Here is a 55986-nt window from a genome sequence, read left to right on the forward strand (position 1 = left end):
AATGTTGTAGTTCACGCACATCACGCCGATCGCGGCCTCGGCGTCGTCGAAGAGCACCGTGCTGACGCAGCGCATGCGCCTGCCATCCCAGTTGATCTTTTCATACGGGCCGATGGTGCCGGACTCGGCTGAATGGTCCATTTCTTCCAGCGCCGACTCGTCGCCCAGTTCGCGCTTGGACAGGTTGTTGGCTATGTAGGCCACGGTCTGGCTTTGCAAGTCATGGATGACAATTTCGACGTACGGGAAGAACAGCAGCGCGATGCCGTCGGCGACCCGGCTGTATCGATCCAGAAGAAGCCGGCGCGCGGCTGTGGTCTTGGTCTTGCGCATAGGGATGGGTGAAGTTCCAGTTTTCGGAAAGTCCGCAGCGTGTTGCGTCATGGCGCTGCAAGTCCGTGTGTTATCCGCCATTTTGCCATGAGCGGGATCGCGGTCCAGTTGCTCTCCCGGCGCTCGTCGCGCCGTGCTCGACCTGCTCATCGCACGCCCTGTGTCACCGCAATGTCACGCATCCCGCTGCGTCAAATACCTGAAGAGTTCGAACGCGATGGCCACGTCTTCCAGTCCAAGTCCGATCGAGCGGAAAAGCGCGTGTTTGTGATAGGACGGCTTTTGCGCGACGCCCGATACGAGTTCGGGCAAATCAGCCACGACGTTGTCGGCGGACCACCCGTGTCGCTGCGCGGCCAACTTCATTTCGCCCGCGCTGGCCGGCGTGGTTTGCCGGTAGTCGCAATAGACGTCCATGGTGGGAATCCATGAGGGTGGAATTTCGTGCGCGTTCACGGCGTTGGTGCTGATCGACGTAATGAGCGCCGGCTTGCCGAGCATGCCTTCGTGCAGCACGGGCGTACCCGATGAGGTGCACAAGGCCACCACATCGGTTTCGCGCACGCAATCTTCAATCGTGTTGGAAATGACGACGCGCTCGTCGAGGGCCGCGACCGCCGCGCGCTTCGCCGCGTTGTCCTTGAGATCGGGCGAGAACACCTGAATCGAGCGCCACGGACGCACCGACGCCAGCTGGCGCAGATGCGCCTGGCCCACCGCGCCCGAGCCGATGATCGCGAGTTTTCCCGCATCGGGCGCGGCGAGGTGCTCGACGGCAAGCGCCGTTGCACCGGCGGTGCGCTCGATCGTGAGCAAGCCGGCATCGCACCACATCAACGGCTGTCCCGTTTCCATCGACATCAGCGCGGTCCACGCGGTAATGACCGGCTTCGTTGGCGTGACGATGTACGGCGACAGTTTCGCGCCGAATACCTTGGCGCTCGCCATCACGCCGAGGTACGTAATGAAGTCTCCCGCGCCGCCTGGAAACAGAGTCAGCGTTTGGGGCGGCTGCACCGCGGCGTCCTTGCCGAGCGAGCGAAACATCTGCGTCAACGCATCGCGCACGTCGAGATGAGGTAGGGCTTCGCGAACGGTTTCCTGATCGACGATCAACGGAACGGCTTTTTCTATCTTGCTCATTGGATTGCTCTCCACAACGTTGCCGGCCTCCGGCGTGGAAGCAATTCTAAAGTCAAAAAGTCCAGTCTGGACTTTTATTTTGAAAATTGCTTGCTTTTACCGGAGTCCAGAATAGACTGTTGATCCAGAGAGAGTGTGAGGCCGGCTTCGCGCAGCGCCCCATGCGCCGTCTCGAGGCTTTGCAGTCAGCCGTTGTCCGTGCCGTCAATTCGCGATGCCCAACTACCCAGGGAGCCACCATGCTTCAGAAGCTGTCACTTTCAATTTTCGTCGCTGCTGCGTTGCTCGGTTCGGTCGGCACCGTCAGCGCGGAGACTCAAAACACCTTGCGCTTCGGCATCGAGGCAGCGTATCCGCCGTTCGAAAGCAAATCGCCGACGGGGCAACTGGAGGGCTTCGACGTCGACGTCGGCAACGCTGTTTGCGCCAAGATGGGCGTGAAATGCGAGTGGGTGGAGAATGCATTCGACGGGCTGATTCCCGCGTTGCAGGCCCGCAAGTTCGATGTGATCAATTCGGCGATGAACATCACCGCAAAGCGCAAGCAGACGATCGATTTCACGCGGCCGATCTATGTCGTGCCGATCGTGATGGTGGCCAAGCGCGGTTCGGGCTTGATGCCTGACGTGAAGAGTTTGCAGGGCAAACGCGTGGGCGTGCTGCAGGCGTCGTCGCAGGAAGATTTCCTGAAACGCCACTGGGCGAATGCCGGCGTCTCGATCGTCTCATACGCCGACCAGGATCAGGTGTACACCGACCTCGTGGCGGGGCGGCTCGATGCGGCCGTTCAGGAAGCGCAGACTGTTCAGGACGGTTTCCTGAACAAGCCCGCAGGCCATGACTATGCGATTGCCGGCCAACCGCTCAGCGATCCGGCGACGCTCGGCGAAGGGACCGGTTTCGGTTTGCGCAAGGGCGACAAGGCGCTGGCCGGGAAGATCGATGCCGCGCTCGACGCGCTGAAAAAAGACGGCACGCTCAGCGCGCTTTCGCAGAAGTACTTCAAACGCGACATCATTGCGAAGTAAGGCGTTGTCGAACCGGTGCGAACCGGTGCGAACGGATTCGCGCCGGACCCGCGTGCGAGTTGTCGCATACGCGCTTCCGGTCCCGTCAGTGAGAGCAGAGCGAGCGTATGGATTTCGATGTAATCGTGCTGGGCGCCGGGATCGTCGGCGTGTCGTCCGCGCTGCACTTGCAGGATCGCGGCCAACGGGTGGCGCTGGTCGATCGGCGCGGTCCGGGTGAAGAAACCAGTTTCGGCAACGCCGGCCTGATCGAAAGTTCGTCGGTCGTACCGTACGCTTTTCCGCGCAATCTCGGCACACTGCTGCGCTATGCGCGCAATCGCTCGACCGATCTTTACTGGGACTATCGTGCGCTGCCGTCTTTTGCCGGCTGGCTCGCCCGTTTCTGGTGGGAGTCGTCCCCCGAGCGGCTGATGGCCGCGGCGCACGACATGCTGCCGCTGATCCGGCAAAGCGTTGCGGAGCACGATGCGCTGATCGAGCGTGCCGGCCTCGAGCAACTATCGAGTGACAAAGGCTGGATCGAGGCGTTTCGCACGCCGGCGGAATTCTCGCGGCAGGCGGCCGCCGCCGAAGTAACGGCAAGTACCTATGGACTGCATGTAGCGGCGCTCGATGCCGCGGCGTTGGCCGCGCGCGAACCCGGCGTCGCGACGGGATTCTGCGGAGCGTTGCATTGGCAGGATCCGAAAAGCATCGTCAACCCCGGCGCGTTGACGAAGGGCTACGCACGTCTGTTCGAGCAGGGCGGCGGCGCGCTGTTGATCGGCGAAGCAACGACGTTGAAGCCGGAAGGCGGCGCGTGGACCGTTGAAACCTCATCGGGCAGGATCAGCGCGCGGGACGTCGTCGTGGCGCTGGGCCCGTGGTCGGATCAGGTGTTCGCGCCGCTCGGATATTGTATTCCACTGCGGGCGAAACGCGGCTATCACATGCACTACCAACCCACGAAGCCGATCCTCTCGATGCCGCTCGTCGACTCGCAGCAGGGTTACGTGGTGGCGCCGATGGAAGGGCGCCTTCGGCTGACCACGGGCGTCGAAATAGCCCGGCGCGATGCTAAGCCGACAGGGATCCAACTGGAGCGCGCCGAGCGCACTGCCAGACCGACATTCGGTCTCGGTGCACGGCTCGACGAGCGTCCGTGGCTCGGCTTGCGTCCGTGCACGCCCGACATGCGGCCGGTCATTGGGCCTGCGGCTCGCCATAAAGGGCTCTGGTTTGCGTTCGGCCACAACCACCACGGATTGACGCTCGGCCCGGTGACAGGCCGTTTGCTGGCGGAGATGATGACCGGCGCTCAGCCATTTATCGATGCGCGTCCATTCCGTCCCGAGCGGTTCGGCTAGCTGTTCATCAACGGATCGCCTGATTGAATAACAAAGGAGAGTGACATGAAGATCAAGGACTTCGGCGTCGAGCGGTGGATGGATCTGTACGAAACCAGGTGTACGTACAACCTGGCGGAAACCTGCGTGGAATCGCTGACCGTCGATCAGTTGCTGACGCTCGCCAACAAACAGGACAGCATTCTCGACGAGCTACGCGCGCTCAAGCTCACATACGGTGCAATCGAAGGTTCGACCCGGCTGCGGGAAGCGATCTCGGCAATGTACGCGCGCCAGTCGCCGGAGAATCTGATCGTCACGCACGGCGCTATCGGCGGCAACGCGCTGGTGTATGAAACCCTGGTCGAGCCTGGCGACACGGTGATTTCCGTTCTGCCGACCTACCAGCAGCACTATTCGATCCCCGAGAGCTACGGCGCCGACGTGCGAATCCTGAAGCTGCGCGAGGAGAACCGGTTTCTTCCCGATCTCGCCGAACTGCGCAGTCTCGTCAACGATAAAACCCGACTCATCGCGATCAATAACCCGAACAATCCGACCGGCTCGCTGATGGACGAGGCGTTTCTCGCCGGGATCAGCGAGATTGCGCGTTCGTGCGGTGCGTATGTGCTTTGCGACGAGGTATATCGCGGCACCGATCAGGAGGGCAGTGGCTATACCGCTTCGATTGCGGACGTGTACGAGCGCGGCATCAGCACCGGCAGCATGTCCAAAACATACTCGCTCGCGGGACTTCGGCTCGGCTGGATCGCCGGTCCGAAGGATCTGATCCGCGCCGTCGCGATTCATCGCGACTACAACACGATCAGCGTCGGCATGATCGACGATCATTTCGCCTCCATCGCGCTGGAGAACCGCAAGGCGATTCTAGCCCGCAATCACGACATCGTGCGGACCAACCTGGCGATCGTGGACGCGTGGATTGCCAAAGAACCGGCTATGTCTTATATCAAGCCGAAGTCGGGAACCACAGCATTGTTGAAATACGACCTGCCGATGTCGTCGCTTGAATTCTGCGTGGAGCTGATCGAACAGACCGGCGTGATGCTGACGCCGGGCAGTGCGCTCGACATGGAAGGTTACGTGCGCCTTGGATACGCCAACAATCGCAACATACTCGAAACAGGACTCGCCAAAGTTTCAGAATTTCTCGCGAAGCATCGAGCCTGACTCATTGTCGATCGGGACGTGAGGGCATTCACTCCTCGCACTTCACGTCCTGTCTTCGCACGACGATGATCACCGGATAGGTCCCGTGTTCGAGTTCCACGCGTGCGACGACGGACATCGTCTCATTGTCGACATCGTCGTACACGCTGACCTTTTCATTCCGCAGGCTCGTGAGGCCGGTACAACCGGACGCGCGGCCCTCGTCGGAAACCTTGCATTGAATCGGGTTGTCCGCAAGGAAGCGATATCGGTCCCAGTTGGGGGTCGCCAGGTATTCACGAAAACTCTGCGCCGATCCGCCGATGCCGGTGACATACCCAATCGCGCACTGCAGCTTGGGTGTGTCGCTGCTTCCGGCTGTCTGGGCTGTCGCGGCCGTGCTTGCGGCCGCGATGAGCGCCGCGAATGTCGATGCAAGAAGGTATTTCATGGCGCGAATCACGATGGTCGGACGAAGTGCTGGATTGTAATGGCATCTTCGCAAGCATGCTCCGCTAGACATTGAACAGCTCGCTACGCGCCGCGTCCAGAATCATTGCGACGGCCGGATGGCTGATGCGGCGCTCGATCGAGATCGCAAAGAATTCTTCGACGATGGAATTGATCTGGCCGACCGTCGTCAGCTTGTGTTCGGCCTGTAGCTGGCTTTCCAGCACGGTGGGCGCGAACAGCAAGCCGCGGCCTTCACGGGCGAACGCCATGGTCATGGCCCCGTCGTCGAACTCGCCGACGATGCGCGGCGAAATGGCATGGGACGCCAGCCAATGATCCAGCTTGCGACGCACCGCCGATTCCGTACCAGGCAGCAACACCGGCAACTGACCGAGCGACAACGGGAAGCGCTTTCTGCCGCTCTGGATCAGCGCTTCCGCGCCGAAGCAACTGAGCGTCGAGCGGCCGAGCCGGTGATTGAACGCCTTGATGTTGACGTCTGCGGGAAGGGGGGCGTCCGCGATGATCAGGTCGAGGCGGTGCAGGGCCAGTTGCGCGAGCAGCGCATGCAGCTTGCCCTCGTGGCAGATCATGCGCAGCGACACGGACGCGCTCAGCGCGGGTTCCAGCAGCCGGTACGCGATCGCCTTCGGCACCGAATCCGCGATTCCGACGCGAAACCGCGTTTGCGGGCCCGCTTCGTTCTCGCGCCGCACGGCGCTTTCGAGCTCAGAGCCTAGCGAGAATATTTCGTCGGCGTAATCGAGCGCCAGGCGGCCCGCGTCGGTCAGTTCGAGGGTGCGACCGCTTTTCCTGAACAGCTTTTTATCCAGCGCCTCTTCGAGCAGCTTGATCTGCCCGCTGAGCGTTTGCGGCGAGATGTGCAACTGCTCGCCCGCCCGAACGATGCCGCCCGCGTGCGCCGCGACCCAGAAGTAATGCAGATGCTTGAAGTTCACGATCTCTCCGTCGATTACGCAATGCTACGGTTTTCTCGAAGTGTCAGCATTGAAAATACGCATTTTACGTTATCTCGCGTTCAGGTAGATTGAGGTCTCGCCCATGAGTTCATGCGGGGCGGCTAACGGTACCTGACGGAGGTGGCAGATGGCATCGGTTGCGCAATTCCTGCGTTCAAAGGCATCCCAGACAGTATGGTCGACCCAGGCATCCGCCGCGGTTTACGACGCGATCGCGATCATGGCTTACCGGCAGGTGGGCGCGCTCATCGTCGTCCATGAAGGACGCGTGGCCGGCATCGTCACGGAGCGCGATTACGCGCGAAAAATCGTGCTGATGGACCGCTCGTCAAGGAATACGCCGGTGCGCGACATCATGTCGACGGCCGTGCGCTATGTCAGCCCGGAGCAGACCACCGAGGAATGCATGGCGCTCATGACGGAGTTCCGGATCCGTTATCTGCCTGTGATTACCGCGGGGCAGGTGGTCGGCATGGTGTCAATCGGCGACCTGATCAAGAATCAGATTGCCGAGCAGGAAGACACGATCCGGCAGTTGGAGCACTACATTCACGGCAACAGTCTTCAGGTTGCCCAACATGGCTTTCAGGCGCAATCACCAGCAAGTTTGACCACTCAATAATATTACTGTTCGTAATGTTTTCCGCGCGATGAAGAAAGGCGCGCGAAGCGGGCAGTCCCCTGACTCACCAAAGAGGTTTTTATGTACACGCATATCATCAATCAACTTCGACGGGTTGCCGGCTCGGTGACGCGCGGGACGGCGGCGCTCGGACTGGCGGGGCTCCTTGCTCTCGGCGCCGTGGCTTCGAACGATGCCGAAGCGAAGCGCGTGGGCGGGAGCCAAAGCATCGGGCGTCAGTCGCAAACGGCGTCGCCGTCCGGGCAAACACAACGGAGCCAGCAAGCTCAACCGGCGCAGGCCGCACAGACGCCGGCCGCCGCCGCGGGCAACCGCTGGATGGGTCCGCTCGCGGGGCTCGCCGCCGGGCTTGGCATTGCAGCGCTGTTGTCGTCGTTTGGTCTTGGCGAGGGGCTCGCGCAAATGCTGTCGAATGCGCTGCTGATCGGAGCGGTGATTCTCGCGGGCGTGCTGCTGTTCCGCTTTATCGCCAACCGGCGCCGTCCGGATCTTGCTTATGGACACGGTGCCGCGAACCGGCAGCAAACGGGCGGTTCAACATTCCTGAACCAGATGGGGCAATCGCGGCCTGAAGCGACTTTTCGGGGCTGGCCGCGCGCAGCGATGGGTTCGACCGGAGCCGCGAACGGCATGAAGACGCCTGAGTTGTCACTCGGGCCAGATCAGGCGGCATTTCTCGTCTCGGCGAAGGCGATGTTCATGCGTCTCCAGGGTGCGTGGGACAGGAACGAGCAGGGGGATCTGTTCGAGTTGACCACGCCCGAGATGTTCGCGCGGCTCAAGCAGGATCTGGAAGCGCGGGGTCGCGAGCCGAGCCATACGGACGTGCCGCAACTCGATGCCGAGGTACTGGGCACCGAAAGCAATGCGGATGAAACGCTCGTCAGCGTTCGCTTTTACGGTCAGATCCGGGAAGACGATGCACAGACCGCGCAGCCGTTCCAGGAAATCTGGAACCTGGTCAAACAGACGCAGGGTGACCAGGCGTGGCGGCTGGCCGGTATCCAGCAGATCGACTGATAGACCGCCGGATAGCGGCACGGTTAAGGCCGGCGCGAAGCAGCGCCGGCCTTCGGCCGCTCATGCATTTGATGTCAAAGAGCGGCAACGAGTCGCCCAGCGACCGTCATCATCCGGACACCGAGGTGCGGCTGTTGTCGATCGCCGCGACGCAATCGATCTCGATGTCGAAGTGTCCTGGCCACGCCGGCACATTGATGAAAATCCTCGCCGGCGGGTTCGGTCCGAAGAAACGCGCATAGATCGCGTTGACGGCCGGAAACGCTTCAACCGATGTGCAATACACGTTGCACTTGAGCACCTGATCGAGCGATGAACCCGCCGTCTCGACGCACAATTTCAGTTGTTCCAATACCCGTTCCGTCTGTAGCTCGATCGGTGCGTCCATTACTTCGCCGGTGCTCGGATCGAACGGCGGAAACCCGGACACGTAGATCGTGTCGCCATGGCGGGTGACAGCGGAAGTCGGCGCTTTCCAGCGCTCGAGCCAGCTCGAAAGCGGTTCGACACGAATGATTTCACGGCTCATGGTTCGCTCCATGTAGAAGGGGTTATTCGATGAAGAAGACGCTACGCCACATCCTGGAACATATTGTTCAACCACGCGCCCGACGGCTCCTTCGGCAAGCGATCGAAGCGGCCGTCCGCAAGCGACTGAACGCTAGTCACCAGCCCGCCCCATGCCGCGCGTGCGAGGGCGCCGCCCACGCTCACGCGCCGCACGCCGAGCCTCGCCAGTTCGTTGAGCGTAAACGCGGAGGGTCCGCCGATCAACAGATTGACGGGCTTCGGGCTGACCGCGGCGAGCACCGCTTCGATCTGCTCGCGCGTCTGGATGCCCGGCGCGTACAGACAGTCGGCGCCGGCTTGCGCATAGGCTCGTAAGCGCGCAACTACGTCTTCGAGATCGGGCACACCGACAAAGAAATTCTCAGCACGGCCGACGAGCAGCGTGTCACCGCCTGTATCGTCGATCGCGCGTCTTGCCGCGGCGAGACGTTTGACGGCGACATCGAGCGGAAACAGCGGCGAAGTCGGATCACCCGTCGAGTCTTCGATCGACAGCCCCGCGATGCCGGTATCGACCGCCATCCGGACGCTATGCGCCACCTCGGTGGGATCGTCACCGAAGCCGTTCTCGAAGTCGGCGTTGACCGGCAGATCTGTAGCACCGACCATCTCGCGAAGGTGCGCGAGGATCGCATCGCGTGACACGCCGTTGTCCGGCCGGCCAGTCGACCACGCGAAGCCGGAGCTGGTCGTGGCAATCGCCTTGAAGCCGGCCGACGCCAGATAACGCGCGCTGCCCACGTCCCACGGATTCGGCAACACGAAGCATCCGTCTTTGTGCAACGCGCGAAACGCCGAGCGTTTTTCAGCAGTATGGCGAGACATGATCGATCTCCTTGTTTGAGGACGTGGCAGCGCGCAGTCGTTACACGACTTCGGTTTCGACGACCGGAAAATCGACCTCGGTATCGAAGGCGTTGTTGACGAAATTCGTCAGCATGAATTGCGCGGCGAGCGCGATGATTTCGACGATGTTCGCTTCGCTGAAGCCGGCTTCGCGCACGGCGTGCAGATCGTCTTCTGTGACTTTGCCGCGGGTTTCCATCAGCGCCTTCGCGAAGGCGACGGCCGCGGCGGTTTTGGGCGTATGCGATTTGCCGAGCCGGTTCAGGCGAATCTCTTCGTCGTCGATGTGCGCCATGTTGCTCGCGACGTAGCTATGCGCAGACAGACAGTACTGGCAGCCGTTGACCTGGGACACGGCGAGCGCGATGCCGTCACGCAGTTTCGCGTCGAGCGTCTTTGCAAGCGCGCCTTGCAGGGCGGCCCAACCGTTCAGTGCGTTTGGGCTAAGGGCCATGATGCGAAAGAGGTTGGGCGTCATCTTCAGTTGCTTCGTCATTGCATCGATGACCGGCTGCGAAGCGGCCGGGATAGCGTCGTTGGCAGGGAGGGCGATGCGGGTCATGGTCGTGCTCCTGTTTCGGATGATCGGGAGAAGGGTGCGTCTGCATCGAAATATCGGCGTGCGTTCTCGGCTGCATTGATGAAATTCTAGGCGTGCAGGTCGAACAAAAAATCCTGAGAACAGACGCAAAAGTCCGTGGATGCACTTGAAGGCGCGATCTCTTTAAAAACGAAACCGGCGCGTTGCCTCGGCGTTGACATGCCGGTGCAACGCGCCGGCCAGGGCGCAAGAACGTGCGAGTCAGGAATGCAGGGTCCGGCAAACGACGCAAGAAATCCTGGCGATCAACCCTTTGCGGGTCCCTCACGGTATTCGGCGGGGCCCGTATCGAACACCTCGCGAAACGCGCGCACGAACGCGCCGCGGCTCGCATACCCGGCGTGCCGTGCCACCTGATCCAGCGACAGGTCGCCGGCGCGCAACTGGGCGGCCGCCTGGCGCATGCGGATGTCGCGCAGCACCTGCATCGGTGACTGGCCGAGCGCGGCCGAAAAGCGCGCCATGAACGCCGAGCGGCTGAGGATCGCTGCATCGGCAAGACTGGCGACGGTGTGCGGCGCACCGGGGCGGGCCACCATGTCGGCGAAGGCGCGCGCGATTTGCGGATCGCCGAGCAGCGCGAATCGCTCCATCCACAGTGCGTTGGATTTCAGCGACCGGCGCACGAGCGCGACGATCACCTGTTTGAGCAACGCGCCGGACATTGCGCCGGCGCCGATCTCCTGCGCGACGAGCTCATCGAACGCCGTGCGCAGATAAACGTCGAGCCGGTCGGAAGCTTCGAACTGCTCGACGATCGGCGTCGACAACGTCCCGAACAGATTGATCGACGCGCCGAAAGACGCCTTGAAATAGCCGCAGATCATGACGGTCATCGGTTCGGCATTCCCCGCGCGGAAGCGACTGATCGAATCGACGACCTGTTTGTGCTCGCGTCCAGGCACCACGGTCGGCGCGATACCCGCCTGGTTTGCCGGGACCTCGAGCTTCAGTGAATGACGCGGCGGCACGATCAGCAGCGTGTGAGGTTTGAGCGGCACGGTCTCGGCGCCTGCGATGTGCAGGCGCCCCACGCCCGAGAGGATGTAGTGGATGCCGGGCGCGTCGTGGCCATCCAGTTCCAGCATGAATCCCTGGCTGACCAGGCACTCGGAAAGCCCCAATACCTGAATGTCGAGCAGGGTGATCAGCTCGTTCAGATTGCTGGGTGATAGACGTGGCGACGAAATTGCTTGTGAAACAGGCATGGGTCATCCGCGGGAAGTGGGGCAATCAACAGATGTTTGAGCGTGGCCGATGATTGTCGCAGGTTTCCGGTGAACGCAATCGTGTGCAGCAGGCGGCAGAGCCGCGCCTGCACTCGCCAGGCGGCGAGTGGAGTGAACGCACGGACGTCGGACTGAACCATACGGACACCCCCAAGTGTGGCGTGAGAGGCTTTTCCAGAAGCCCGACTACACCCTGATTTACGTGTCTTTCTTGCTGAAGTGGGTGCCCGCTGCCTTCACACGGTGAAGAGGAGCGCAAATGGAAAACAAACTTCATACCACAGAGAGCCGGCTATCCGGCCCACGTCTCGAACCGGAACTGATGCGTGCGAAAACGCGGCGGATACCTCGCGCGCCGCTATGCAAGGCTCGAGCGCTTCTGTTCGTGGCCTTGTCGTGCTTCCTGAGCACGGCGCTTCCGGCGCAAAAGTCAGTATCCGCCGATGCCAGCCCGGCGAGCACGCCGGGCGCCAAGGCAGCTCAACACAGCCATCTCGATCGCTCCGGCAAGTCCCGCAAGGGCAAGGCCTCGTATTACGGGCGGGAGTTCTATAAGAAGGAGATGGCCGACGGTACGCCGATGAATCCGCAATCCAATGCCGCCGCAAGCAAGACGCTACCGCTTGGCACCAAGGCCCGGGTCACGAATCTGAAAAACGGTAACAGCGAGGTGGTCGAAATCAGGGATCGCGGTCCCTATGTCAAGGGTCGAATCGTCGACCTGTCGCCCAAGACTGCGGATAAGCTCGGGTTGAAAAAAGATGGCGTGGCCCCCGTCGAGGTCAAGCCGGTGGAAGTTCCGCAGGCCGACGGTAGCGTGAAGCCGGGCGCAGGTGTACAGGAAAGCGAGCGCGGCAGGACGTCCGCAGAGTTGCAGGATAGCCATTCCTTGCGTTGAACCTTGCATTGAATGGACTGCACGATGACAACGGACGCTTCCCATCGTTCGGCTTGTCAGAAGGCTTCGTGAGCGGACGTTTGCCCGCATCGACGCAATGCCGGGAGATGGCGCGCGGTTGGTGCCGCCTTATGCGGGTGGGCAACTCATCGACTTAATATGCAAGCTCTGACAGGGATACGATTGAGGCAGCTGCGGGATCCCCGCCGCACTCAGATTCGAATCGCCACCAGTCGCGGCGCAGCCGGCGAGCATCATCGCCAGACTCGATATGACCGCGACGTGACTCCACACAGTAGATCGCATAGGTGCTCGACACAACAGGAACGGGTTGCGGTAGGGGATTTGCTTCGCGAACGCTACAGGCCTGCTGTCGATCTTCAAGGTCTGGTCACCGAAAGGTAAGCCGCGGCCTCTTCGATCTGCGTGTCGTTCAACGTCGCCGCGACGGCTGTCATTGTTCCCGGCGCCGGCGGTTTCCCCTTCGCGCGCGCCTGAAATTCGTGTAGCCGCGCAACGACAAATGCCGCCGGTTCACCCGCGATGCCTGGAAAGCGCGCGCCATTGCCTTTACCGCCGGCCCCGTGACAGCTGAAACAGGCGGGAACGTTGGATCCCGCACCCATCTCGGCGAGCTGCTTTCCGGCGATCACCAGACTCTGCTGCGGCGGCGTGCCTTCGGCAAGGGGTGGATTCTGCCTGGAAAAAAAGTTGGCGAGTTCGTGTATTTCGCTATCGGAAAGATTGAGTGCGACCGTCTGCATGACAGAACTTGCACGGGTGCCCGCCTTGAACATTGACAACGCATGCGCGAGATAATCCGCATTCTTGCCGGCAAGCCGCGGCCCACCGGTGGCGGTGCCGGCGCCCAAGGCGCCGTGGCACGCCACACACGTTGCGATGGAGGGCGCCGTCGCCCCCGCGGCCATACCTTGCGCATTCACTGCGGACTGCGCATGACAGGTGCCGGCGAAACCGACGAGCGCGGCAATCGAAAGCGAACGCAAGCCGTTGCGCAGCATGTTGGTAGAACGTGGACTGATCATCATGGTCTTCCCGATATCCTCCGGACAAGCGTCCGGTGAACGACGCTGTGAGGCGATTCTGCGGAAATGATTCTGACCAGCGAGCGACGAAAGAATTACGGATTTGTTATCTAAGGCGATGGGCCTGTCTGCCGCCCTCACGCGTCGCTCGAATGCCCATAAAGCCAAACAGCCAGTGGCGCGCGATTCCATTGCATAGAATCAGGTTACGCGCAGAACGCTTTCGGGCAACACGACCGCAGTCGCGTTCGCGGTCGAGCTTGCGCGTATACAACGCGATTCGTACTAATCGTAAGGAGAATCGTCATGGCGACCTATGTGGTTCTTGCGCAATTCACCGATCAGGGCATACGCAACATCAAAAACAGCCCGCAACGGGCCGGTCAGGCGGCGGAGTTGGCCAAGACCTTTGGCTGTGAAATGAAAGAGATCTACTGGACGGTAGGCAAATACGACATCGTCACGGTCATCGACGCACCGGATGAGCAAAGCTTCGCGGCATTCGGCTACGCGTTGGGGTCGGCAGGCAATGTCCGCACGCAAACGCTGCGTGCGTTCACGAAGGACGAATGCAGCGCGATTATCGGCAAACTTCCATAAAACGAGCAGTCATCTGACACGTGAGCCGTTCTCTTTCCGCGACTCTTTCTCAGGAGATCACAATGAACGCAAAAGCAAACGACAGCGAAGACGTCCGTGCATTCGTTCAAACGGCCGAGCAGGCCGGCGAGTTTGTCTGGGTCATTACGCTGGTCGACTTCGGGGCACAAAAGGTCAAACGGTCGATGGTTTCGGACGACACATTCGCCATGCGCGCCGCGGCTCAGGACGCCGGCGAAGCCTATCTGAAGGGGCTGACGGAAGACCGGTAGCGAGGCGGGCAGGCGCCTTGTCTTCGCTCGCGGACAGACTAAAGTTGGACCAAAGGCAGAGGGCCGCGAGAGGAGGAAGCCAATGTCCACCACGCCACAAGCTGCGGCATCGCCTCTCACGGTGTCTGTCGAAGCAGGTCGCTTCCACGTCGATCGGCCAGCAAGCGCGAACGATGTGATCGACCTGGTGCGGCAAAAGAATATCCAGATCGTCGATCTGAAGTTCACCGACTTACCCGGACTCTGGCAGCACTTCTCGATCACGCTGCCTGAGGTTCATCCGGACCTGTTCGACGCCGGCATCGGCTTTGACGGCTCGTCGATCCGCGGCTTTCAGGAGATCCACGAATCGGACATGCTGCTCAGACCCGATCCGGCGACCGCTTTTGTCGATCCGGTTTGTGACACGCCGACTCTGTCGATCATCTGCGACGTCGTCGACCCGATTTTGCAGCAGCCCTATTCACGCGATCCGCGCTATGTGGCGAAAAAGGCGGAAAACTATCTACGCCAAACCGGCATTGCGACCACTTGCTATGTCGGACCCGAACTCGAGTTCTTCATCTTCGACTCGATCCGCTTCGGTCAGGACCAGCATTGCGGCTTTTACTATGTCGAGTCGTCCGAGGGCGACTGGAATACAGGTCGTGACGAGGGCGCGTATGGTGGCGGCAATCTCGGCTATAAACAGCGCTACAAGGAGGGCTATTTCCCGGTTCCGCCTCACGACACGCTGCAGGAAATCCGCTCGGAGATCGCGTTGACACTGCAGCAGGTCGGCGTGCAGATCGAAGTGCACCACCATGAGGTAGCCACCGCCGGCCAGAACGAAATCGACATGCGGTTTGCCACGCTCACGCGCATGGCCGACAACGTGATGATCTACAAGTACGTTTGCAAGAACGTCGCGCGCCGGCATGGAAAAGTGGCAACTTTCATGCCGAAGCCGCTGTTTGCCGACAACGCGAGCGGTATGCATTGTCACCAAAGCCTGTGGAAAGACGACGAGAATCTCTTTTACGACGCGAACGGCTGGGCGCTGACTTCCGACCTGTGCCGCTGGTACATTGGCGGCTTGCTGCAACACGCGCCCGCGCTGATGGCTTTTTGCGCCCCAACCACCAATTCATACAAGCGTCTGGTGCCGGGCTACGAGGCGCCCGTCAATCTCGCGATGTCGCAGCGCAACCGTTCGGCAGCGGCGCGCATCCCGATGTATTCGGCTTCGCCGAATGCGCGGCGCGTCGAGTTTCGCTGTCCGGACCCGTCGGCCAATGCGTACCTTGCTTTCGCGGCGATGCTGATGGCCGGTCTCGACGGGATTGAGAACAAGACTGATCCGGGCGATCCGCTAGACCGCAACATCTACGACCTTTCGCCCGAAGAAGCCCGCAACATACGGCAGGTTCCGGGCTCGCTCGACGCGGCGCTCGCAGCGCTGGAGGACGACACCGCGTTCCTGCGCAAAGGCAATGTTTTCACCGACGACGTGCTGCAGACCTGGATCGACTACAAGCGCAAACACGAGATTGAGCCGATCAAATTGCGTCCGCATCCCTGGGAGTTTTACCTGTATTTCGATATTTAAACTGAACATTCGGGACCGGACATAACGAGGCGGGCAGGCTTCGTTTTGACGATACGCAGTGCCTGTGAGGCGAGGGTGACTATACTCAAAGAGGCCGCCTCCGATTCAGGTTCACCGGGTTCAGGTGGTAGAGGCGCCGCGCAGGATTTCAACGCGAGCCGGCCGGGCCGCGGGGGAGAAACGTATGTTCAAGCATCTGCTGGTGCCGACCGACGGCTCGACGCTTTCCGAGGCCGCCATTCAGATGACGGTCACGCTCGCCGTGGAAAGCGGAGCCAAAGTCACGGGCCTCCATGTCATTCCGGAGTTTCATGTCCTCGCTTATGGCACGGAAATGATCGCGGACAACGAGGATCGAATCATTCAGGCCGCGCGACAGCGTGCGGACGACTACCTGGAAGTTATCAAAAAAGCCGCTGCGCAAGCCGGTGTCGAGTGCAATATAGTTGCCACGAGCCGCGCCCATCCTTATGAGGCGATTATCAGCGTTGCAGCAGAGCAGAACTGCGATCTCATTGTCATGGCGTCGCACGGTCGAAGTGGCATGCGGGCATTTTTGCTCGGCAGCGAGACCCAGAAGGTCCTGACGCACAGTCAAATCCCGGTTCTCGTCGTCCGGCAGTCGACGCCAGCCGGCGCACATCCAGGGCGATAGTCCGGCTCGTAGCCGAACGGGTGCGTCGGCCCGGAAGTGTACGAATGAATTGAATCGGAATCCTTATATAGGATCCGGCATTCGCGCTACGGGAGCGGTTCTTAACTCGTGTGGCGCCGTACCGTCACCCCTTGCGGGCGGCGACTCGTTGTTGACGTAAAATCCTCACAAAGTTCAATACAGTCGGAGACTTTTCGCGTTGCCGATGAATCAACGCGATACCCGTCGACAGCGGATTGCCCCGCAGCGCGTGATACGACACGCTTTCGACCTGGATCTGCCGGATCGATGCGGGAACCACCGCAACGCCGAATCCAGCCGCCACGAGATTGGCCGCCGATGAGATCTGCGGCGACTCCATGCCGATCGAAGGCGCGAAGCCGGCTTCGCGGCAGGCGCCGATGATCGAGTCATACAAATCCGGGCCAATGGGACGTGGAAAAAGGATGAACGGATCGTTTGCAAGATCCGCCAGATCGATGCGCCGTCGCCGGTTCAAGCGATGATTCGCCGGCAACACCGCCAACATGTCTTCGTCGACGAGCGGCTCGACAATCAGCTCCCGGCAGTTCAGCGGCATGCGCACCAGGGCGGCATCGATCTGCCGCTCGGCGACTTTATCCAGCAGCAGCGAACTGTTGCTCTCCTCGCAGCTGATCGACACGCGCTCATACGCATGGCGGTAGCGCTGCATGGTCATCGCGACCGCAGGATGAAACACCGTCGAACCCGCGAAACCGAGCGAAAGCCGCCCGGTCTCTCCGCGTCCCGCGTTCTGCACCTCGACGAACGCCTGCTGCGCGTCCTCGACGATGCGTCGCGCGCGTTCGCGAAAGAGCCGTCCTGCCTCAGTCAATTCGACGCTACGCGGATGACGGATAAACAGCGGCGTGCCGATTTCCCGTTCGAGCTTCAGGATCTGCTGGCTCAACGGTGGCTGGGCGATGCCCAGATGAGTCGCGGCATCGGTGAAATGCAGGTGTTCGGCGACCGCGAGGAAGTATCGCAATTGGCGAAATTCCATATGTTTTTCGTCTCCAAATAGCGACTTCAAGATATTGGACTAATGGCCGGACTGATTTTAACCTTCGTGTCAATCCGATGCGCTCAAAGGTCGCAGCCGAATTCGCTGGACCCAGGCGACGCGCGTCGCGCCCAACGCCTCACGAGGAGAAATCGATGTCAGCAGCGCACACACCATGGGTAGCCGCCCGGTCCGACGTGGCTCACACGTTGATTGCGGAGTTACGCAGCATCGTCGGCAAGAAACATACGTTGACCGATGACGCCGCAACGCGCCGCTTCCGGACCGGCTTTCGTTTTGGCGGGGGCAGGGCGCTCGCGGTGGTGCGGCCAGGCACGATCGTCGAGCAATGGAAAGTACTGCAGGCATGCGTAGCGGCGAACATGATCGTGATCACGCAGGCGTCGAATACGGGCCTCACTGGCGGCTCGACGCCCGATGGCGACGACTATGATCGCGACATTGTGATCGTCAGCACGAGCCGCATGAAGAAGGTGTTTGTGATCGACGCAGGCAAGCAGGTCGTCTGCCTGCCCGGCGCAACGCTCGACCAGTTGGAAAAACCGCTGAAGCCTCTTGGCCGGGAGCCGCACTCGGTGATTGGCTCGAGTTGCATCGGAGCGTCGGTATTTGGTGGTGTCTGCAACAACTCGGGCGGTGCGCTGGTGCAGCGTGGCCCGGCGTATACGGAAATGGCGGCATTTGCGCAGGTCGATGAAACGGGCAAGCTGCACTTCGTCAACCATCTCGGGATTCAGCTCGGTGAGACGCCCGAGGAAATTCTTGGCCGGCTCGAGCGCGGCGAGTTCTCGGATTCCGATGTCCGGCACAACGTGGGCGCCGGGTCGGATCACGGTTATGCGAGCCATGTGCGTGAGGTCGATGCCGACACGCCGGCGCGCTTCAATGCCGACCCGCAGCGTCTTTATGAAGCGTCAGGCTCGGCTGGCAAGCTGATGGTGTTCGCAGTGAGGCTCGACACGTTTCCGATCGAACAGAACGCCAAGGTGTTCTATGTCGGCACGAACCATCCCGACGAACTCACTGAGGTCCGCCGCCACGCGCTGCACGACTTCAAATTCTTGCCGATCTCGGGCGAATATCTCCATCGCGACGCTTTCGACGTCGCTGAAGAATACGGTAAGGATACTTTTCTGGCGATCAACTATCTCGGCACGTCGCGGCTCCCCGCGCTGTTCGGACTAAAGAGCCGTTTCGACGCGCTGTTCGATCGTCTCGGCTTTCTCCCTTCGCATTTCACCGATCGCGTCATGCAGGCCGCGAGCCGGCTGTTCCCGAGCCATTTGCCGCCGCGAATGAAACAGTACCGCGACAAGTACGAGCATCACCTGATGCTGAAGGTCGCCGCCGAGAGCGTCGACGAAACCCGCGCGTTCCTCTCCGGCTACTTTGCGAAGGCGACGGGTGGTTATTTCGAATGCACCGATGAGGAGGGCAGGAAAGCGTTCCTGCATCGCTTCGCCGCCGCCGGCGCCGCGGTTCGCTATCGCGCCGTGCACACCCGCGAGGTGGAGGACATCGTCGCGCTCGACATCGCACTGCGCCGCAACGAACGCGACTGGATCGAGACGCTGCCGCCCGACATCGAGGAATCGATCGCCATCAAGTTGTACTACGGCCACTTCCTGTGCCACGTGTTCCATCAGGATTACATCGTCAAGAAGGGCAACGACTGCCTCGATGTCGAACACAAGATGTGGACGCTGCTGGACCGCCGCGGCGCCGAGTATCCGGCGGAACATAACGTCGGCCATCTTTACGGTGCGAAGCCCGAGCTTGCGACGTTCTATCAACAACTCGATCCTTGCAACTGCTTTAATCCAGGGATCGGGCAGATGTCGAAGTTCCGGAACTATCGGGAAGCGGCGGTCTAGCGGAACACTGCCATTGCGGAGCGCCCGCGCGCTTCATTGCACGGCACGCTGATTTCGCAAGAGATCGTGGAAAGGCTGAAATTCTCGACGGGGCGCGCCATAGAGCGCGCGCCTCGCCTCGCCATATCAAAGGTGGTAATAGCCGTCGCCAACGGAATTCTGCAGCACGCCGTCGACGTAAACGCCCACGGGATCCCCGTCGGCCGATGTCAATATTGCGCCGTTGGCATGTTGGCCGATGAGCTTCATGCGGCCTCCGTGAACTTCGGCCATCGCCTCGCGGTCCAGGTCAATGGACGTGGAAAGGTCCATGATCGTTAGTGCTTTCATGATGCGCTCCTTAGGTGAGTAGAGGATGAGGACTGGACGAGCGGCCGGACGCTTGCAGGAACAATGCATATGTCGTGCCATCGCGCGGGTTCGCGCTGGCTTGTCCATCCAACGGCATCGGAGTGAGGCGCGGTGGGCTAACGGCCGCCACCTGAATTGATTTCAGTTGCCCGCACGCCAACACTGCAGTAGCGACGAGAGCTACAACGTCGCGTGCGAGCGTTGGCGGGGGCGGCCCGCGGCCAGTACAACAGCGCGAGCAGGATGTGATGAACCTTTGGCCGTCTATTTCCTGACCGCGGGCTCCACGGAAATCGCAAGGGCCTCGGTGTACACGGCCTCCACCTGATCGCCCTTTTTGATGTTGGCGAACTGGTCGGGGTCCTGCACCAGCAGGTCCAGTGTGTTGCCCTTTGGACCTTTCAACGTGACGGTCCTGTTTTTTGGATTGACGGCAATGACATTAGCCACGATTTTCACTTCCCGGCCTACGGTGCCACCGGGCTTGCCGCCAGCGGGTGCGCGCTCCATCGACGGGCGCTCTTCGGCCGAACTAATGCCGTCGCCTCCTTTCTTCAGGTTCAGGCTAAGTGCTTCACGATAAACGACTGTGACGATGTCGCCAACCTTGAGCTGGTCAAAGTTGCGTGCCTCGTCCCCGACTTCCACCTCGACGACCTTGCCGTTTTTGCCCTTTAGCAGGACAGTTCTTGTCTCGCGATCAATGTCCTGCACAGTGGCCGTCACGCTCCTCGTTCCCTTGATGGTGACCGAGCCAGGCGCTCTCGTCACTTGCGTGTCGGCTTCCTGCTGTGCCCATGCCGCGGGCGCCACGGCCACCAAGGCGGCGATGACGAGAATTTTTGCGTTCGTCATGAACTGCTCCTTTGAGACGCTAAGGCTTCGTTGGTAGCGGACCGGCCGTGCGCGGATCGCGTTGCGTGTGTGGATTACGCGCCCCCCGGGGAAGGCGCTCGCCTACACACGTGAATCGTCCTTGCACAAATCATGTCCTGTGAGCTGGCATTGCATGTTGCGCGGCCTGTAGGATCGCTCATTCATCAACTATCGTCGCGAGGCGGGCGCCTGGCAATAGGACCTTAGGCCAATGGTTTCTGCCCGGAAGATCTCGGCGGGACATCTCTCACGCGGCTCATGGTTGCTTTGAGCGATGGCCGGCAAGGCCTCAAAAGCGCAAGCCTACTCCGGCTTCGATCAGATCCGTGTCGCGGTCGTAGCGCGTGACGATGCGGTTCCATGTGATGCGTGTGAGCCAGTGCTGGCCGAGCCGGTAACTCGCTGATACGGCTACGAGCGCCGAGACGCGGCCGTCGCCGGTGCGGTTTTGCGGAAGGTCATCGTTCTGTGTGATGGAGACATAGGGCCCAACGCCGATCGACAGCGCGAGTTCATCGTCGAAGAAAGCGCGGGTCGCCCAAAATTGCGCGGCAATACCGTCGCGGCGCGACTGGATTTTCCCTCCTTTGGATGTATGAGGCCGTCACATCCACATAGCGCCACATCCCGCGCCGGTATTCGAGACTTCCGGCATTGGCCGACTCGGAGTTGTCGCTGTTCAGGATCGTCTTGCCGAACATCGCGGCGACTTCGTTATTCGTCACCTTCGTTGTCCGTGGTATCGGGCGCTGTCGCGGACCGGGCTCGCCCTTGGCTTCGAGTTGATAGCCGATGCCGAAGTGGCGCAGACGCGTTGCGTGCAAATGTATCCGTTATGCCTTGTGGCGAAACACCGTCACGTTGCCTTGAGGTCGGATTCAACCGGTGGATACAATAGTTTGCTGGAATCGGCGGTTGTACATGTTCATCAACCCTTTCGCGATAGTGAGCGCTGGCGCAACCTGGGTGTAGTCGAGACGTTGCATGTCACTGTCCATGTTGTTTAACAGGTGTGGTCAAGACGTGATCGTCGGTATCGACGACGATCGGGGCGAATCAGACGGTCTCGGTCTCGCGACGATGGGTCGTCGCGCGGTGCTGTATGCACGGCGGTTTCATGCAACGATGCGCGGCTTCGGCGAACAGGAACGCGATGGCAATCAGCGCGGCCGCAACCAGACTCAGGTACTGCCCGCCGATCGACTCGAGCACCGCACCGCCAAGCACGCCGGAGCAGGCAAGCCCGATGTATGTCGCGGTATTGTTGAGGGCCAGCAGCAGGGGTGCCACGCCCGGCGAGAGCTGCACGAGCCGATGTTGTTGCGGGACGATGAGCCCCCAGCCGCATATGCCCCAGATCGTGAGCGCAACTGCAGTGCTGAATGCATGCGCGGATGTCCACGGCAACGCACAAAAATTGATGATGGCAAGCCATAGCATCGCATTGATGATGTTGCGGCTCTTGAATCGGTCCACAAGGCGGCCGGATAAGAGGTTCCCGGCCGTCGCCGCCACGCCCCACAGCAAAAACATCCCTGCGAGAATGCGTCCGTCGCCGTGCGTGACACGCTGCAGCACCACGCCCGCATACGTGTACACCATGAGGAACCCACCAAAGGCGAATAGCGAAGTGAGCAAGGTGAGCGCGATCCGCACATCGCGGACCGGCGCAAGCCGTTCTCGCAACCGGACGGATGCAGGCCGGGGAACTGATGGCAGCATCGTCCAGACGCCGATCATCGCCACCACCCCGAGCAGCGTGACGAACCAGAGAGTCGTTCTCCAGCTTCCGAAACCGCCGATAAACGTGCCGATCGGCGAGCCGAGAGCGGTCGCTCCCGTCAATCCGGCTGTGACCGCAGCCAACGCTCGGCCGCGTTTTTCGGGCGGGGCAAGCGCAGAAGCAACGCCCAATGCAGTAGGCGAGAACAAAGCTGCGCCGAATCCCGACAGAGCCCGGCTAAATAAAACCCAGTGCAAGTCCGTAGCGATCGCGCTGAGCATGTTGCCGGCGACGAAAATACCGAGCGCGGAAACCAGCAGAAGCTTGCGCGGCCAGCCGCCCGCCAAAGCCGCCATGACCGGGGCAGCCAACGCGTAAGTCAAGGCGTAAAAGGTGACCATCAGCCCGGCGAGGCTGACGGATGTATTCAGCGATGCCGCGACGCCAGGAAGAATACCGGCAACCACGAAGTTGTCGGTACCCATTGCGAACATGCCCACGGCCAGTATCAGTAGTCGACGGTCCATACGAAAGCTCTTGCGATAAGCGGTTTGAGGTTGAGTCCAAAGACGCGCGGCGCGCTTTGACTGGCACGCGATCGCGGTGTCCGCCCGGCCGGCTTTTTGCGCCGGAGCGGTATGGGTAGAGAATAAGCGTCGTTGACCATGTCTCAAATGTCATATATACAAGCGATTCAGGACATGACCTCGGCGCGCTATGCACACGATCGGCTTCGTTGTATTTCCGAATTTCTATCTAATGGGCTTCGCGGCGGTCACCGCCTTTGAACTGGCGAACGTCGTGCTCGCAGAGCAGGCATACCAGGTGACGGTTCTGTCCGAAGAGGGCGGGCTTGTATTGTCCTCGGCGGGTATCCGTGTAGAAACGCAGCCTTTCGGCGACGCCGCGTTCGACACCGTCATGTTTGGCTCCGGCGTCGAGATCGACATCGTCTCTGCCGCATTGACAGCCTTCGTCAGGCGCGCGCTGAGCACGTCGCGGCGCATCGCGGCACCCTGCACGGGCGCTTTTATCCTGGCTGAAGCAGGGGTGCTGGACGGTCGACGGGCGACGACACATTGGCGCTTCGCGCACGATCTGCAGTGCCGTTTTCCCGAGATAGCCGTCGAAGAGGACCAGATTTTCATCGTCGACGGACCGATCTGGACATCGGCAGGCATGACAGCCACGATCGACATGGCGCTCGCCATGATCGAGAAGGATCATGGTCAGGACGTATCACGCGCGGTCGCCCGCAAGCTCGTCGTTTATCATCGCCGCGCCGGCGGGCAATCGCAGTTCTCCACGTTGCTCGACCTGGAGCCTAAATCCGACCGGATCCAGAAAGCGATCGACCATGCGAACGCCAATCTGCGCAATGCCTTGACCGTCGAGGAATTAGCCGACGTCGCGGGCCTCAGCCCACGCCAGTTCAGCCGGGCGTTCAGTGCTGAAACGGGCCAATCCCCGGCCAAAGCCGTTGAACATTTGCGAGTGGAAGCCGCGAGACTATTGCTGGAAAAAGGGCGTTTATCTCTGGATGTGATCGCAGACGAAGTCGGCTTCTCGGATCGGGAGCGAATGAGGCGCGCGTTCCTGCGGACCATTGGGCAACCGCCCCAAGCGGTCCGTCGCTCCGGCAGGGACACCCGTGGGCCGACTGCGCGCGACCACCAATAACCGTGCGCTCGTTGCCGTCAACCTCGCGTTTGGTCGAGGCCGCACGGCATCCGGTCACAGCTTCTTGCGAAACGGCAAGCGATGCCTGTCCACGACGCTCTGATCTGTTTGCGCGTCGCAGCGATTATTTACAGCAAGTTAACGGCGATTTGGCTAACCTGATGACAGACAATGCACAGGAGCCGTCATGAGTCGCGCGCTGGTTGGTCTACGGACTCTTCTTGGACTCGGCAAAACTCAGCCCCATGACCGCTCGCGGTCCGCGCCAGGCCGCAATGTGATGATGCGGGTCACCCTGGACGCCCAGCACGCCACGCCATTGCGCCAGGCGCTGATCCGAGACTGCGGCGATCAGCAATGGACCATTCGCGTCGCGCCGCTGCACGGAACGGGCCGCGTGCGGCTATCGCTCTACCTACCCAAAGACGCAGTCAACGGAGCGATTCAACGGCTCGCGCATCTGGCGCCGGCCGCCGAGGTGGGGCGGCTGCTTGAAATCCCCGAGGCGCCGACGGACGCCTGGCGGGATTTGATGGATGGCGAGCCGTTGCCGCGCGCCGACTCGCCCGCCAACGGCATCGAAGCGGTTGAAAAAGGGGACACCCTTGCGCAACTGCTTACACCGCATCATGTTCTGCTCGGCCTTGACGTGGCTGACCGGGAGACACTTTTCGCGCAGTTCGGCCGTTTCTTCGAACGGCACTATGGGTTACCGGCAACGGGCGTGGCTGCAGGGCTCGCGGCACGCGAGGCGCTAGGCTCGACAGGCCTCGGCCAGGGCGTAGCCGTGCCGCACGGTCAAATACGATTGCTGCGCCAGGCCATGGCTTTTTACGTTCGTCCCGCGAAGCCGATTCCGTTCGATGCCCCCGATGGCAAACCGGTGAGCGACGTGGTCGTCCTGCTCGTCCCGGAATGGGCAAACAGCACGCACCTGCGGCTGCTGGCCGATGTCGCACAGCGCTTCTGCGACCACCGGTTCCGCGAACTGCTGCATGGCTGTCTCGATGCGGGAGCCGTGTGCCAGTTGTTCGCAAGCTACGAGGAGGCGGATCGTGCGGAGCGCGGCATTTCGCACGGCGATCCCGCCCGTCACGACGGTGCGGCGGGCAAACGGGTCCGCGCGCACGGCTAGCATCGTTCCCGGGTCTCTTCCGGGTTGCCGAACACCTGGTCGATTCCGGCGCGGTTTATGCCGTCGCCGTGTCCTGAGCCGCGCCTTCGTCCTCGGATTGCAGTCCATCAGATCAGGCCGGCGTATTGCGCCAGGCCATCCTCTTCGCGAAGGTCCTTTCCGGCTTGTCATGTGGTAGCGCGCCGACGCGATGTCTCTGATCACGCGAGCGGCGTCGATCTCCTTGTATTCGTTCACCAGCCGATAACACAACGAATCTGATTGAGCTTGCAACGACCTCGGGGCATCGGACGCTAAAATAAAACGTAGCGCCGGTCTTCTGCGTGAAACCGATTGTCCGATCCCGATCTATCAACGGCAGGCAACCATGAACACTCACTATGCGTGTTTCGTTCGCCCGGCAGTGGCTGCAATTTGCGTGGCTTCGCTTGCAACGCTCGTCGCGTGCGGTGGAAATACCTGCATTAGCCTCGGCGGGTGTGTCAGCGGAAATAGCGTGCCCGACGTCACGCTATCCGGGACGGCCGCCACCGGCAAGGCGCTCGCCAGCGCGGCGGTCAGCGTCAGTTGTGCTCAGGGTTCGGGCTCCACCCTGTCGGACGGCGGTGGGCACTACACCCTCACGTTCAACGCCGCGCTTCCCTGCATCCTTACCGTGACCTCCGGCGGCACGAGCCTGCATTCGCTCGCATTTGCCGGCGGCACCTTCAATACGACGCCAGAGACCGAGTTGATGCTCGTCTATCTCGCTTCTCAACTCGGCACCACCGAGAGCGCTCTGATTGCGGGCTTCCCGAGTAACGCACAGTTCCAGCAAGTGCTGGCGAATCAGGCCGATGTGCTTGCTGCGCAATCGGCGGTCGTCACCAATCTGCAACAGCGCTACGGTGTCACGCTGACGGCGCCGGCGTTTCTGACGACGCCGTTTAATGTTGGGCAAGCCGGCGTCGACAGCGATCTCGACGCGCTGGCGGCAGCGGGCGCGATCGACACCAACGGCATGCCCGATCAGGCCGCCGTCGCGCTCCTGTCAGCGGCGGGGCTCGCCCATCCGCTCACAGCGGCGTCCTCATCTTCGTCCGGCGCCGGCAGCACAAGTACCGCCGCCGGCGGCATGATGTGAGGTTTGCTGCACACGGATTCGACAGATGAAAGATGAAAGATTGCTCGAGATGCGCGTCTTCAAGGCGGTCGTGGAGGCCGGCGGCTTCACCGCGGCGGCGAATCTTCTGGGGGTCAGCCAACCCTTTGTCAGTCAAAGCGTCAACAGTCTCGAGCGCAGGCTCGGCGTGCAACTGCTGCATCGTTCGACGCGCACGCAGCGGCTCACCCATGAAGGCGAGCGTTTTCTTTCGTCCTGCAACGACATTCTCGATAGCCTGGAGGAAGCGGAAGCGCAGGTCCGCTCCAGCGAGCCGACCGGCAACTTGCGCATCAGCGTGCCTCAGGCGTTTGGCATGGATCAACTGGTGCCCGCGTTGCCGGGTTTCCTGTCGTCCTACCCGAAGCTGTGCGTGCATTTTTCCCTGTCGGACTCCAACGTCAACCTGATCGAGGACAACTTCGATGTCGCGGTCCGCATGGGCCGGCTGCAGGATTCCTCTTTGCGCAGCCGAAAGCTCTGCGACCTGCAACGAATCGTCGTCGCTTCGCCGGACTATCTCGCCGCGCACGGCACGCCCGTGACGCCGCTCGGCCTGTCCAGGCACGCCTGCCTGACCTGGGAGTCGCCGCGCGAGCATCTGAACCAGTGGCCGTTCATGATCAACGGCAGGCTCGAACGCGTCGTGGTGCAGGGTAGTTTCCGCAGCACCGACGGCACGACCCTGTTCCAGCTGTGCGTGGCCGGCGTGGGCATCATGCGACTGGCCGCCCACCTTGCCTTGCCCGCGATCCGCCGAGGCGATCTGGTGCCGCTCCTCTCGGAGTACCAGGCGAAGGACGACACCGCGATCCATGTCGTCTATCTGCCCGAGCGTCAACTGGTGCCGCGCATTCGCGCCTTCATCGACTATTTCGTCGAAGTCTTCCGCGAGCCGCCCTGGCAGAAGCCCTAGGCGCCCGGCATTTATATACCGGCGTAATAAATCCTATTGTCCGGCGCGCCTAGATCGGCGCCGGGTGTTTCCTTATCGTTAGCGGCATGCGATCACCGTCAACACAGGAGACACCATGAGCACCGGCACTGGAAAAAACGATAGCAGCGCGCAGCAGGCCGAACTGCGCCGCACGATTTCGCATCCTTCGAACAATTCCATCTATCGGCCGAAGCAGGCAGGGCTGAAGTTCCCCGATCTGCCCGACTTTTCGTCCTTTGCGCAGGAGCGCCAGCATCGCAAGGAACGCCTCGTGGCCGCATGCCGCGCCTTTGCGTTGCACCATCTCGATTACGGTTTCGCCGGCCACCTCACCGTGCGTGATCCCGAGTTCCCGGAGCTGTACTGGACCAATCCGATGGCCGTGCATTTCTCCCAGGTGAAACTCTCCAACCTGATCCTGGCCGACCATACCGGCAAAGTCGTCGAAGGCAAGTACGCGCTCAACCGCGCCGGCTTCGTGCTGCATGCCGCGGTGCATGAAGCCAATCCCGACATCGTGGCGATGTGTCATGCGCACACCATCTACGGCACCGCGTTCGCGGCGCTCGGACGTCCGCTGGACCCGATCACCCAGGATGCCGCAGCCTTCTATGAAGACCATATCGTGATCAAGGACGAGGCCGGCGCAGTCGCGGTCGAGGAAGAGGCCGGGCTGTCGGTTGCCGACTACTTCAAAAACGTCAAGGCGGCGATTCACCAGAATCACGGGCTGCTGACGGTGAGCCGCCACAGCATCGAAGCCGCCGCGTTCTGGTTCATCGCGCTGGAGCGCTGCTGCCAGCAGCAGTTGCTGGTCGAGGCCACCGGCATCAAACCCGTCATGGTGCCGGAGCACAGCTCGCGCTATAGCCGCGAACATGTCGGCAGCGAATACATCGGCTGGCTGCATTTCCAGCCCATCTATGACCAGCTCGTGCAGACCAGCCCGGACATGTTCGACTGAACGGCCAGCATAGGCCGTCGCATACACAACAAGCCGCACTGGCGCGACAGTCAAGCGCGCCGGCGGCGATTCAAGGAGACAACGATGTTGAAATCCGCTTACGGCGATGTCGTCACGCCAGCCAACGCCGAGGACCGGACCTACGCCAAGGTGACGTGGCGGCTGATTCCTTTCCTCTTTATGTGTTACGTCTTCGCTTATCTGGACCGGGTCAACGTAGGCTTTGCCAAGCTGCAGATGCTGACCGACCTCAAGTTCAGCGAAACCATCTACGGCCTGGGCGCGGGTATTTTCTTTATCGGCTATTTCATCTTTGAAGTGCCGAGCAACATCGCGCTGCATCGTTTCGGCGCGCGCAAATGGATCGCCCGAATCATGCTCAGCTGGGGCGTGATTTCCGCCGCGATGATTTTCGTGAAGACGCCTACCGCCTTCTACGTGCTGCGCTTCCTGCTCGGCGTCGCTGAGGCCGGATTCTTTCCGGGCATCATCCTCTATCTGACCTACTGGTTTCCGTCCTCGCGCCGCGCAAAGATCACCGCGATGTTCATGACGGGGATTCCAATTGCCGGCGTCATTGGCGGTCCGCTGTCGGGCTGGATACTGAACACCTTCAACGGCACGGGTGGCATGGTGGGCTGGCGCTGGCTGTTCCTGCTCGAAGCGCTGCCTTCCATTATCGGCGGCATTGCCGTGCTGTTTTACCTCGACGACAAGATCAGCGCGGCGAAATGGCTGAGCGCTGAAGAAAAGTCGCAGCTCGAGAAGGGGCTCGCGAACGAGTCCGGGCACATCGAGGTGCATAGCGCAAGCGGCGCATTCACCAACCGGCGAGTGTGGGTGCTGTGCCTGTGCTACTTCGGCATCATCATGGGCCTGTACGGCATCAGCTTCTGGCTGCCCACGCTCATCAAGGCCTCGGGCGTGAACGACGCTTTCAATGTCGGCCTGCTGACGATGATCCCCTACGGCGCCGCGGCCATCGCGATGGTGCTGCTGGGACGCAGTTCGGACCGGAGCAAGGAGCGGCGCTGGCATGTGGCGCTGCCCGCCGTGATCGGCGCAATCGGCCTGGTGGCGAGCACGCTGGTGCCCCACAGCGTCGCGCTGGCTGTCGTGTCCCTCACGTTCGCCACGATCGGCATCCTTGGTGCACTGTGCCAGTTCTGGGCGATCCCGCCTGCATTCCTGGGTGGCGTGGCTGCGGCCGCGGGCATTGCGCTGATCAATTCGGTCGGCAATCTGGCGGGCTTTGTCAGTCCCTATCTGGTCGGCTGGATCAAGGATATGACGCACAGCACCGACATGGGTCTGTATTGCGTGGCAGCCTCGTTGCTCGTGGCGGCCGCCATCGTGCTGACGATGCCGAGGAGCGTGGTCAACCGTTAAGGACAAGTTGCGCGGCAGCAATGCCCGAGATGTCGAATGCAGCGGCGGCCACCAGCTTTCGTTCCGGCTAGTGGCCGCCGATTCCAGCGGCCCAACCGCTACCGGCCCATGGCCGGTGCGGTGTCTTCCACCAATGGCGCCTCCACCGACGCAACATCAGCCGCAACATGGGACAGCTTCATCATGCGCGGCTGCAAGAGCAGTGCCACGAGCCCGCTCCAGCCGGTCTGATGCGAAGCGCCGACGCCGCGTCCGTTGTCGCCGTGAAAGTACTCATGGAACAGGATGAGATCCCGCGACCGCGGGTCGGCTTGCAGCATCGGATAGGCCGCCATCGCCGGCCGCACGCCTTGTGCATCTTTGAGAAAGAGCGTGGTGACACGCCGTGCGAGGTCGTCGGCAATCTCACTCAGCGAAAAACGCTTGCCCGATCCGGTCGGGTACTCGACGCGAAACTCATTGCCGTAGTAGCGATGGAACTCATATAGCGATTCGATCAGCAGGTAGTTGACCGGTATCCAGACCGGCCCACGCCAGTTCGAATTGCCGCCGAATACGCGCGAGTCCGATTCGGCCGGCTGGTATTGAATGCAGACGTTCACGCCATCATGGTCGAAGACATACGGTGCGTCGCGATGCACACGGGACAGCGCCCGCACGCCGTGCCCGGAGAGAAACTCGGCTTCATCGAGTGCGCGGCGCAGCAGCGCGGTCATGCGCTGTCCGCGCAACAACGACAGCAGCGTGGTGTTACCCGTGCCGGGTTCGGTCCAGCGCGACACTAGCCTCGCGAGATTCGGCCGATGATCGAGAAACCACGCCAGCCGTTCGCGCAATCCCGGCAGATGGCCGTACACGCGATCCTCGAGCACGTGTACGGCGAATAGCGGAATCAGCCCGACGATCGAACGAATGCGCATCGGCACACGGGTGCCGTCCGGCAGGTGGAGTACGTCGTAGAAGAATTCGTCTTGTGCGTCCCATAACCCTGTTCTGCACCCTTCGCCGCAACTGACCGCTTCCGCGATGTACAGAAAGTGCTCGAAGAACTTCACCGCGATTTCGACGTACGCGCTGTTCGTCATCGCCAGTTCGAGTCCGATCTGCATCAGGTCGAGCGCGTAGGAGGCCATCCATGCCGTGCCATCGGCCTGATCGATGCGGCCGCCGGTGGGCAGCGGCGAAGACCGGTCGAAGATGCCCACGTTGTCGAGCCCGAGAAAGCCGCCCTGAAAGATGTTGTGGTCCTCAGCGTCCTTGCGGTTGACCCACCACGAGAAGTTGAGCAGCAACTTGTGGAACATGACTTCGAGAAATTCGTGATCGCCGACGCCGGTCACCTCGCGGTCGAGTTCGTACACACGCCATGTGGCCCATGCATGAACCGGCGGATTCGCATCGCCGAACGCCCACTCGTAGGCCGGCAATTGCCCGTTCGGATGCATATAGCGTTCCTTCACGAGCAGCAGCAATTGCTTCTTCGCGAAGTCGGGATCGATCACGGCGAACGCGACCGCATGAAATGCAAGATCCCACGACGCGTACCACGGGTATTCCCACTTGTCGGGCATCGACACGACGTCGCCGTTGCACATGTGCCGCCAGTCCGCGTTGCGGCCGTGCCTGCGTGCTCCCGGTGGATTCGGTTGCCCGGGGTCGCCGTCGTGCCAGCGCGTCACGTCGAACTGGTAGTACTGCTTCGTCCACAGCATGCCGGCGAGCGCCTGGCGCTGCACGAGCCGCGCATCCGCGTCGGGGATGTCGTGCTGAAGCGCAGCATAGAATTCGTCGGCTTCCGCCTGCCGGCGCGCGAAGAGCGCTTCCATGTCGAGCGGCACTGAACCGACAGCCGATTCGGCACGCCAGCGCAGGTACAGCACCGAGCGCTCATGAGGCGCGAAGCGCAGGCACACATGCGCGGCGGCACGGGTGCCCTTCTCGCGCCGGATTGCCTGCTCGTCGCCGTCGACGAGGTAGTCGTTGAAGCCGTCCTTGAACGGCCCCGCGCCTTCGGCGCCGAAAATACGGCGCACATTTGTTTCGTTTTCGCAGAAGATCCACTCGAGCGGCTGTTGCGCCGACGCCGTCACGATCATCGTTCCGTGCGCGGGACTGTGCGCGACGACGCGAGCGCCTTCCTCGGTGTTCGATTCCAGCGTGAGCGATGGCTTGCCGGGCTTGCCCGACCACGCCCATCTGTTGCGCGCCCAGAATTGCGGCAACACATGAAGCGTCGCGCATTGATCGGCGCGATTTTCGACGCTGACGCGCATCACGATGTCGTCGGGTGTGTGCTTCGCATATTCGACGCAGACGTCGAAGTAGCGGTTATCGTCGAACACGCCCGTATCGAGGATTTCATATTCGGGCTGATCGGCGCCGCGCCGCATGTTTTCGTCGATCAGATCCTGGTACGGGTACGCATCGTGAGGATACTTGTACAGCATCTTCATGTACGAATGCGTCGGTGTGCCGTCGAGATAGAAGTAAAGCTCCTTGACGTCCTCGCCGTGATTGCCTTGCTCATTCGTCAGCCCGAAGAGCCGTTCCTTGATGATCGGATCGCGCCCGTTCCAGAGCGCGAGCGATACGCACCAGTCGAGCGGGTCGTTGCCGAATCCAGCAATGCCGTCCTCACCCCAGCGGTACATTCGGCTGCGCGCATGATCGTGCGGAAAGTAGTCCCAGGCAGTGCCATATTCGCTGTAGTCTTCGCGAACAGTGCCCCATTGCCGCTCGCTCAAATAAGGCCCCCAACGGCGCCAGCGGTCGCGCTCCGGACCATGGAGCCGGACACCTTCCGTCGACTGGAGAAGATTGATTGCGCGTAGCGGTGGCATGGAACCTCCCGACCCGACATCGACCATCCGACATGTTCAGTACCGTAATGATAGGCGCCATCGCGCTGTAACGCGTGAACCGCGGACCAGCCCTGTGTTGCATACTTACGCGAATCACACACTGCCGGAAACATCGACATGGTTGCGAACCTTGCACGCTCCTGGCTGACCTGCAGCACACCCGTGGCCGCGGCACAGGCCGCTGGCCGCCCGCTCGTGGCGCTTGAATCGACCATCATCGCTCACGGCATGCCTTACCCGGAGAATGTCCGCACGGCACGCGAAGTGGAGGCCTCGATCCGTGACCTGGGCGCCGAGCCCGCCACGATCGCGCTGATCGATGGGCGAATCCGCATCGGCCTGTCGGACGACGAACTGGAACTGCTCGGCCGCGCGGACCACGTGCACAAAGTCAGCCGCCGCGACCTGCCGGCTGTGCTGGCCGGCGGCGGGCTCGGCGCCACGACAGTGGCCGGCACGATGATATGTGCCGCGCTGGCGGGCATCGAGGTCTTCGTCACCGGAGGCATTGGCGGCGTGCATCGGGGCGCGCCGGAAACGTTCGACATCTCGGCCGACGTGCAGGAACTGGCGAAGACCTCCGTGGCGGTGGTCTGTGCCGGTGCGAAGTCCATCCTGGACATCGGCCTCACATTGGAATACCTGGAGACGCACGGCGTGCCGGTACTCAGTTGCGAGCAAGACAATTTCGCTGCGTTTTACACGCGCGACAGTGGCTTCCGCTCGGACTTCAGGCTGGACGACCCGGCGCAGCAGGCACGCTTCATCCGCACCAAGTGGGACCTGGGCCTCGTGGGCGGCGTGATCTTGAGCACGCCGGTGCCGGAACCGGCAGCGATGAGGTTCGAAGAGATCGACGCGCTGACCCAGCAGGCGCTCGCCGAGGCCGCGGCGCAAGGAATCACCGGTAAAGCCGTGACACCATTCCTGTTGGCTCGCATCAAGGCGCTGACGGGCGGGCGCAGTCTGGCGACAAACATCGCGCTCGTGAAACACAATGCCGAGGTGGGGGCAAGGCTGGCGCTGGCGTTGGCACACGCAGGGCGCGGGGCGGACGCGGCGTAGCCGCCTGAGCGTCTCGGCCATCGAACTCCCGCATCCGGCGAGCAACGGACCTGGGTCGTGGCCTCAACGCGCATCACTGAACGGGCCGCCCGTCGCTTATCGCCGAATGCCGAGGCAACTACAGCGAACGCTCGATTGCCTGCCCGAGCAGTGCCAGGCCCAGGTCGATCTCATCCTCGTGGACGGTCAACGGAGGGGCGATCCGGAAGACACCGCCCATACCCGGCAACTGCACGATGTTCATGCTGAGCCCCAGGTTCATGCATTCGCGCGTGATCTTCGCGCCAAGCCCATCCGCCGGCTCCTTCGTGCGGCGGTCCTTGACGATCTCCATACCCAGAAGCAGCCCCCGGCCGCGAATGTCGCCGATGCACTCGAAGCGTTCCATCAGATCCAGCAGGCCGCGTTTGAGTCGCTCGCCCATCAGGTTCGCACGCGCGACCAGCCCCTCGCGCTCGACCACATCCAGCACCCGCAGACCGACGGCGGCGGGGAGGGGATCGGATACATGAGTCGTATAGAACAGGTAGCCCAATTCGTGGGCCCGCTCCTCTATCTGCGCGGAAGTCACGACGGCCGCGAGCGGCAGACCGGCGCCTAGCGTCTTCGACAGAGTAAGAATGTCGGGCGTGACGCCATCGCGCTGGCACGCGAACATCGTGCCCGTGCGGCCGACCCCGGTTTGCGCTTCATCGAGAATCAGCAGCATGCCGCGCTCCTCGCATTTGCGTTTCAACGCGGCCATGTAGCCTTCCGGCAGTTCGATGATGCCGCCGGAACTGAGGATCGGCTCGGCAATGAAGGCGGCGAGATTGCCACTGGACTGACGATCGATGAGATCGAACGCATAGTCCAATTCCGCCAGGTAATCGTACTCACCGTGGCGCTCGAAACGCGGCCGGTACAGGAAGGGCGCGGGGATCGCAAAGGAGCCGACCGCTGCCGGACCGACGCCTTTGCGACCGGCGCTGTAGGTGGCGGAGGCTGCCGCTCCCGTCATGCCATGCCACGACTGCGCAAAACCGACGATTTCATATTTGCCGGTGACCAGCTTCGCCATGCGAATCGCGGCCTCGTTCGATTCCGCGCCCGTGCTGAGCAACAGCGCCCGGTCGAGTCCGTCAGGCGTGATGTCGGCGAGGCGGGTCGCGAGGTCGACCACCGGCCGCGAAAGCATCCCGCTGAAAAGATGGTCGAGCTTGCCGGCGTATTCGTTGATGACCGCGACGATTTCCGGATGGCTGTGCCCAAGCACCGCGCTCATCTGCCCGGAGGTGAAATCCAGAATTGCGCGGCCGTCCGCGTCATAGACGAAGCTGCCCTGGGCGCGCTCGATGATCATCGGCTCGAAGGTGCCGCCATAGCGGATCAGGTGCTGCCTGGCGTTGCGCCAGAAAACTGCATCATTGTTCAGGGACACCTTGCTTCTCCTTGGCGGGTAGCGGGAATAACTTGCAGTCTAGATGGCTCTCTGGTTTCATAGAATCGAATAGTTCTTATCGAAGCTAGAAGCGGACCTAATACCTTGAGTCTTTCACTTGAAATCGATCTGCTGCGATCGTTTACTGTCGTCGCCGAAGTTCGCGCGCTCAGCCGGGCGGCGAACCGGATCGGCCGAACCCAGTCGGCGCTGAGTCAGCAGATGAAGCGCCTCGAAGAAATCGTCGACCAGCCGTTGTTCCAGCGCACGGGTCGTGGGGTGGTGCTGACCAATCCCGGCGAACGTCTGTTGATCCACGCCCAACGCATTCTGCGACTGCACGACGAGGCGATGGCCGATCTGTCCGGCAAAGGGCTGTCGGGGACGATCCGCTTCGGCTGCCCGGACGACTACGCCGCCGTTTTTCTGCCGCATTTACTGCGTCAGTTTTCGAGCCAACATCCGCATGCGCTGGTCGAAGTGATCTGCGCTCCCACGCCGCGATTGCTCGAACAACTGGAGATGCATGCGCTGGACCTTGCCATGATCTCGTTGCCGGAAGACGCCTCGAACGACGACATCATTCGCCGCGAGCCGCTGGTCTGGGTTGGCTATCCGGGACTCGACTCCGCACACTTCGACCCGTTGCCGCTGGCGCTTTCCGATCCGGACACGCTCGACCACGTGGCGGCCTGCGAAGCGCTGCAACGCGCCGGCAGGGCCTACCGCATCGCCTATGCGAGCAGCAGTCTTGCCGGCCTCACGGCCCTGGTCCGCTCGGGGCAGGCCGTTGCCGTCCTCACACAGACTGCCGTCGCCCCGGATCTCTACATACTCAATGGCGATCCTGCACTTCCGCCTTTGCCGACCATAGGCATTACGCTGAAGTTCGAGCGAGAGCGGCCGGCTCATCTGGTCACGGTATTCGCGGAGCACATCAGACTGACGCTGCCGTTGCTGTGATCGAACGGGTTCAACGAGGTCGACGATCGTCGACTCGCAGTTGCTACGCTCTCGCAGCTGGCAAGCAGGGCGGCACTGGCTTTCGTCGACGATCCGCGAAAAATCACGCCCCTGGCGCTGGAACGATTGGCGCCCGCGACCGCCGTAGCGCTCATGGTTTCATGCGCTCCTGCCAGTACACTACCGGTCTAAGCAAAATCCGGCTCGTCCGGTCCGCGCACATGCGCCGAAGTCTCGCGGGCAGAGCGTTGCGCGGGTCCGGTTTTGAAGTTCCCTGTAGAACGCTCGATTCGCGTCAGACATGCCATGGATTATTTTGCCGCGGTACGCGCCTTCGTTTGCGCAGCGGAACTGCAGAGCTTCAGCAAGACGGCCCATGAAATGGCAGTCAAGACCTCGACCATCTCGCGCTACGTGAGCGAACTGGAAAAGGATCTGGGCATTGCCCTGTTCAACCGGTCGACGCGAGGGCTCGTCCTGACCGAAGGCGGCAGGCTATTTCGTGAGCACGCCATGCTTGCCCTGCAGGCACTCGATGACGCGCGCCAGGTGACCTCGTCATTGAACCGCACACCGCAAGGCGTGCTGCGCGTCACGATGCCGCCGGCATTCGGGCGCCGGCATATCGTGCCGCATCTGCCGGCGTTCATGACGCGCTACCCTGACATCGGCCTCGATATCGTGTCGACCGACGAAACGCTCAATATGATCGAAGCCGGCATCGACGTGGCGATCCGTATCGGCGTGCTGCCCGATTCGTCATTGATGGCCAAACGCATGGCGCCGCATCGCCGTATCGTCTGCGGCAGCCCGGCGTATTTCGAGCGGAGCGGGATGCCTCGCGTCCCTGAAGATCTGGCCACGCATGATGTGCTTCGCTTGTCCCTGCTGCCGGACGACAAATGGTCGTTCACACGCATCGCGGATGCACAGGCATCGCCCGAGCAGGTGCTGGTGGCATTGCGAGGGCGCCTGCGCGCGGACGACTCCGAAGCCGTGCTGGAACTCGCCGTGGCCGGCTGCGGGCTTGCTCTCCTGCCGACGTGGCTCGCCGCTGCGGCCCTGCGCGACGGGCGTCTGCAGCACGCGCTGCCTGAATGGGAAGCGCGCACGGGGCGCGCCGAACCAGCGGTCTGGGCAGTCTACCCGCCGAAGAAAATCGTGTCGTCGAAGGTGCGCGCGTTCGTGGACTTCTACGCCGAGGCGATTGGCGAGCCGCCGTACTGGGACGACGGACTCGCACCGGCGCTTCGGGCTTAACGGGCGAAGCGAATGTCGAGCGTGCGCAGCCAGGTCTGCAAGCCGGCATCCTGGATCGGAATCACATAAGCGTTCTCGTCCGTTTCATTGAAGTGCGCGTGCCAGTATCCCGGCGGCGTCACGAACGCCATCCCGGCTTCCCAATCGACGCGGGTGGGATGCGCGATATTGCCGCTCTCATCCAGTTCGGTGCCGACCAGCGTATACACGCCCGGCTTGCCCCCGGCGATGAAGTCGAGTGCAATCGACTGATGGCGGTGCGGCTTTTGCATCGAGTTGGGCGGCACGATGCCGAACATGGCCCACAACACATGCGTGACCGTTCGCGTCTGTGGAAAGTTGGCGTTGCCCATCAGCACACTGATGCGGTTGCGGCGGCCCGCATTGGCTTCTTCTGAAACCCTGCGCAATTCCGCCTGCGCCTGAGCGGCCGGGTAGAGCGTCGGCGCAAAGCGCGCCGTGACGCCGGTCGTGCCGAGATAGGTGAGCAGCGGCGCGTCGTTGACGTAGTAGAGCGTGGCCGTCGTGCCGGCGGATAGCACAGCGGCATCGCCGCCGGGCAAGGTGAAGAAATCGCCCTGCGCGAACGGGAAGTGGATGTCGGCCTGCGTCACGCTGCCGGTCCCGCTGATGACGTAGCAGACCTGCGAGGTCGCGTTCGGAGCGAGCGTCAATGCGTCCCCCGCGTTGATGCGCAGGAAATTGGCGCTCAGGCCGGGACCGGTCGCGGGGCTAGGGCAACCCAACTCCGCGGAGAGGTCGAGCGGCACGATCCGGGTCACTCCGTCCGCGTACAGCGAAGGCGGGAAATTGCGGAAGGGCACCCGCGAGATGAGCTTCGCGCCGATCGGATTGGCTGACGACGTGTATTCGAAGTATTGCGCATCGAGGGTCGCGTCGGCGGGTTCGGCGAGAGGCGCCGGAGACGTACGGGTCAACATGGTCTGCTCCTTTGGATTGGGAAAACTTCGTACGGATCCGTCACGAAGTTGGATTGGCGTCCGAAAGCTGAGCTGACTATAGGCGCGGGTAGCAGGCCTCAGAAGTACCGGATGTCGAAATCACCTTTGCGCAAATGGGCACGCCGCTCATTCATTGCCGTTATTCCGCGCAATGATAAGGGTTAGTTAAGGTGGTTTATAAAATAATCGAATGCGGATCAGATATTCCAGATAAAAACATATTGCTCATAAGGGTATGTGCTGAAAGACTAAATTCAATTGTAATGGCTCTCATTACAGATAAAACACGCAGCGACTGACCACCTGCAATCGTTCTGTGTTGAGGCACTGCGCGCATCTCCTCCTCGCGTCCCGCCATTGTTATCTTTGAAAGTAATTCGGCCTCTATTGAGATGATAGGAAAAAGAGATTGGCTAATCTAATAGCTGAGCAATAGGATTCCTCCGGCTTCTAACTGAACCCAGGAATACAACGTGAAAATACTGAAGACACAGATTGCAGCAAGCATTTTCTCAATCATCTCGGCAATCTCGATCGCTCAGCCGGCGCATGCCGCGGATATGACCCGGGATAGCGGGTCGCCGGTCGGCGACAACCAGAACTCGCAGACGGCGGGCCCTGAAGGTCCGGTTCTTTTGCAGGACTCTCATCTCATCGAGAAGCTGCAACGCTTCGATCGCGAGCGCATACCCGAGCGCGTCGTTCATGCGCGCGGCACAGGTCTCTTCGGCGAGTTCGTGCCGACTACGGACCTCAGTTCGCTGACCACTGCCCAGGTGTTCACGCCGGGAACGAAGACTCCGGTCTTCGTTCGGTTCTCGACGGTGATGGGCTATCGCGGGTCGCCCGAGCAGGCACGGGATCCGCGCGGTTTCGCTATCAAGTTCTACACACAGCAAGGCAACTGGGACATGGTCGGCATCAACTGGCCGATCTTCTTCATTCGCGACGCCATCAAGTTTCCTGACTTCGTGCATGCGAACAAACCGTCGGCGGTGACGGGTGTGCAGGATCCGAATCTGGCGTTCGACTTTTTTGCTCACTCGCCCGAAGCGACGAACATGCTGACGCATCTCTACACGGACGAGGGCATGCCGGATTCGTATCGTCACATGGACGGTTTCGGTGTGCACGCATTCAAGTTCGTGAACGCGAAAGGGGAAGTTCACTACGTGAAGTTCCACTGGAAAAGCCGTCAGGGCGTCGCAGGCATTCGTCCCCAGGATATCCCGCATTCGATCGGCGCCGACTGGAACATGATGACCAACGACCTGTACAACTCGGTCAAGGCGCATTCCTATCCGCAATGGGATCTTTATATCCAGGTGCTCTCGCCGAAGGATCTGGACAAGTTCGATTTCGACCCGCTCGATGACACGAAGGTGTGGCCGTCTTCCATCCCGGAGCAGAAGGTGGGCACGATGACGCTCAACCGCATTCCGGATAACTATTTCGAGTCCACGGAAGAATCGGCATTCGCGCCTTCACGGCTCGTGCCGGGCATCGAGCCGTCCGAAGACCGGATGTTGCAGGGCCGCCTGTTCGCCTATGCCGACACGCAGATGTATCGCCTCGGCCCGAACTACAACCAGTTGCCGATCAACCGTCCGATCGTCCCGGTCTACAACAACAACCAGGACGGCTTGATGAATGAGGACGGTCGAAAGGGCGAAGTGAACTACGAGCCATCCGGAGTCGCTGAAATCGCACAGCAGGACAAGTACAAGTCCGTGCAGACACCGCTGAAGGGGACAACCCAGCAGAGAGCGATTCACAAGACGCTCGACTTCCGTCAAGCCGGCGAGTACTACCGGACGCTGTCCGCGACCGACAAGACAGATCTGATTACGGCGCTGTCGGGCGACCTTGGCCGCGTGACCAACGACGCGAACAAGTACGCGATGCTCTCGTACTTCTATAAGGCGGATGCCGACTACGGCACCCGCCTCGCGCAGGCGACCCATGCGGATGTCACCCGAGTGAAGGATGCGGCAGCACACCTGAGCGATAACTGAAGCTTGCACGGGAGGCCTGCGCAAGCAGGCTTCCTGAATGACTAGGCAGGCTTTCACACGGAGGACGTAGTAATGCAATGCTCTTTCACCGCCCGGCGCCTTGTTCGGACCGTGGCGGCCGCCGCCCTGGCCGCACTGTTGACGGCCAGTTGTGCGCAACACGTGTATCAGCCGGGAACGTATTCGGCCGCGACGGACACGCCGCGTTACACCGAAGACTGGTTTGCCGCGGCGCGCGCGGGACGCACGGATATTGTTCACGCCTTGATCGATGCCCATTTCCCGCTCGAGACGACGACGCCCGAAGGCTATACCGCGCTGATCCTTAGCGCGTATGACAATCATCCGGAGACATTGAAGGCTTTGCTTTCCGCAGGCGCCAACGCCTGCGCCGCCGACCGGCATGGCAACACGGCGCTGATGGGCGCGCTCTTCAAAGGCGAGACGCATATTGCAATGACGCTGCTCGACACGCATTGCGCCATCGATCAAACCAACAACGCGGGGGAAACGGCATTGTCGTTCGCCGCGTTATTCGGCCGGCTCGATATGATTCCCGTGCTGGTCGCGCACGGCGCCGACGCGAATCATGTCGACGCGCGCGGCGGGACCGCGTTGCAAATGGCGATCGCACAACACAACCCGGCCGCGGAAGATGCATTGCGGCACGCCGGCGCGACACAGTGAGACCTGGCCGATGGAACGTCTCTCATGCCGTGTCGCCGCTCGGTAAATCAAGTGATCGCGAGACTCGCACAAGCTGCTGCTTCTGGCACTCAACCATTTGCCGATCACGTCCGCTTCAATAGCGCGGTATCCACCGGCAACGCCCGGATTCGCGTGCCCGTCGCATTGAAGATCGCGTTGCAGATCGCAGCCGATGTCGGCGGCACGCCCGGTTCGCCCACACCGCCGGGCGGAGCGGCGCTCGGCACGATGTACACGTGCGTGTCCGGCACGGAGTCGATACGGGCGACCCGATAGTCCGTGAAGTTCGACTGATCGGCGGCCCCGCTGCTGAAGGTCAGTTCGCTGTACAGCGTGTTGCCGAGCGCCATCACCACCGCGCCTTCGAACTGCGCGATCACACGATCGGGATTGACGATGCGTCCGCAGTCGACCGCCAGATCGACACGCGTTACACGCACCGAGCCATCGTCGGCAACCTGCACTTGCGCGACCGCCGCGACGTACGTCAGAAAGCTGCGATGAACGGCGATGCCGCGTCCATGGCGGGCGGGCAATGCGGCGGGCCAGTTCGAACGCACCGCCGCCGCGCGGACCACGGCGGCATAGCGCGCGGTATCGATCGGATACTCGTCGATCGACGCGCCGTAGTTCGGATAGTCGACCCCCAGCGCATGCAGATCGACATGGCGCGGACTGCCCAGCAGCGCGAGCAGATGCCGCACCGGGTCCTGCCGTGCGGCAGCGGCGAGTTCGTCGACGAATGAGCCCAGCGCGAAGCCGTGCGGAATGTTGTACACCGAGCGATACCAGCCGATGCGTGTATGCGCCGGCGCCGCGCCGTTTTCGCATTGCACATTGGCGACTTCATAAGGCATGTCGGTCACGCCCTGACCGAGTTCGCCCGCCGAGCCGTACACCACGTTCGGCGTGAACGTCGAACCGATCGACGGAAACACGCTGCGATGCAACCACGCAATCGTCGCGCCCTGGGCGTCGAGTCCGCCTTCCATGTGCTGCGCGCACACGGCGTGGAAATAGTCGTTACGTATGTCGTCTTCGCGTGTCCACGTCAGCTTGACGGGCGCGCCGGCTTCACGCGCCAGGAACGCGGCCTCGGCCACATAGTCCGGCTTCGACTTGCGGCCGAAGCCCCCGCCGAGCAACGTGACATTGATCGTCACGGCCTGCTCCTGCACGCCGAGCATCTGTGCGACAGTGGTACGCGCCTGCTGCGGGTTTTGCGTCGCGGTCCAGACCTCGACCGCGCCGTTCGCAAACGATGCCGTCGCGGCCAGCGGCTCCATCGCCGCGTGCGCGAGGTGCGGCACGTAATAGTCGGCCGATACGTGTTGCGTGGCGTTCTTCAGCGCGCCCGATGTATCGCCGTTGTTGCGCACCACCTTCCCAGGCTGTTGCGCGGCGTCTTCAAGCGCCTTGCGATACGCGTGGCTATCGTACGTGCCGTTCGGCCCGAGGTCCCATTCGAGCTTCAGTTGCCGGCGTCCTTGCAGCGCGGCCCACGTGCTGGTCGCAATTACCGCGACGCCGCCCAGCGGCCGGAAGCCGGCGGGCAGCGGGGCGGCTGGAATACGCACCACGCGCAGCACGCCGGGCACCTTCAGCGCCTGACTCGAGTCGACGCTCTTGAGCGTTGCGCCATAAACGGGGGAACGTTCGACCGATGCGTACTTCATCCCCGGCAATACGACATCGATGCCGTACGTCGCCCGGCCATGAACGATGTCGTCGAGATCGACGATTGGCAGCGACTTGCCGATATAGCGCCACGTGTCCTCGCTTTTCAGGCGCAGCGTGGCGACGCCAGGCACCGGCTGACGTGCCGCGGCGACCGCCAGCGCACCGTATGAAAGCCGGCGTCCGCTCGCCGCATGCACGACATGGCCGGGTTCAGTCCGACAACTCGCCAGGCTCACGCGCCACTGCGCAGCGGCGGCCGCCACCAGCATCTGCCGCGCGGCGCCGCCTGCTTCACGCAGTGGCTGGAAGAACTGGCGGATGCTGCGCGAGCCATCGGTATTCTGGTCGCCGTACTTCGCATCGCCTTGCGCCTGCACGACCTCGACGGTGTTCCAGTCGGCATCGAGTTCGTCGGCGAGGATCATGGCGAGGCTGGTGCGGATGCCGGTGCCCATCTCGGAGCGATGCACGACCAGCACGATTTCGCCGGACGGCGCGACCGACACATAGACGTTCGGCGCAAATACGGTTTTGGCGCCGCTCGCCGAAGCGAGCGGGCTCGCTGCAAACGCCATGCGCGCGCCGCCGACATGCAGGCCCAGCACCATCCCGCCCGCCAACGTACCCTTCAGCGCCCGGCGCCGGCTCAGATTGACGATCTCGCTCATTACGCCTGCTCCGCTGCTGCCTTGATGGCAATCTTGATGCGTTGATAGGTGCCGCAGCGGCAGACATTACCGGACATCGCTTCGACGATCTGCTCGTCGCTCGGCTTCGGCGTCTGTTTCAGCAGCGACGCTGCCTGCATCATCTGGCCAGGCTGGCAGTAGCCGCACTGCGGCACATTGGCGGCTTTCCACGCTCGCTGCACGGGATGCTCGCCGCCTTTGCCCAAGCCTTCGATCGTCGTCACGGGCTTGCCCTGGACATCTGCCAGCGAGGTCACGCACGAACGCACCGCCACGCCATCCAGATGCACGGTGCATGCGCCGCATGCGCCCACGCCGCAGCCGAACTTGGTGCCATGCAATCCCAACAGGTCCCGCACCGCCCATAGCAGCGGCATGTTCGCGTCGGCGTCGAGGTTGTGACGCACGCCATTCACAATCAGTTCCATCCGTCCACTCCTTGTTGTCGACGCAAGCACCTGTCGACGCTGCATGGCATCGCCTTACCGGCGCGCACCGTTCATCTTCTTGCCTGATAGGCGTTGCACCATCCCGCGCCGTTCACCTGCTTCGGGCCGAACAGCGCACACAGCGCGCTGGCGTCGGCCGGCTTGCCCTGGAAGAACTGGCAGTTCGAGCAGCGCTGGTTGTCGCTGTAATGGGGGTATTTCGAGCGATCGACGTGACTGGCGTCGGTCTTGTACCCGAGCGCCTGCGCAGCGGGATCGCTCTCCTGAAGTTGCGCGGGCGTGGCCCAGACAGCGCGTCCGGTGATCGCGAGCGCTGCGGCACCGATTGAACGGAGCATGAAGGTGCGTCGATGAGTTCGCATGATCGATGGCTCCTTCACGCAACGAGTACGCGTTCCGGCGGCGCCATGAATTCCGGCCCCACGGGATCCTTGACGAACTGCGCGAGAATCGCGTCGATCTGCGCGAACGCCTTCTCGTCGAGATGCCAGCCGAACACGTCGTCGATCCCGTCCAGTTGCGCAGGACGGCGTGCACCCCACAGCGCGATCGTCGGACCGCGGTCGAGCACCCAGCGCACGGCCAGCGCGAGCACCGACCTGTCGAAGTTATCGCGCGCGAACACGTTCAGTGCTTTCACCGCCGCGACATACTGCTCGCGACGCGGCTCGCGAAACTTCGGATCGCGCTGGCGCAGATCGTCGCCCTCGAAACGCGTCTCGACGCCGATGCGCCCCGCCAGCAGTCCGCGGCACAATGCCCCATAGGCCAGCGCGACGAGCCCATGCTGTTTCGCATACGGCAGCACGTCACGCTCGATATCGCGCTCGAACAGGTTGTACGGCGGCTGCGTGGCCGACAGTGGCGCCACACGGCGGAACGCATCCATTTGCGCCGGCGAGAAGTTGCTCACGCCCAGCGCGCGCACCTTGCCTTCCTTGCGCAGAGCGTCGAGCACCGCGGCGGTCTCTTCGATCGGCACCAGCGGATCGGGCCAGTGGACCTGATACAGGTCGATGTAATCTGTCCGCAAGCGCCGAAGCGTATCCTCTACTTCCTGACGAATGCGCTCTGGCGACGAATTGCGAAACACCGCGCCGTCGTGCCATTCCAATGCGACCTTGGTCGCGATGACCGCCTTGTGCCGATACCCGTCGGCCAGCGCCTTGCCGACAATCTCCTCCGAAGCGCCGAAGCCATACACCGGTGCCGTGTCGATCAGATTGACACCGCTGTCGAGCGCCCGGCGGATCACCGCGATCGAGTCTTTCTCGTCGGTGCCGCCCCACATCCATCCGCCGATCGCCCAGGTGCCAAGGCCGATGCGTGAGACGGGGGTCGTTAAACCTTCAATTGCGATTGTTTCAATAGTCATGTGAAGCTCTTTAATCAAAGCACTGCGTAAAGCACCGCATACGGGTCGAATGCAATCTGACTAACGGCGACGTGCCCATCGAACGGGCAGGCGAGCCGATTATTTCAGCGGCATCCGGCGATCACAAGAAGGCACCTGACGGTTTCATACTTTCCCCATGGAAACTAATTGCTACGACGGCGCTTGCGCGCACGACAACCCGCAAAAAAAAACCGATGACCTCGCGCGCAACATCATCGAGCAGATCGCGGACAAGTGGACGATCCTCGTCATCGACGCGCTCGGCACGCACGGCGAGATGCGCTTTTCGCGGCTGCGCGAAGTAGTGGAGGGCGTGAGCCAGAAAATGCTCACCAAGACATTGCGGCAGCTGGAGCGTGACGGCCTCGTTACGCGCTACGTGCATCCGGTGATTCCGCCGCGAGTCGACTATCAGCTGACGCCATTGGGACGCAGCCTGCTCGACAAGATCTGCGGGATATGGGATTGGGTCGAAGCCCACATGAGTGAAATGGAATTGGCGCGCCGCGAGTTCGACCACGGCGAAAAGCGGATCGATCATCTACGTCCGCGTGATGTGCCCATCGCTTAGCGTAGTCGTAGCAAGAGGAGCTCGACGCTTAGCATGAGCGTCGAGCTGTCAGCAAGGTCGTGAGAAATTGCCCATAATTGCGCGCACTGTTCGAGCAACCGTTGGGACGTTTCATGAAAGCCGCTTCTGCCGCACCGCAATCCCCGATCGCATTTCTGGCCGTCGCGTTGGCGTTCGCGATCAACATGATGGGCACTACGCTACCAACGTCGATCTATCGGTACTACGAGCTGCAATATGGTTTTACCCCGACCATCATCACGGTGATCTATGCGTCGTATGCAATCGGGGTGCTGGGTGCGCTGCTGCTGGTCGGCAACTGGTCCGATCAGCTAGGCCGTCGTCGCATGCTGCTGGCGGGACTGTGTGCGTCGGCCGCGTCGGCGCTGACATTCCTGCTCAGCGACGGGCTGGCGCTTCTGATGCTCGGCCGCCTGCTGTCGGGTATCTCCGCCGGCATCTTCACAGGAACCGCCACCGTCGCCGTGATCGAACTCGCGCCGCCTGCGTGGCGCAGCAAAGCGATGCTCGCGGCTACCGCCTCCAATATGCTGGGGCTGGGTTGCGGCCCGTTGCTAAGCGGCATCCTCGGCGAACTGTTTCCCTTGCCGATGCGCTTGCCTTATGCGGCGCATCTCATGCTCGTCGGTGTCGCCGCACTGATCGTCCTTGGCGTGCCGGAGACCGCTGCGATTCCTTCGCGTGTGAAGCTCGGCGTCCAGAAAATTTCGCTTCCCGCCGAAGTACGCCCCGCGTTTATTCCTGCCGCGCTGGCAGGCTTTGCAGGCTTCGTCGTGGTGGGCTTCTTTGCGGCGGTCGCCCCTCAACTGATTCGCGGTGTACTCGGCTTTCACAGCGGCATCGTGACCGGCGCGATCGTGTTCCTGCTATTCGCGTGCTCAGCCCTCGGACAGATCGTGCAGACGTTCATTACTGCCCGATGGAGGCAGGCGGCCGGCTGCGTTGGACTCGTCGTGGGGCTGATGTGTGTCGGCCTGTGCGTGCCGGCGCAATCGCTCGGGGCGCTTTTGCTCGGCACGGCCCTGGCAGGCATCGGGCAGGGCATCAGCTTCCGCGCCGGGTTGGGCGAGATCGCGGCAGCGGCGCCTGCGCAACGGCGAGCGGAAGTCACGTCCAGCTTTTTCGTCGTGCTTTATGTGGCGATCTCGCTACCTGTGATCGGCCTTGGTATCGCCGTGCAGATGTCCGACATTCAACGCGCGACGCTGCTCTTCGTCGGCTTGACGATAGTCCTCGTGCTGATCGCGTTGCTCCTGCTGATGCGTAAGCAAGCGGACACGGAGGAAGATGCCAGAGCGATCGGTGATTGATAGGCCATTCGCTCCGCTCATCGAGACGAGCTCTGCCTACGGCGATTATTTTGTCGATCTCGCCGGTGACGGCTTCGATTGCTCAATTCGCCCGGCTTGTCTTCCCGACGGAATTGCTGGCCGTCACCCGGCGCTCGTCTATCTGATCGCGTCAACTATCAATCGTTGAAGTCAGTCGATGCCGACAGGCCCTTCCAGGTTTCGGTTTCCTGCGCGACATAGGCATTCTTGTCAGCGATGGCCTTCAGCGTATCGGTGCCAAGCGGCAGACGCAGCGGAGGCGTTTGCGCATCGACCAGTTCGATCATCGCCGCTGCGAGCTTGGCGGGATTCCCCGGTTGGTTGTGGTTCAGGTTGGCAGCGATCCGACGCACGTTGCCCGATGTCGCGTCATAGTCCGCAATGACCTCGCGTGCGACGACGAGCGATGACGTGTCGAGGAAGTCAGTCCGGAAGTAACCCGGCTCGACGACCGTCGCGTGAATGCCGAGCGGCTTCAGTTCGGCGTGCAATGCTTCGGTCAAGCCTTCGACCGCGAACTTCGTCGAACTGTACGCGCCGAATCCCGCCGCGGCCCGATAGCCGCCGATCGACGACATATTGATGACGTGACCGGCGCGCTGCGAGCGCATCGCCGGCAGAACGGCGCGCGTGACGGTCAGCAGCCCGAACACGTTGGTGTCGTACATGCGGCGCACGTCCGCGTCGGTGGACTCCTCGATCGCGCCGAGCAAACCGAATCCCGCGTTGTTGATGAGAACGTCGATACGGCCGAATTTTTCGAGCGCGGCTTGAACCGCGGCTTTCGCCTGCGCTTCGTCCGTGACGTCCAGCGCAACGGGCAGCAATGCCGGCGAGTCGCCGAGGCGCTCGACGATTGCCGCAACATTGCGGCCGGCGGCGACCACCGCATTGCCGTCAGCCAGGGCCGCCTCGGCGATCAGCGCGCCCAGGCCGCGCGACGCGCCCGTGATGAACCAGACACGCTTGAAGCCGTTCTTCGTGAGTTCAACCATGATGCTTCTCCTACGTTTGGGGTGGGTGTGAACGGATCATAGGAGTATTGATTCGCACGAACTAGGCGTAGATTGCTAGACTGATAATCAATTTTTATTTGCTAATGGGGGTGGCGGTGAACGAAGTTCGTGCGATCACCATATTCGTCCGGGCGGCGGAGCTCGGAAGCCTGCGCAAGGCGGCCGTGGATCAGGGCATTTCGCCGCAGGCCGCGAGCCACGCGGTGATGCAACTGGAAAAGGAGCTGGGCGTGCGGCTCTTCCATCGAACCACGCGCAAGCTGAGCTTGACCGAGGAGGGGCAGGGCCTGCTCGACAGCGTGAAGCCTGCTTTGGCCGTCCTCTCGTCCGCACTCGACGACGCGCGCCGATCGAAAGCCGAGATTGCGGGCCCGCTGCGGGTGAGCGCGCCAAGGGCGATAGGGCATCTGGTGCTGTGGCCTTACTTTCTGGAATTCGCTGAATTGCATCCGAACGTGCAGCTCGATGTGCAACTCGACGACCACTTCACCGACCTGATCAACGATCGCGCCGATGTGGGGTTTCGCGGCGGGTCTCCGCCGTCGGGCGGCACCATCGCGCGGCGGCTTTTGCCGATCCAGTTGATCGTCTGCGCGTCGCCCGCCTATATCGAGCGCCATGGCGCGCCGCGCACTATCGACGAACTCGACGCTCACCGCTGCACGGGATACCGGCGCGCGAACACGGGCAAGCAGGCCCCGTGGGAATTCCTGATCGGGGATGAAATCGTCTACCGCGACGTTGCCACCGCCCTATGCGTCAATGACACCGACGCCGAGACGGCGGCCGTGATCGCCGGACTCGGCATTGGTCAACTCGGCAGCTTTTCCGCCATCGCGCCGATCAGGAGCGGCCAACTGGTTCCGTTGCTGGTTCAGCATGTCACGCAGCGCGAGGCGGTCTATATCTACTATCGTCATCGAACCGAGCAGCCGCTGCGGGTGAGGACATTCATCGACTTCATGGTCGCGCGCCTGGCGGGGAACAGGAGTTTTTATTTCGAGCCGTCCGAACTTCGTGCGGCCCGTTGAATCTGCGAGCTTGCCGGCGTGCGCATGCTCCGAGAACGATGGTCAACAACGGCTCTGAAGCTGGGCGATGTCCGGGTCGCGGGTACGTGAGCGGAAAGCAATCGCGGAAAGAATGACCGGAAGCTGGGCCGGTTTGGCGAAATGGTGATCGAAACCGGACCTGAGCGATACGGCCCTCTCGGTCTGCGACGACAACCCGGACACCGCGACAAGCAATGGTATGGGCTTGCCCCTGAGACCCCTGATTTTCCTGGCCACCTCTCGACCGTCGAGTCGAGGCATCTGAACGTCAAGAATAACCACTGCGGGAAACCACCGGCAGTACTCGGATAACGCATCGACTCCGTCTCGTGTGGCTCGAATTTCGTAGCCGTGAAGCTCGAAATACTGGACGTATGCGGCGAGCAGAGCAGGGTCGTCGTCCGCAATGAGTAGATGGTGAGAGCGGACATGCTTCATCGCCGTTTCTCCGGATCGTGTAGCGGACGAACGCAATTGGCGGACCCGGACCGATCGCACGGCGGATTTCCGCGTAACATGGACGTGGCATCACCGCGCAGTTCAAGGTTTTGCCACTATTCGAGGCGCACATGCGACTGGCTGACTTCATCCTGCGGAACATGGAAGCGATCCTGGCGCAATGGGAGGCTTTCGCCGGCACCCTGTTGCCAGCCGCGGCGAACATGGAATCCCCGGCGTTACGCGACCACGCGCAACAGATTCTCGAGGCAGTGGCGAAGGATCTGTCGACCGCCCAGACGAAGGAAGCACAACTTGAAAAATCGCAGGGACGTGCGCCCCGAATGATCGATGCCCCGGAGACGGCGGCACAAACACACGCCATTCTGCGAGCACGAAGCGGTTTCGACATCCGGCAACTGACGGCCGAATACCGCGCTCTGCGCGCCAGCGTCCTGCGGCTATGGATGGACCAATGCCCGCGCGAGGAACTGGTCATGGACGACGTCATCCGCTTCAACGAAGCAATCGATCAGGCGCTCGCCGAATCGGTCAGCTTTTTCAGCGCGCAAGTGGAACAGGCTCGCAACCTGTTGCTTGGAATGCTCGGGCACGACATGCGCAGCCCGCTTCAGACCATCCAGATGACAGCGTCGTATCTCGCCGCGTTGAATGCCGGGGAGAGGGTGGCGAGTGCTGCGAGCCGCCTGATCCGAAGCGGCTCGCGCATGCAGGCTCTGCTGGACGATCTGTGTGATTTCAACCGGACGAAGCTAGGTCTGGGTATCAACATCGTTCCGACCCACATTGATCTCGCGACCGTCTTTCGCGACGAACTGGACCAGCTTCGCACGATACATCCTGATCGCCAGTTCGATCTGGAGATGCGGGGCAAATCCGAGGGCGATTGGGACGGCAAACGTCTGCAGCAATTGCTCGGCAATCTCGTTCTGAACGCAGTCAAGTACGGCGCGCCGAATACACCGGTGCGTGTCATTGTGACCGGTGAGGAGGAGGATGTCCGTATCGTTGTCGCCAATAGCGGAACTTCAATTGAGCCGTTAGACATGGAACAGATTTTTGAGCCTCTGAAACGCGGTGGGGGTCCTGCGGAAAGCTACGAGGAGGACAGCCACCTCGGTCTCGGACTGTATATCGTGCGCGAAATTGCGAAGGCTCACGGGGGCGAAATCGAACTGCGTTCCGGACAAGGCGAAACTGCGTTCGCCGTACGACTGCCGCGCACCAGGTAGCAATTCACTGTGTCGTTACCCAAATGCCTGGCGGCGAGCACGTAAATAACTCTTCTGTACTTGCGGGCGCGCCTGTCAATTGAACTCACGAGGCGTCGGCGCCACCTCGCTGATTTTTCCGCAGAGCCATGGTGCTAGCCCCGCATGGCCAGTTGAGCAACGGTATTTGCACGATGGGCACAGCGCATGCTGAACAACGATCGGCAATGCGTTGCCATGCACGGCATTTCCGCCGTGCATCCGCCAGAGCGTCCGCTCTGAGAGCCGGACGCCCACCGTTGGGTGCGGGCAGCCATTCGGTTGCACCGCTGTCCGGGTTGATCCATGGTCGCATGCGACTCTGGACAGGTACAGGGACATAACAGGTCCACGTCTGCACCCGTACGGAGTTGCTTCGGCCAGTTACCGGAGAAACCTCATGTTCATCCATAACAAACGCCTCCAGTACACCGTGCGCGTCGCCGCGCCGAATCCGGGTCTTGCGAATCTGCTGCTGGAGCAATTCGGTGGGCCGCAGGGCGAACTCGGTGCCGCCTGCCGGTACTTCACCCAGGCGGTCGGCGAAGATGATCCTGGCCGTAAGGATCTGTTGTTCGATATCGCAACCGAAGAGCTGAGCCATCTGGAAATCGTTGGCTCGATCGTCGCGATGCTGAACAAAAGTGCCAAGGGCCAGTTGGCCGAAGCCGTGGAAGCGGAGGCGGAGCTCTATCGTTCGATGACGGGGGGAGGAAACGACTCCCACACGACGGCGCTGCTGTACGGCGGCGGCCCGGCCCTGACCAATTCGGCCGGCGTGCCCTGGTGCGCCTCCTATGTCGATACGATCGGCGATCCGACGGCCGATCTGCGCTCGAACATCGCGGCAGAAGCTCGCGCGAAGATCGTCTATGAACGCCTGATCAATGTCACCGACGATCCGGGCATCAAGGAAACACTCGGCTTTCTGATGACACGAGAAATCGCCCACCAGAAATCGTTCGAGAAGGCGTTGCATTCGATCCAGCCAAACTTTCCGCAGGGCAAGCTCCCTGGCGTGCCGCAATACACGAGCGTGTACTACAACATGTCGCGAGGCGACGATGCGCCGCGTGGGCCATGGAACGAAGGTCCGGATTGGGAGTTCGTCGAGTCTCCGGAGCCGGCCGTGGATGGCGGTGACGGCATGGCCACCGTCAACGTATCGCAACGCGACGTGAAGGTGTTGCAGGCCATGGCATCGAGAACGGCGTCGGATGTGGCTTCGGATCCGACGACAGGTGCGGACCTCGGCGCGGGTCAGACTGTCTGACGTTGTCGGCGAAGGCGCAGCCGTCCTGACGGCTGCGCCTTCCATTCCGTGGGCCTTGCCTCAGTCCGACGCCCGCTCATCTCGTCATGGAATGAAAAGGCGCGTCAGGAACTCGGCCGCCGGCCGGTGGCGTGTTGACATGCACCGCACGCATGAGTTGATTTTTTTAATGAATTGGTCAGACCGGACAAATTACGGTCGAATGGCGGGCGCTGCGCGCCGGACGTGGCTCCGACAACGGGGCCCGCCGCTCATTCGTTTAAAAAATCATGAAAGGAGAAACATGAAATACCTGCTTGCAAGCCTGACCATTGCGCTGCTGGCCATATCTTCCGGCAACGCGATCGCGAAGGAATGGTCGACCGTGCGGTTCGGTGTCGACGCGAGCTATCCGCCGTTCGAATCGAAATCCGCCGATGGCAAGCTCGTCGGCTTCGACATCGACCTGGGCAATGAGATCTGCCGTCGTCTGAACGCAAAATGCGTGTGGGTCGAAAACGCGTTCGACGGGATGATTCCGGCGCTGAAGGGGCGCAAGTTCGACGGCGTGCTGTCGACAATGTCGATGACGCCGGCGCGTCAGGCGCAGATCGCATTTTCGTCGAAGGTGTTCCGTATCCCGACACGCCTCGTTGCGAAGAAGGGCTCGGCGCTCACGCCGACGCCGGAAACGCTGAAGGGCAAGCGAATTGGCGTCGAGCAGGGCTCGATCCAGGAAACTTATGCGAAGACGTACTGGGAGCCGGTCGGCGCGGTGATCGTCTCTTACCAGGATCAGGATCTGGTTTACTCTGACCTGATCGCTGACCGCATCGACGCATCGCTGCAGAACGCCGTGCAGGCTGACGTCGGTTTCCTGCGCACGGCGCGAGGCAAGGATTTTGCGTTTGCCGGCAATGCGCTTTACGATGCAAAGACGCTCGGAAGCGGCACTGCTATCGGTTTGCGCAAGGAAGACACCGACCTGAAGGCGAAGATCGACAAGGCGATCGCCGACACACGCGCGGACGGCACATACGACAGGATCGCGAGAAAATACTTCGACTTTGACGTCTATGGCCAGTGAGCGCGGCGACAACGCGTGGACGCGGCGGATAAGCGCGTTCAATGTCCGCTTAGGGACAATGTCACCCTAGTTCCCGCAAAGCTCTCATCTGGCCGGGTTGCTGCGATCCCGGACATTTCGCTCCGGGTGCGCGGCAACCTTCAGCGAAGAACCTCCACATCTGCCGCCACGCTGTCCCCACTTAAGCGAGCACCTGTCACGAAGTGTTGTCAACCGGTGCGGCACCGTACCGACGCCTCCTACGAACTCCGGCATGCTGAAGGTCTTGCACGCTGCGCGATACGACTGATCGGCAGCGAAACGTTCGGATCGGCGCTACGTTGCTGTAGAAAGAAGGCCAACTTGTTCAGTACTTCGCTCGCATTCCTCTCGGACGGCCTGCTTGCCCTTTCCGGGTGGCAGATCCTGCTGGCTACGCTGATATCGGCGCACATCACGATTGTCAGTGTGACGGTCTATCTGCACCGGTGCCAGGCTCACCGCGCACTCGACCTGCATCCTCTCGTCAGCCATTTTTTCCGGTTCTGGCTGTGGATGACGACGGGCATGGTGACAGGCAAGTGGGCTGCGGTGCACCGCAAGCACCACGCGAAGTGCGAGACACAAGAAGATCCTCACAGCCCACAAATCAAGGGCATCTGGAAAGTACTGCTCGGCGGTGCCGAACTCTATCGCACTGAAGTGAATAACGAGGAAACACTGCGCAGATTCGGCCACAGCACGCCGGTCGACTGGATTGAGCGGAACGTCTATGCGAAGTATCCGAACCTCGGCATCAGCCTGCTGATCGTGATCGATGTCGCGTTGTTTGGAATCGTTGGTGTGTCGGTGTGGGCCATCCAGATGATTTGGATTCCTTTCTGGGCTGGCGGCGTGGTCAACGGTCTGGGGCATTTCTGGGGTTACCGCAACTTCGGCACTCCTGATGCGAGCACGAACGTGATTCCCATCGGCGTGCTGATCGGCGGCGAAGAACTGCACAACAATCACCACGCCTATGCGACATCCGCAAAGTTGTCGAACCGATGGTACGAGTTCGACATCGGTTGGATGTACATTTGCGTCCTTTCCGCGCTTGGGCTGGCCACGGTCAGGAAAATGGCGCCGCGGCCGCATCTGGTCAAAGGCAAAGCGGAGATCGACGACGACACGCTGCAAGCTGTACTTCGAAACCGTTTCGAGGTGATGGCAAGCTATGCCCGAACGGCTGAGCGTGCCTTCCGGCAGGAACTGGTGCATGTGAAATACACGAGCCGCCGCGAGAAAGCCCTGATTATGCGTGGCGTCAGACACTGGTTTCGCGACGACGGGCAGGCAGGGCAAGCCAAGGCATGTCAACCGGTGCCCAAAGGGCTATACGAGCACGCCCCGACGCTTCGTGTCTACGTCGAATTGCGCGAGGATCTGTCGGCAATCTGGACGCGCTCGAATCTCTCTCGTGAACAGCTACTCTGCCAATTGCAGGACTGGTGCCATCGTGCGGAACAAAGTCGCATCGACGCCCTGAGGCAATTTTCGCAACGTCTTCGTCTTTACGGTTGATAGCTGGGTTTAGATCGATCGCGGCCTGGCCGGCGATCTCCGTAGCGAAGCGGATTTCCCAGACGGGTACGTCACCGTACCGACTTCTGATCACTGCGCGTGCACCGCCATTGCAAGGTCCGGGCGTCGCGCAGCCACCGGAAACGAAGCAATCTCCCGTGTCACGCTATATGCCGATGTCGATCTAAACCTCCATTTCGTTGAACTCCGGCTCAATACGCGTCCGGCAGCGCCTTTTTTGGCAGCGTACAAGCGGAACCAACGATTGCCATTCAGCCGAGCGTTAGGTCGGGAAGGCCGAGCATGGCAATCGTTTCGAAGGTCGTGCAATCCGCATGCACGGCGTCTCGCACCGCGAATGCATGCCAGGACACGGATCGGCGCGTAACTTCGACGCGACTTATAATCTTTTTTTGCGTATTAGCCAGATCTCGAGTAACGCGAAGATTACCGCATCGTGACGCGCTGCAGCACAGGCCGCAAAGATGTTGGAGCATTCCTCCTTCTATCCATATTCACCCGTCAGGAAATCGTCGGCGAAAGCGGCGCGGTTCCGGGCGAGCTGCGGAGAGTGTGAAATGTCTCAAGATCACCGTCAAAACGAAAATCATCTGATGGCCGTGTTGCCTGACCTGGAATGGGAGCGTCTGGCGCCGCATCTGTCGCTCGTGGAGATGCCGCTTGGCAACGTCGTCTATGAATCCGGCGATCGCCTCAATTACGTTTATTTCCCAACCACCTGCATTGTGTCGCTGCTGTACGTGATGGAGGACGGGGCGTCCGCCGAAATCGCGATCGTCGGCAACGAAGGGCTCATCGGCGTCGCGCTTTTCATGGGTGGTGAGACCACGCCGAGCCGCGCGGTCGTACAAAGCGCGGGGCAGGCATATCGCCTGGACGCTCAAATCCTGAAAGAGGAGTTTCATCGTGCAGGGCCTGTCCAGCGCCTTTTGCTGCGCTATACCCAGGCATTGATCACGCAGATGGCGCAGACCGCTGTATGTAATCGTCACCATTCGATCGACCAGCAGTTGTGCAGGTGGCTGCTGCTCAGCATCGACCGCCTCTCGTCGAACGAACTGAAGATGACGCAGGAACTGATCGCCAATATGCTGGGCGTGCGCCGCTCCGGCGTAACCGAGGCCGCACTGAAACTGCAGGATGCAGGTTTGATTCGGTACAGCCATGGACACATCGAGGTATTGGATCGGCCGGGGCTAGAAAAGCGTGTGTGCGAATGTTACGGCGTAGTGAAGCGCGAATTCGATCGGTTGCTGCCGGCTTTGAAAGCGCTATAAAAAACGGTGTGAGCGCGTGCTGGCGCGAATTCAATTCAGTGTGAACGGAGAGCGAATTGGACGATCCTTTCAACCTTCAGCGCTTTGTCGACGCTCAGGATCCGCTGTACGCGCAGGTCTG

54 protein-coding genes (2 of these 54 cut by a window edge) are annotated in these 55986 nt (G+C 61.5%); 31 read left to right on the forward strand and 23 right to left on the reverse strand.

Going from position 1 to position 55986, the window contains the following annotated elements:
- Window positions 1–384 carry the 5' portion of a helix-turn-helix transcriptional regulator gene (locus tag ACQKRQ_RS14050; protein ID WP_279388568.1) on the reverse strand. It extends 312 nt beyond the left edge of the window, so 384 of the gene's 696 nt are visible here — the first part of the coding sequence; the start codon lies at window positions 382–384; the stop codon falls past the left edge of the window.
- Window positions 385–507: 123 nt separating this feature from the next.
- Window positions 508–1476, reverse strand: coding sequence for an ornithine cyclodeaminase family protein (locus tag ACQKRQ_RS14055; protein WP_427477614.1), 969 nt, complete (start codon window positions 1474–1476; stop codon window positions 508–510).
- Between the two features lie 239 nt (window positions 1477–1715).
- Between ACQKRQ_RS14055 and ACQKRQ_RS14060 the strand changes: the two genes are divergently transcribed.
- The 3 genes from ACQKRQ_RS14060 (at window position 1716) to ACQKRQ_RS14070 (ending at window position 5023) form a co-directional block, all read left to right on the forward strand.
- Complete coding sequence (locus ACQKRQ_RS14060; RefSeq protein WP_132374506.1) at window positions 1716–2504, forward strand: ABC transporter substrate-binding protein; 789 nt, start codon at window positions 1716–1718, stop codon at window positions 2502–2504.
- A 107-nt stretch (window positions 2505–2611) separates the two neighbouring features.
- The gene (locus ACQKRQ_RS14065; RefSeq protein WP_427477615.1) at window positions 2612–3853 is read left to right on the forward strand and encodes an NAD(P)/FAD-dependent oxidoreductase; all 1242 of its coding nucleotides are present in this window, start codon (window positions 2612–2614) and stop codon (window positions 3851–3853) included.
- A 45-nt stretch (window positions 3854–3898) separates the two neighbouring features.
- The gene (locus ACQKRQ_RS14070) at window positions 3899–5023 is read left to right on the forward strand and encodes an aminotransferase (RefSeq protein WP_427477617.1); all 1125 of its coding nucleotides are present in this window, start codon (window positions 3899–3901) and stop codon (window positions 5021–5023) included.
- 28 nt (window positions 5024–5051) lie between these two features.
- On the opposite strand, the gene ACQKRQ_RS14075 is transcribed toward ACQKRQ_RS14070, so the two are convergent.
- Together ACQKRQ_RS14075 and nhaR are read right to left on the reverse strand one after the other, a co-directional pair.
- Window positions 5052–5453 (reverse strand): hypothetical protein, encoded by a 402-nt coding sequence (locus tag ACQKRQ_RS14075; protein WP_427477619.1) that lies wholly within the window; start codon window positions 5451–5453, stop codon window positions 5052–5054.
- A gap of 64 nt (window positions 5454–5517) precedes the next feature.
- A complete protein-coding gene (nhaR, locus tag ACQKRQ_RS14080; protein WP_427477621.1) occupies window positions 5518–6414 on the reverse strand; it encodes a transcriptional activator NhaR in 897 nt (298 codons plus the stop codon).
- 148 nt (window positions 6415–6562) lie between these two features.
- Here nhaR and ACQKRQ_RS14085 point away from each other — a divergent pair, with 148 nt between their 5' ends.
- Both ACQKRQ_RS14085 and ACQKRQ_RS14090 read left to right on the forward strand, forming a co-directional pair.
- Window positions 6563–7057: a CBS domain-containing protein gene (locus tag ACQKRQ_RS14085; RefSeq protein ID WP_427477622.1), complete on the forward strand. Its 495-nt coding sequence runs from the start codon at window positions 6563–6565 to the stop codon at window positions 7055–7057.
- Between the two features lie 81 nt (window positions 7058–7138).
- Window positions 7139–8098: a Tim44 domain-containing protein gene (locus tag ACQKRQ_RS14090; protein ID WP_427477624.1), complete on the forward strand. Its 960-nt coding sequence runs from the start codon at window positions 7139–7141 to the stop codon at window positions 8096–8098.
- Window positions 8099–8207: 109 nt separating this feature from the next.
- Here the strand turns inward: ACQKRQ_RS14090 and ACQKRQ_RS14095 are convergent, their stop codons facing one another.
- The 4 genes from ACQKRQ_RS14095 to ACQKRQ_RS14110 all read right to left on the reverse strand — a co-directional run bounded on the left by ACQKRQ_RS14095 (window position 8208) and on the right by ACQKRQ_RS14110 (window position 11323).
- Complete coding sequence (locus ACQKRQ_RS14095; RefSeq protein ID WP_132374512.1) at window positions 8208–8627, reverse strand: RidA family protein; 420 nt, start codon at window positions 8625–8627, stop codon at window positions 8208–8210.
- 41 nt (window positions 8628–8668) lie between these two features.
- Window positions 8669–9493, reverse strand: a complete 825-nt coding sequence (locus ACQKRQ_RS14100; protein ID WP_427477626.1) for an isocitrate lyase/PEP mutase family protein — start codon at window positions 9491–9493, stop codon at window positions 8669–8671.
- 40 nt (window positions 9494–9533) lie between these two features.
- A complete protein-coding gene (locus ACQKRQ_RS14105; RefSeq protein ID WP_427477628.1) occupies window positions 9534–10076 on the reverse strand; it encodes a carboxymuconolactone decarboxylase family protein in 543 nt (180 codons plus the stop codon).
- A 284-nt stretch (window positions 10077–10360) separates the two neighbouring features.
- Entirely contained in the window at window positions 10361–11323 is a 963-nt protein-coding gene (locus ACQKRQ_RS14110) for an AraC family transcriptional regulator (RefSeq protein ID WP_408311435.1), read from the reverse strand.
- Between the two features lie 280 nt (window positions 11324–11603).
- Here ACQKRQ_RS14110 and ACQKRQ_RS14115 point away from each other — a divergent pair, with 280 nt between their 5' ends.
- A complete protein-coding gene (locus ACQKRQ_RS14115; protein ID WP_427477630.1) occupies window positions 11604–12242 on the forward strand; it encodes a septal ring lytic transglycosylase RlpA family protein in 639 nt (212 codons plus the stop codon).
- A 380-nt stretch (window positions 12243–12622) separates the two neighbouring features.
- Here the strand turns inward: ACQKRQ_RS14115 and ACQKRQ_RS14120 are convergent, their stop codons facing one another.
- A complete protein-coding gene (locus ACQKRQ_RS14120) occupies window positions 12623–13480 on the reverse strand; it encodes a c-type cytochrome (RefSeq protein ID WP_427477632.1) in 858 nt (285 codons plus the stop codon).
- Between the two features lie 114 nt (window positions 13481–13594).
- Here ACQKRQ_RS14120 and ACQKRQ_RS14125 point away from each other — a divergent pair, with 114 nt between their 5' ends.
- From ACQKRQ_RS14125 to ACQKRQ_RS14140, 4 genes are all read left to right on the forward strand, one after another.
- Window positions 13595–13888, forward strand: coding sequence for a GYD domain-containing protein (locus tag ACQKRQ_RS14125; protein WP_168793996.1), 294 nt, complete (start codon window positions 13595–13597; stop codon window positions 13886–13888).
- 62 nt (window positions 13889–13950) lie between these two features.
- Window positions 13951–14160: a hypothetical protein gene (locus tag ACQKRQ_RS14130; RefSeq protein ID WP_132374516.1), complete on the forward strand. Its 210-nt coding sequence runs from the start codon at window positions 13951–13953 to the stop codon at window positions 14158–14160.
- 82 nt (window positions 14161–14242) lie between these two features.
- Complete coding sequence (gene glnA / locus ACQKRQ_RS14135; RefSeq protein ID WP_427477635.1) at window positions 14243–15748, forward strand: type I glutamate--ammonia ligase; 1506 nt, start codon at window positions 14243–14245, stop codon at window positions 15746–15748.
- A 184-nt stretch (window positions 15749–15932) separates the two neighbouring features.
- Window positions 15933–16403 (forward strand): universal stress protein, encoded by a 471-nt coding sequence (locus ACQKRQ_RS14140; protein ID WP_132374518.1) that lies wholly within the window; start codon window positions 15933–15935, stop codon window positions 16401–16403.
- Window positions 16404–16527: 124 nt separating this feature from the next.
- Here ACQKRQ_RS14140 and ACQKRQ_RS14145 read toward each other — a convergent pair whose 3' ends face one another.
- On the reverse strand, window positions 16528–17427 hold the full coding sequence (locus ACQKRQ_RS14145) for a LysR family transcriptional regulator (RefSeq protein WP_427477637.1): 900 nt from the start codon (window positions 17425–17427) through the stop codon (window positions 16528–16530).
- A 155-nt stretch (window positions 17428–17582) separates the two neighbouring features.
- Here ACQKRQ_RS14145 and dld point away from each other — a divergent pair, with 155 nt between their 5' ends.
- The gene (gene dld / locus ACQKRQ_RS14150) at window positions 17583–19322 is read left to right on the forward strand and encodes a D-lactate dehydrogenase (RefSeq protein WP_427477639.1); all 1740 of its coding nucleotides are present in this window, start codon (window positions 17583–17585) and stop codon (window positions 19320–19322) included.
- Between the two features lie 126 nt (window positions 19323–19448).
- Here dld and ACQKRQ_RS14155 read toward each other — a convergent pair whose 3' ends face one another.
- The 4 genes from ACQKRQ_RS14155 to ACQKRQ_RS14170 form a co-directional block, all read right to left on the reverse strand.
- Complete coding sequence (locus tag ACQKRQ_RS14155; protein ID WP_427477641.1) at window positions 19449–19652, reverse strand: hypothetical protein; 204 nt, start codon at window positions 19650–19652, stop codon at window positions 19449–19451.
- Between the two features lie 285 nt (window positions 19653–19937).
- Window positions 19938–20528 carry a hypothetical protein gene (locus ACQKRQ_RS14160; RefSeq protein WP_427477643.1) on the reverse strand — a complete coding sequence of 197 codons (591 nt, stop codon included), beginning with the start codon at window positions 20526–20528 and terminating at the stop codon, window positions 19938–19940.
- Window positions 20529–21061: 533 nt separating this feature from the next.
- Complete coding sequence (locus tag ACQKRQ_RS14165) at window positions 21062–21274, reverse strand: hypothetical protein (protein ID WP_427477645.1); 213 nt, start codon at window positions 21272–21274, stop codon at window positions 21062–21064.
- A gap of 331 nt (window positions 21275–21605) precedes the next feature.
- Entirely contained in the window at window positions 21606–22799 is a 1194-nt protein-coding gene (locus ACQKRQ_RS14170) for an MFS transporter (RefSeq protein ID WP_427478330.1), read from the reverse strand.
- 190 nt (window positions 22800–22989) lie between these two features.
- Here ACQKRQ_RS14170 and ACQKRQ_RS14175 point away from each other — a divergent pair, with 190 nt between their 5' ends.
- From ACQKRQ_RS14175 to ACQKRQ_RS14200, 6 genes are all read left to right on the forward strand, one after another.
- Complete coding sequence (locus ACQKRQ_RS14175) at window positions 22990–23952, forward strand: GlxA family transcriptional regulator (protein WP_427477647.1); 963 nt, start codon at window positions 22990–22992, stop codon at window positions 23950–23952.
- Window positions 23953–24139: 187 nt separating this feature from the next.
- The gene (locus ACQKRQ_RS14180) at window positions 24140–25087 is read left to right on the forward strand and encodes a PTS sugar transporter subunit IIA (RefSeq protein WP_427477649.1); all 948 of its coding nucleotides are present in this window, start codon (window positions 24140–24142) and stop codon (window positions 25085–25087) included.
- A gap of 367 nt (window positions 25088–25454) precedes the next feature.
- On the forward strand, window positions 25455–26210 hold the full coding sequence (locus ACQKRQ_RS14185) for a hypothetical protein (protein WP_427477651.1): 756 nt from the start codon (window positions 25455–25457) through the stop codon (window positions 26208–26210).
- 25 nt (window positions 26211–26235) lie between these two features.
- Entirely contained in the window at window positions 26236–27144 is a 909-nt protein-coding gene (locus ACQKRQ_RS14190; RefSeq protein ID WP_132374527.1) for a LysR family transcriptional regulator, read from the forward strand.
- A 115-nt stretch (window positions 27145–27259) separates the two neighbouring features.
- A complete protein-coding gene (locus ACQKRQ_RS14195; RefSeq protein ID WP_427477654.1) occupies window positions 27260–28129 on the forward strand; it encodes a class II aldolase/adducin family protein in 870 nt (289 codons plus the stop codon).
- A gap of 84 nt (window positions 28130–28213) precedes the next feature.
- Window positions 28214–29518, forward strand: coding sequence for an MFS transporter (locus tag ACQKRQ_RS14200; RefSeq protein ID WP_427477656.1), 1305 nt, complete (start codon window positions 28214–28216; stop codon window positions 29516–29518).
- Between the two features lie 98 nt (window positions 29519–29616).
- Here the strand turns inward: ACQKRQ_RS14200 and ACQKRQ_RS14205 are convergent, their stop codons facing one another.
- The gene (locus ACQKRQ_RS14205; protein WP_427477658.1) at window positions 29617–32358 is read right to left on the reverse strand and encodes an MGH1-like glycoside hydrolase domain-containing protein; all 2742 of its coding nucleotides are present in this window, start codon (window positions 32356–32358) and stop codon (window positions 29617–29619) included.
- A gap of 138 nt (window positions 32359–32496) precedes the next feature.
- On the opposite strand from ACQKRQ_RS14205, the gene ACQKRQ_RS14210 reads away from it, so the two are divergent.
- Window positions 32497–33444 carry a pseudouridine-5'-phosphate glycosidase gene (locus tag ACQKRQ_RS14210; RefSeq protein ID WP_427477660.1) on the forward strand — a complete coding sequence of 316 codons (948 nt, stop codon included), beginning with the start codon at window positions 32497–32499 and terminating at the stop codon, window positions 33442–33444.
- Window positions 33445–33562: 118 nt separating this feature from the next.
- Here ACQKRQ_RS14210 and ACQKRQ_RS14215 read toward each other — a convergent pair whose 3' ends face one another.
- A complete protein-coding gene (locus ACQKRQ_RS14215) occupies window positions 33563–34864 on the reverse strand; it encodes an aspartate aminotransferase family protein (RefSeq protein WP_132374532.1) in 1302 nt (433 codons plus the stop codon).
- Between the two features lie 105 nt (window positions 34865–34969).
- Here ACQKRQ_RS14215 and ACQKRQ_RS14220 point away from each other — a divergent pair, with 105 nt between their 5' ends.
- Both ACQKRQ_RS14220 and ACQKRQ_RS14225 read left to right on the forward strand, forming a co-directional pair.
- A complete protein-coding gene (locus tag ACQKRQ_RS14220; protein ID WP_427477662.1) occupies window positions 34970–35827 on the forward strand; it encodes a LysR substrate-binding domain-containing protein in 858 nt (285 codons plus the stop codon).
- A gap of 306 nt (window positions 35828–36133) precedes the next feature.
- Window positions 36134–37087, forward strand: a complete 954-nt coding sequence (locus tag ACQKRQ_RS14225) for a LysR substrate-binding domain-containing protein (RefSeq protein WP_427477664.1) — start codon at window positions 36134–36136, stop codon at window positions 37085–37087.
- On the opposite strand, the gene ACQKRQ_RS14230 is transcribed toward ACQKRQ_RS14225, so the two are convergent.
- Complete coding sequence (locus tag ACQKRQ_RS14230) at window positions 37084–38028, reverse strand: cupin domain-containing protein (RefSeq protein WP_427477666.1); 945 nt, start codon at window positions 38026–38028, stop codon at window positions 37084–37086. The genes ACQKRQ_RS14225 and ACQKRQ_RS14230 overlap by 4 nt on opposite strands.
- Before the next feature lie 581 nt (window positions 38029–38609).
- On the opposite strand from ACQKRQ_RS14230, the gene ACQKRQ_RS14235 reads away from it, so the two are divergent.
- Together ACQKRQ_RS14235 and ACQKRQ_RS14240 are read left to right on the forward strand one after the other, a co-directional pair.
- On the forward strand, window positions 38610–40064 hold the full coding sequence (locus tag ACQKRQ_RS14235) for a catalase (RefSeq protein WP_243658259.1): 1455 nt from the start codon (window positions 38610–38612) through the stop codon (window positions 40062–40064).
- Between the two features lie 72 nt (window positions 40065–40136).
- On the forward strand, window positions 40137–40751 hold the full coding sequence (locus tag ACQKRQ_RS14240) for an ankyrin repeat domain-containing protein (protein WP_427477667.1): 615 nt from the start codon (window positions 40137–40139) through the stop codon (window positions 40749–40751).
- Window positions 40752–40855: 104 nt separating this feature from the next.
- Here ACQKRQ_RS14240 and ACQKRQ_RS14245 read toward each other — a convergent pair whose 3' ends face one another.
- The 4 genes from ACQKRQ_RS14245 to ACQKRQ_RS14260 all read right to left on the reverse strand — a co-directional run bounded on the left by ACQKRQ_RS14245 (window position 40856) and on the right by ACQKRQ_RS14260 (window position 44965).
- Complete coding sequence (locus ACQKRQ_RS14245; RefSeq protein ID WP_427477669.1) at window positions 40856–43120, reverse strand: molybdopterin cofactor-binding domain-containing protein; 2265 nt, start codon at window positions 43118–43120, stop codon at window positions 40856–40858.
- Window positions 43120–43569 (reverse strand): (2Fe-2S)-binding protein, encoded by a 450-nt coding sequence (locus tag ACQKRQ_RS14250; RefSeq protein WP_408246722.1) that lies wholly within the window; start codon window positions 43567–43569, stop codon window positions 43120–43122. Before ACQKRQ_RS14250 ends, ACQKRQ_RS14245 begins: the two co-directional genes overlap by 1 nt.
- 71 nt (window positions 43570–43640) lie before the next feature.
- A complete protein-coding gene (locus ACQKRQ_RS14255; protein ID WP_427477671.1) occupies window positions 43641–43952 on the reverse strand; it encodes a high-potential iron-sulfur protein in 312 nt (103 codons plus the stop codon).
- A 14-nt stretch (window positions 43953–43966) separates the two neighbouring features.
- Window positions 43967–44965: an aldo/keto reductase gene (locus ACQKRQ_RS14260; protein WP_132374539.1), complete on the reverse strand. Its 999-nt coding sequence runs from the start codon at window positions 44963–44965 to the stop codon at window positions 43967–43969.
- A gap of 157 nt (window positions 44966–45122) precedes the next feature.
- On the opposite strand from ACQKRQ_RS14260, the gene ACQKRQ_RS14265 reads away from it, so the two are divergent.
- Complete coding sequence (locus tag ACQKRQ_RS14265; protein ID WP_132374540.1) at window positions 45123–45557, forward strand: winged helix-turn-helix transcriptional regulator; 435 nt, start codon at window positions 45123–45125, stop codon at window positions 45555–45557.
- A gap of 113 nt (window positions 45558–45670) precedes the next feature.
- Window positions 45671–46888, forward strand: coding sequence for an MFS transporter (locus ACQKRQ_RS14270; protein WP_427477674.1), 1218 nt, complete (start codon window positions 45671–45673; stop codon window positions 46886–46888).
- 158 nt (window positions 46889–47046) lie between these two features.
- Here ACQKRQ_RS14270 and ACQKRQ_RS14275 read toward each other — a convergent pair whose 3' ends face one another.
- A complete protein-coding gene (locus tag ACQKRQ_RS14275) occupies window positions 47047–47904 on the reverse strand; it encodes an oxidoreductase (protein ID WP_427477676.1) in 858 nt (285 codons plus the stop codon).
- A gap of 116 nt (window positions 47905–48020) precedes the next feature.
- On the opposite strand from ACQKRQ_RS14275, the gene ACQKRQ_RS14280 reads away from it, so the two are divergent.
- A complete protein-coding gene (locus tag ACQKRQ_RS14280) occupies window positions 48021–48956 on the forward strand; it encodes a LysR family transcriptional regulator (RefSeq protein WP_408311685.1) in 936 nt (311 codons plus the stop codon).
- A gap of 42 nt (window positions 48957–48998) precedes the next feature.
- Here ACQKRQ_RS14280 and ACQKRQ_RS14285 read toward each other — a convergent pair whose 3' ends face one another.
- On the reverse strand, window positions 48999–49415 hold the full coding sequence (locus ACQKRQ_RS14285; protein ID WP_427477678.1) for a response regulator: 417 nt from the start codon (window positions 49413–49415) through the stop codon (window positions 48999–49001).
- A 131-nt stretch (window positions 49416–49546) separates the two neighbouring features.
- Between ACQKRQ_RS14285 and ACQKRQ_RS14290 the strand changes: the two genes are divergently transcribed.
- The 6 genes from ACQKRQ_RS14290 to ACQKRQ_RS14315 all read left to right on the forward strand — a co-directional run.
- On the forward strand, window positions 49547–50668 hold the full coding sequence (locus ACQKRQ_RS14290; protein WP_427477680.1) for an ATP-binding protein: 1122 nt from the start codon (window positions 49547–49549) through the stop codon (window positions 50666–50668).
- Between the two features lie 418 nt (window positions 50669–51086).
- Window positions 51087–51959 carry a manganese catalase family protein gene (locus ACQKRQ_RS14295; protein ID WP_132374546.1) on the forward strand — a complete coding sequence of 291 codons (873 nt, stop codon included), beginning with the start codon at window positions 51087–51089 and terminating at the stop codon, window positions 51957–51959.
- Window positions 51960–52242: 283 nt separating this feature from the next.
- On the forward strand, window positions 52243–53025 hold the full coding sequence (locus ACQKRQ_RS14300; RefSeq protein ID WP_427477683.1) for an ABC transporter substrate-binding protein: 783 nt from the start codon (window positions 52243–52245) through the stop codon (window positions 53023–53025).
- A gap of 216 nt (window positions 53026–53241) precedes the next feature.
- Window positions 53242–54567, forward strand: a complete 1326-nt coding sequence (locus tag ACQKRQ_RS14305; RefSeq protein WP_427478333.1) for a DesA family fatty acid desaturase — start codon at window positions 53242–53244, stop codon at window positions 54565–54567.
- Window positions 54568–55145: 578 nt separating this feature from the next.
- Window positions 55146–55865 (forward strand): Crp/Fnr family transcriptional regulator, encoded by a 720-nt coding sequence (locus ACQKRQ_RS14310; protein ID WP_427478335.1) that lies wholly within the window; start codon window positions 55146–55148, stop codon window positions 55863–55865.
- Between the two features lie 56 nt (window positions 55866–55921).
- Window positions 55922–55986: the beginning of a DUF1810 domain-containing protein gene (locus ACQKRQ_RS14315; protein WP_427477685.1), read on the forward strand. 355 nt of this gene lie beyond the right edge of the window; the window shows 65 of its 420 coding nt (coding positions 1–65); it begins with the start codon at window positions 55922–55924; its stop codon lies off the right edge, out of view.

Source organism: Paraburkholderia sp. NPDC080076, assembly GCF_050281145.1.
Classification (GTDB): domain Bacteria; phylum Pseudomonadota; class Gammaproteobacteria; order Burkholderiales; family Burkholderiaceae; genus Paraburkholderia.

What these genes read in the sequence shown, in the direction of transcription:
- ACQKRQ_RS14055 (WP_427477614.1), bottom strand. Translation starts at nt 1,476, where the DNA reads ATGAGCAAGATAGAAAAAGCCGTTCCGTTGATCGTCGATCAGGAAACC.
- ACQKRQ_RS14060 (WP_132374506.1), top strand. Translation starts at nt 1,716, where the DNA reads ATGCTTCAGAAGCTGTCACTTTCAATTTTCGTCGCTGCTGCGTTGCTC.
- ACQKRQ_RS14065 (WP_427477615.1), top strand. Translation starts at nt 2,612, where the DNA reads ATGGATTTCGATGTAATCGTGCTGGGCGCCGGGATCGTCGGCGTGTCG.
- ACQKRQ_RS14070 (WP_427477617.1), top strand. Translation starts at nt 3,899, where the DNA reads ATGAAGATCAAGGACTTCGGCGTCGAGCGGTGGATGGATCTGTACGAA.
- ACQKRQ_RS14075 (WP_427477619.1), bottom strand. Translation starts at nt 5,453, where the DNA reads ATGAAATACCTTCTTGCATCGACATTCGCGGCGCTCATCGCGGCCGCA.
- ACQKRQ_RS14085 (WP_427477622.1), top strand. Translation starts at nt 6,563, where the DNA reads ATGGCATCGGTTGCGCAATTCCTGCGTTCAAAGGCATCCCAGACAGTA.
- ACQKRQ_RS14090 (WP_427477624.1), top strand. Translation starts at nt 7,139, where the DNA reads ATGTACACGCATATCATCAATCAACTTCGACGGGTTGCCGGCTCGGTG.
- ACQKRQ_RS14095 (WP_132374512.1), bottom strand. Translation starts at nt 8,627, where the DNA reads ATGAGCCGTGAAATCATTCGTGTCGAACCGCTTTCGAGCTGGCTCGAG.
- ACQKRQ_RS14100 (WP_427477626.1), bottom strand. Translation starts at nt 9,493, where the DNA reads ATGTCTCGCCATACTGCTGAAAAACGCTCGGCGTTTCGCGCGTTGCAC.
- ACQKRQ_RS14105 (WP_427477628.1), bottom strand. Translation starts at nt 10,076, where the DNA reads ATGACCCGCATCGCCCTCCCTGCCAACGACGCTATCCCGGCCGCTTCG.
- ACQKRQ_RS14110 (WP_408311435.1), bottom strand. Translation starts at nt 11,323, where the DNA reads ATGCCTGTTTCACAAGCAATTTCGTCGCCACGTCTATCACCCAGCAAT.
- ACQKRQ_RS14115 (WP_427477630.1), top strand. Translation starts at nt 11,604, where the DNA reads ATGGAAAACAAACTTCATACCACAGAGAGCCGGCTATCCGGCCCACGT.
- ACQKRQ_RS14120 (WP_427477632.1), bottom strand. Translation starts at nt 13,480, where the DNA reads ATGGAATCGCGCGCCACTGGCTGTTTGGCTTTATGGGCATTCGAGCGA.
- ACQKRQ_RS14125 (WP_168793996.1), top strand. Translation starts at nt 13,595, where the DNA reads ATGGCGACCTATGTGGTTCTTGCGCAATTCACCGATCAGGGCATACGC.
- ACQKRQ_RS14130 (WP_132374516.1), top strand. Translation starts at nt 13,951, where the DNA reads ATGAACGCAAAAGCAAACGACAGCGAAGACGTCCGTGCATTCGTTCAA.
- glnA (WP_427477635.1), top strand. Translation starts at nt 14,243, where the DNA reads ATGTCCACCACGCCACAAGCTGCGGCATCGCCTCTCACGGTGTCTGTC.
- ACQKRQ_RS14140 (WP_132374518.1), top strand. Translation starts at nt 15,933, where the DNA reads ATGTTCAAGCATCTGCTGGTGCCGACCGACGGCTCGACGCTTTCCGAG.
- ACQKRQ_RS14145 (WP_427477637.1), bottom strand. Translation starts at nt 17,427, where the DNA reads ATGGAATTTCGCCAATTGCGATACTTCCTCGCGGTCGCCGAACACCTG.
- dld (WP_427477639.1), top strand. Translation starts at nt 17,583, where the DNA reads ATGTCAGCAGCGCACACACCATGGGTAGCCGCCCGGTCCGACGTGGCT.
- ACQKRQ_RS14155 (WP_427477641.1), bottom strand. Translation starts at nt 19,652, where the DNA reads ATGAAAGCACTAACGATCATGGACCTTTCCACGTCCATTGACCTGGAC.
- ACQKRQ_RS14160 (WP_427477643.1), bottom strand. Translation starts at nt 20,528, where the DNA reads ATGACGAACGCAAAAATTCTCGTCATCGCCGCCTTGGTGGCCGTGGCG.
- ACQKRQ_RS14170 (WP_427478330.1), bottom strand. Translation starts at nt 22,799, where the DNA reads ATGGACCGTCGACTACTGATACTGGCCGTGGGCATGTTCGCAATGGGT.
- ACQKRQ_RS14175 (WP_427477647.1), top strand. Translation starts at nt 22,990, where the DNA reads ATGCACACGATCGGCTTCGTTGTATTTCCGAATTTCTATCTAATGGGC.
- ACQKRQ_RS14180 (WP_427477649.1), top strand. Translation starts at nt 24,140, where the DNA reads ATGAGTCGCGCGCTGGTTGGTCTACGGACTCTTCTTGGACTCGGCAAA.
- ACQKRQ_RS14185 (WP_427477651.1), top strand. Translation starts at nt 25,455, where the DNA reads ATGAACACTCACTATGCGTGTTTCGTTCGCCCGGCAGTGGCTGCAATT.
- ACQKRQ_RS14190 (WP_132374527.1), top strand. Translation starts at nt 26,236, where the DNA reads ATGAAAGATGAAAGATTGCTCGAGATGCGCGTCTTCAAGGCGGTCGTG.
- ACQKRQ_RS14195 (WP_427477654.1), top strand. Translation starts at nt 27,260, where the DNA reads ATGAGCACCGGCACTGGAAAAAACGATAGCAGCGCGCAGCAGGCCGAA.
- ACQKRQ_RS14200 (WP_427477656.1), top strand. Translation starts at nt 28,214, where the DNA reads ATGTTGAAATCCGCTTACGGCGATGTCGTCACGCCAGCCAACGCCGAG.
- ACQKRQ_RS14205 (WP_427477658.1), bottom strand. Translation starts at nt 32,358, where the DNA reads ATGCCACCGCTACGCGCAATCAATCTTCTCCAGTCGACGGAAGGTGTC.
- ACQKRQ_RS14210 (WP_427477660.1), top strand. Translation starts at nt 32,497, where the DNA reads ATGGTTGCGAACCTTGCACGCTCCTGGCTGACCTGCAGCACACCCGTG.
- ACQKRQ_RS14225 (WP_427477664.1), top strand. Translation starts at nt 36,134, where the DNA reads ATGGATTATTTTGCCGCGGTACGCGCCTTCGTTTGCGCAGCGGAACTG.
- ACQKRQ_RS14230 (WP_427477666.1), bottom strand. Translation starts at nt 38,028, where the DNA reads ATGTTGACCCGTACGTCTCCGGCGCCTCTCGCCGAACCCGCCGACGCG.
- ACQKRQ_RS14235 (WP_243658259.1), top strand. Translation starts at nt 38,610, where the DNA reads ATGACCCGGGATAGCGGGTCGCCGGTCGGCGACAACCAGAACTCGCAG.
- ACQKRQ_RS14240 (WP_427477667.1), top strand. Translation starts at nt 40,137, where the DNA reads ATGCAATGCTCTTTCACCGCCCGGCGCCTTGTTCGGACCGTGGCGGCC.
- ACQKRQ_RS14245 (WP_427477669.1), bottom strand. Translation starts at nt 43,120, where the DNA reads ATGAGCGAGATCGTCAATCTGAGCCGGCGCCGGGCGCTGAAGGGTACG.
- ACQKRQ_RS14250 (WP_408246722.1), bottom strand. Translation starts at nt 43,569, where the DNA reads ATGGAACTGATTGTGAATGGCGTGCGTCACAACCTCGACGCCGACGCG.
- ACQKRQ_RS14255 (WP_427477671.1), bottom strand. Translation starts at nt 43,952, where the DNA reads ATGCGAACTCATCGACGCACCTTCATGCTCCGTTCAATCGGTGCCGCA.
- ACQKRQ_RS14260 (WP_132374539.1), bottom strand. Translation starts at nt 44,965, where the DNA reads ATGACTATTGAAACAATCGCAATTGAAGGTTTAACGACCCCCGTCTCA.
- ACQKRQ_RS14265 (WP_132374540.1), top strand. Translation starts at nt 45,123, where the DNA reads ATGGAAACTAATTGCTACGACGGCGCTTGCGCGCACGACAACCCGCAA.
- ACQKRQ_RS14270 (WP_427477674.1), top strand. Translation starts at nt 45,671, where the DNA reads ATGAAAGCCGCTTCTGCCGCACCGCAATCCCCGATCGCATTTCTGGCC.
- ACQKRQ_RS14275 (WP_427477676.1), bottom strand. Translation starts at nt 47,904, where the DNA reads ATGGTTGAACTCACGAAGAACGGCTTCAAGCGTGTCTGGTTCATCACG.
- ACQKRQ_RS14285 (WP_427477678.1), bottom strand. Translation starts at nt 49,415, where the DNA reads ATGAAGCATGTCCGCTCTCACCATCTACTCATTGCGGACGACGACCCT.
- ACQKRQ_RS14290 (WP_427477680.1), top strand. Translation starts at nt 49,547, where the DNA reads ATGCGACTGGCTGACTTCATCCTGCGGAACATGGAAGCGATCCTGGCG.
- ACQKRQ_RS14295 (WP_132374546.1), top strand. Translation starts at nt 51,087, where the DNA reads ATGTTCATCCATAACAAACGCCTCCAGTACACCGTGCGCGTCGCCGCG.
- ACQKRQ_RS14300 (WP_427477683.1), top strand. Translation starts at nt 52,243, where the DNA reads ATGAAATACCTGCTTGCAAGCCTGACCATTGCGCTGCTGGCCATATCT.
- ACQKRQ_RS14310 (WP_427478335.1), top strand. Translation starts at nt 55,146, where the DNA reads ATGTCTCAAGATCACCGTCAAAACGAAAATCATCTGATGGCCGTGTTG.